Raw genomic sequence first — 55631 nt, 5'->3', positions numbered from 1 at the left:
CACTGGACAAAACGGCGTAATTTCCCCGTAGTCCCGGATTCTTGATCCATAAAATGCTGTTACGCTGGCAATATGGTTCGATTGGCTGCAAAGCCAGGCGACGGTCGCCCCGACACTGAATCCGACAATATGTATTTCATCGTAATCTTTTGCCTCTTCAGCAAGCAGCTTTTTTACCTGTTCAAAAGCAGGGTCGAATCCGACAGCATCCACAAAGTTTCGATAGGCCCTTTCGCTTTGATCATATGAAAACGGCGGATTTCTGCCAATTAGATCGGGTACTAAAACATCGAACCCTTGCTCCGCGATTGAAGCCGCAGCCAATTCCATATGATCATTTATTCCATAGATTTCATGCAGGACAAGCACAAGCGCCCGGTTTCCATGTTTTATTGCCAGCAATTTCCCCACTCCTTAAAAATTCATATTCAACATTAAGCCCAGATACACGCTTACGATAAAACCGAATCCAAAGATGAATGACAGCCATAAAGGCATCTTTTTAAAGAAGCTCATGATCATCAGGCCGATTGCCAGCGCACCGATCAATAACAGCAGGATGCCGTTAAGCGAGAAGACAAATTCCGGTGTGATCGGCAAGTATTGTTCACCGATCAGGCTTTCGAGCAGCGGGGCCGTCCCTTCCGTCAAAAATGTATTGTTGACGTTATGCGGCGGCGCCAGCTTGCTCATGACAGCGGTAGAAAGAAAAACCAGCCCCAGCATGAAAGTTTCGAGCTTCAAAAGATTGCGCGACGGTTCCTTCGCTTTATTGCCAAAGCCGTTAAGGAAAGCCGCCACCAATAAAGGCAGGATGCTCAAGTGCTTCAAGAGCAGCATCTGGCCATAAGGCAGCACCCAGGAAGCCGCATAGTCAGCGGGTTTTGAAAACAGCAGCCAGACAGCGAAACCACTCACCAGGATAATGGCCATCAGGCTGAATGCGAACGGTGTAAACCATTTCAGGAAGCTGCGCCAATTCGTAAGTGCCGGTGCACCCCAAGCAACCAGGATCAACACTCCTGCCCATAGCGTCAGCGATAAAAAATGGATCGTGTGGCTGAACAGGCCGGGCAGAAAATCGAGCGATGCGGCATGGCTGCCGAATCCCATATTGAGGACGGACAACAGGAACCAAAATGCCTGAATGTATTTCGAGCTATTGACGGCTGTTGCGCCGAACCAGAAAAATGAAAGAAAAATGCTGAACGCGAAACTTTGGCCGACCTGGAATTCGGTGATTGCTGTCCAGACTGCGGAGCCGAAACTGGCATTATTCAGCAACAAGCCGAGTAATTGGAATGCCGGAGCCGCCGACAAAACAGGAATGGACGCAATCCCAAGCAGGACCGCTGAGTTTCTAATCGAAATTTTCGGCTTCCGGTGCTCGGGAACAAATTGCAGAACCAGCACACCGGCCAAAAATGACGTGACCAGATAAAGCAGAAAATCAGAAAGGATGGTAAACAGGATCATTTTCTTCTGGCCATCACGAAGAATGCAGCTGCAGCGATTGCCAAAATGGCGATGATCAGAATGGTCACCCAAGGCGTTTCCGCTTTTGCAGGTTCAACAGCTGATGCAGAATCTTCCTCGGCTGACTGCTCCTCCGAAGCAACGTCTGTTGTTTCAGTTGCTTCTGTTGCTTCTTCTGAAGCCGGCTCTTCTGCAGCTTCTTCAGTTGTTGTTTCTTCTTCAGCCGCTACTTCCGTTTCTTCCGCTGCGATATTGAACGTTAAAGTCCCAGTAATTTCATGGCTGTCCTGGCTGATTGCATTCCAATCGACTGTGTAGGCGCCGTTCGGAAGTTCGTCCGGCAATTGGCCGGTCAATTCCATTTCAGAAAAGTTGATGTCGGCAACTTCAATCGTATTGCCCGCTTCATCTTTTATTGTCATATCCCCTTGCTGGATAGGCGACTCGAAAAGGAATTGGATTTCTTCCGGCGATCCTTCAAGTGTCGCGCCTTCCGCTGGTGTGGAAGAAGATAAACCTGAATGTGCGTGTGCCGTGACCGGCAAGAATAATAATAGAAATGCGATTGCTATAAATTTTTTCATGATGTGCTCCCTCTATCCGTTTAGACTTTTGAATTTTACTGACCTTCTAATAGTATGTGATATTGCTGCGTCACATTTGTTCATGATGTTAAATTTGTGTGAATAAAACCGTAAGTGACGGCTGCGAACTACCGTATCAGCAACGAAATGCCGTATGCGCCGAATATCAGGGAAGTCACCAGCGCGAGATAGCCATCCACGCTTTTCCAGCTTTTTGCGAATTCTTCCCATGTGGTCAAGAATGCTAAGGCCGATGCCGCCAGCATCACATATGGAAGGAACCGCTCGCTGCCGGTCCATAACCAGTAAATCACCCCTGCCAATAAAATGATGATCAGGATAATTCGAATTGTCTTCATTTGCTGCCTCCTCATCTGCTGAAGCCGCTGGAATGCGGTGATTTGTGTGGAGCGCATGCTGAACGTTGATATATTTTTTTGAACGGAGATATAATTTTCTGAACGTCGATATAATCTCCTGAACGTCGATATAATCGCTGGAGCGTTGATATATTTTCCTGAACGTTGATATAATCCCCAACACCCCAGTTTGAAAGAAAAAACACTTCCTCCTCCTCTAACATTAAAAGAAAACGGCTTGAACGGATGCTTTTCGCAGGCGAAAAGCGATTAAAAACCTTAAAACCTGTTGATTTTACTGCTATCAGCCTTCTTTTCTCCAAATGCATTCGAACGGACCGGTAAGATTCAGAGTCGCTTCCTAGAAATCCGGCTTCCTCTTTGATCTTAGTTATATAACGTTGTTTAGTGAAAGATTGGATCACTTTTTTAATCTTTTTCAATCTGCCTGCCGACTTTACTGCGTTGCGGGGACCCCGACCGCAAGCCGGCTTGCGAAAACTCTTCTATAGAAACTTCTTTTTATTTACTGCAGCTCCCCATCGTTATATTTCCTGCATTCTAACATAAATGGAAATGTGCTTGTTTAGTTGCTGGGTTTTATTCCAAGTTCCGCTTGGTACTCTAACCCCTGAACAATCTCTGGAATTTCATCCAGACCGTCGATGGTAAAATGAGCTTTCACATTTTCCCACTGAGCATTCCGCTTCCAGACACTTATCATCCCCGCCCCCGAGGACGCAGCCACATCGTTCGCCGGATGGTCGCCGACAAAGATTGCCTCCTCCGCTTCTGCGCCGAGACGTTCCAACGCTCTTTCAAATATCCGTTTATCCGGTTTCCGCAAGCCTTCCTTTTCAGAAATCAAAATCACATCGAAATACCGTTCAATACTTAGAGCCTCGATATTGCCTGCCTGAAATTCCGTATAACCATTCGTTATCATACCGATTTGAAGCTGTTGTGCCTTCAGTTTCTCAAGCATCTGGATAAGATGCGGAAAAGGATCACAATGCGCGGCGAAATGAGTCAAGTAATCTTCCAGCAACTGCTGCTGAGAAATCCCTGTGATATTGAATTCTTCAACTAACTGCTGGTAGACCTTATCTTTCCAGACATATCCGTGATCATCCAGCTGGATGAAGCGCTGCATATAATCCGTCTGATTAATATGACCCAGTACCTCATTTAATCGCCTATATTGATTTGAAACGAACTTTTCCACTGATTTATCGCGGTCCAGCAAGGTTCCGTCCAAATCGAAGATGACTGCTTTTATCACGTTTTTAAAGACCTCCGTTTCCCCCATTACTTCACATTGGTATAAATAATACAGTATTTTGGAACTTTTTTGAAATAAAGGTCTTTGTGCCTATATAACCTTCAAGATTTCCCTATTATAATTTTCTGGATATCACAATTTTGTCAGATGGGGGAAAGAGATGAAAAAATTATTGGTTTTATTGATGGCAGTATTATTGGTGGTTTCCGCTTTGCCTGCTTCAACGTTCGCGATTGCGAAAGATGATCCTGAGTTTGAAAAATTCCTTGAAGAAATCAACTGGTCCAAGAAGAGTTATATAAATTACCTGATGGAAAAAAACTGGTCCCTGGATGATTTCGGTGATGTATCTGAACTCGGAACCCCATTGTCTGAAGAAGGCGTTCAGACTGTCATGGAAGACTTCGAACTGACTCGTGAAGAATTGAACGAGTTGCTGGTGGAGTTTGGTGATATCGAAGAAGGCGAAGACGTTCTGGATGGAACTTACCTCATCTTCAATGAAGAATTGTATTTCTTTACAGAATATTATTTGACTGCAGACTTCGGAATGATTGATGAAGACGGCGAAGAATTCGCTGCATTCCTGGAAAGCATCAACTGGACTAAAGAAGATTACCTGGCTTACCTTGACAGCAAAGACTGGGGCCTTGAATATTTCTCTGACGTCTCGGAATTAGGGACGCCATTGTCTGAAGAAGGCGTACAGAAAGTAATGAAAGATTTTGATTTGACGCGTGAAGAACTGAATGCACTGCTTGTCGAATACGGAGATATTGAAGAAGGCCAGGATGTATTGGACAGCCATATGTATATCATTTTCAATGAAGATCTTTATTTCTATGTGGAATGGTACTTGGATGATGAAAACTATATCGACCTGAATGATTTGGACATCTTTACAGAAGTCGGTCTTACTGAAGAAGAATTGGACCGCCTGTTTGAACATTTTATTACTTTGAACTTTGAAGATGAAACATTTTTAGATCAATTAGATGCTCTATTGCAGCGTTTGGATGCTGTACCTTACTTTGAAAGCGCAGATGACCTGGACGCTGAAGAAATCGCGATCCTATTGGATATCTTCGATGACATGATGAACTTGTTCGAAGTTGAAACAAAGTACTACCTGACTGACGGCACAGAAAAAACAGCACTTACATTGACTGCATTGCTGGCTTTGGAAACGACAAACGGTAAAGATTTGCTGATTGAAATCTTCGATCGTGAAGGCACTTTCCTTGCTGACATCGTCTTGACAGCTGAAATGTTCGGATCTGAGATCATTGAAGAAACTGGCAAAGACCTTGAAGTCGTTGAAGAAGTGATTGCAGCTCCTGTAAAAGAAACTAAAGAAGTGAAAAAAGAAGCGAAGTCCGTGAAAAAAGATACAAAAGCTGTACAAACAACCAAAGGCGGAAAACTTCCAAAAACGGCTACTGATTATGTCAGCAACACATTAGTCGGATTGGCGTTCGTATTGATCGGATTCCTATTGTTCCGCCGCATGAAAACTGTGAGCAACTGATTGATGAGAACTAAAAGCAACAAAGGGGCCGGCCGCAAAAAAATGATTTTGTCGGTCCTGGCTTTATCAATGATTGCATTCGGTCTTTGGTTCAGCGGCACTAACGCCGCCTCTTTCCTGAAGGGCTATCTGCTTTTTAAAACCGGCCAGGTCAATGAAACGGAAGTCAGTGCCCAGACGGCGCCTTCCACGGAAGCGATCAGCCTGCCGGAAGAAGATGAAGAAGAAGATGAGGTCCTTTATCCGGTGCGTCCCGAAATAGGCGAAAATATCGGTGATTTGATGATTCCAGTAATCGGCGCGACATTGCCGATTTTTCACGGCACCGATGAAGATGAGCTGCTGAAAGGCGTCGGCCATTTTGCGGACAGTGTCTTGCCCGGGGAAAAGGACAATACGGTTCTTTCCGGCCATATGGATACGGTGTTCCGCGAATTGGGTGAAGTCGGCAAAGGCGACTTGCTGATTGTCGAAACATCGGCTGGGAAGTTTACCTATAAGGTGAGAAAAACCCGGATTGTGGACGCAGATGACCGCACGGTGATTGTGCCGAAACCGAAAGCTACGCTGACGGTATCGACATGCTACCCGTTCGATTTCATCGGTTCTGATGCACCCGAACGCTTTATATTGATTGCTGATTTGATTTCGAAGGAATAAAAAATTGCGGTGTCGGATTTATCGGCGATTTTTGAGGGTTTATCGGCGATTTTTCGAGGTTTATCGGCGATTTTTGACCGTTTATCGGCGATTTTCGTCGGTTTATCGGCGATTTCTATCGGTTTATCAGCGATTCTCCCATTTCTAAGGCAAAAGCGCCTCACTCTAATTGTAGAGTGGGGCGCTTTTTTATTGATTCACTTTCCCGCTTTCAAAACGCTCAAGTATTGCTCCCATGGACCGACATCCTGCCGGTATCTTTCGGCCATGACGCGCGTGATTTGCGAAATATGCGTCAGATCATGCACGACCCAGGTAGAGAGCAGCTCCCTTAAAGTGACAGAGCCGAATTCGGGATGCATCCCCCGCAAATGCAGACCTTCTTCAGGATCCACCAATTCTTTCAGCTTCTCCAGATTGGTCACGCGTATTTCCTTGAATGCGGCCAGTTTCCGTTCAATCGTGGTATCGGCTGTGGTATCCAAATGAGCGAACCGGTCAAACGGCGGAAAAGTCTGGCTTTCCCCTTGCTGGAGCAACGTTTCAATACGCGGAATCCAGTTGCTTAGCTCTGCTTCAATCAGGTGGGCGATTACTTCTTCCGCATTCCAGGTTCCTTCGCCTTCATTGCAGTGGATCCATCCCTCCGGCAAGCCGGAAAGAAACGCCTCCAAGCTGGCCGGTGTCCGCGCCAGCAATTGTATAGCTTCGTCTAAGCGAAAATTCATACAGGCACCTCTTTTCGATGGTTTTACTTTCTTCCTGTATAGAATTCGCTTTGTTTCGCTGTTATCCTTCCAACATCCCGCCAACGAAGACAGTACACCACTCTTTATTTTATTGCCGCAGGATTTCTTCCATCACTTCAAGATTCTTCTGCATCAATGAAAAATAAGTTTCGCCTGCATCAATTTCATCTTGCGTCAATACGCTCAAATTGTGTAATTGAACGGCTTCCGCCCCAATCTCATTTTGAATCACTTCAGTCAGCCGCGAGGATACATTCTGTTCAAAAGCGATGTGATCGATGTTCAGCTCTTCCGCCTGCTTCACGATCTCAACAAGCTCCTGTTGAGACGGCTCGTCCTGGCTGTTCAATCCAGCTACTGCCACTTGCTCGAGCCCATAAGCATTTGCCCAATAACCAAATGCGGAATGGGATACGAAGAATGTTTTCTGTTCAGCTGCAGCTGCCATTTGTTCAAACGACTGGTCCAACTCCTTCAGTTCTTCAACCAATTGCTCATAGTTAGCTTCGTACTCTTCGGCATTTTCGCCGTCGCGCTCAACCAATTCATCTTTGACGGCTTCCGCAATCTGCTGGCTGAGCACTGGAGAAATCCAGACATGCGGATCTACTTCATGCCCGTGGTCGTGCGCTTCTTCCGTTCCTTCTTCGTGCGCGTGATTGTGCTCTTCTTCCGTTCCTTCATCATGTCCTTGTTCGTGCTCTTCTTCATCCGAATGGCCTTCGCCAAGATCCGCTTCCGGAATCGATTCTGCTGTCGCCACAAATTCAACATTTTCATTGCTTAAGGTCTTTTTAGCACTGTCAATAAAACCTTCAAGACCCAATCCGATATAAAACACGGCGTCCGCGTCAGCAAGCGTAATCATGTCCTGTTGCGTCGGTTCAAATGTGTGCTCATTCGAACCAGCCGGATAGATCGACTGTACATTCACGTGCTCACCTCCTATGCGTTCCGTAAAATATGTAAGAGGGTAAACGGTCGTGTAGATGTTCAACTTTTCTTCTGTTGCTGCATTTTCAGTATCAGCCGTTGTTTGGGCTTCTTCGGTATTTCCACAGGCACTTGCTATGAAAATGAATAATAGCAGGGGCAAAAGTAATTTTTTCATCTGTCATTCCTCAATTCGTTTTAAACTTTGTGCTCGTCACCAGCTTGCTTTTCTGACTCCTGGAATCTGTCCTTTATGAGCCAGTTCACAGAACGCGATGCGCGACATGCCAAATTTGCGCATATAACCTCTTGGTCTCCCCGTCACCATGCAGCGATTTTTTAATCTTACCGGCGAAGAATCTTTCGGCAGCTTGTTCAATTCCTCATATTCTCTGTTTGATTTCAGCTCTCTCCGATAATCGATATAGCGCTCCACCATCTGCTCCTGCTTTCTGGCTTTAGCCACTTTAGATTTTTTAGCCACCTTCTCAACCTCCTTAACCTTTATTAGTAATCATTACGATTTATAAAACCGTAAAATTTTTTATTTTGTTTCCCTGTGCAACGTGACTATGCGAAGACGCGGACAGTATTTCTTCAATTCGATCCTCTCCGGGTTATTGCGTTTGTTCTTCACCGTCGAATAATTGCGGTCCCCTGTCTCGGTGCATGCCAACGTGATGTTCACTCTCATATTTATTCCTCCTAAATTATGATCAAATCGTAAATAGTAATTATTACGTTTTACATCATATAATGAAATGGATTGTTCTGCAAGCAGTTTCTCACCAGCGTTCAAAATTGATTAGAAATCTTATTTCCGAAAAAAAGAAAAAGCCGCACCAGGCAGCTTTCCCACTTTCTATTATAATGCCCATACATAACTGTATTAGGGATGCTTTTCAAACTGAATGACCCTCATGTTAATTTTCATTTACCTGATCTTTCATTTTCAATGGAGTGAAATAATAATCGCAGCCTTGCCAGCCCAGTTCAGCAGCCAAAGTATCAAAAGTGGAACGGAAGAACTGTTGTATATCTTCACTTGGATTTTCCTTCGCGGCAACCGTATCTAAAAGGAGAAAATATTCACTTTTCGTTTCATCATAAAATGCTTCAGCGGGCTTTATCGAAGGTGAATTCAAATCCTTGTACTGGAACGGATAAGGAAGAACGAAAAAAGCGGGTATGTCTGTTTGGTCGTCACCCAGCCAAAAACCGTACTCGATCATCTGCTCGTCAAAAGCGGCTTCTTCGATAACCCGGTCTTCCGGAAACGGTTCCATGATGCCGGGCAGTATCAGCAATGAAACATCGAATGTCCCCCAAAATAAAGCGGGCTTCATCTTTCGGCAGCGCATCGGTGCTACGAATTTTCTCTGTTCCAATAGCGCAAACTGAAAAAGCCGGAGTCCTTTCATGGCCTTCTGCTGATCGAATTCGAGTGGCGTATCATCTTCGTTCAATGGAGTGGTATAAGCCATTTCCTGCGGTTTCGGATTGATTTTCAAATCGATTACACGGGATGACAGTGCACTGAAAATTTCATCATAATACCATTTGATCGATCTGGACGGCTCGAGGCCAATGCTTTGCGTGTCTCCATCTGTATTTACCAGAATGCGGCTGTTCTGAATATCAACGTCTACCTGGAAAACATGATCCTGTGTGAATAATAATCCAGTGCTAAAACCATCAGCTGTAACGTCTAGTGCCACATGTGCCCATTGAGGTTCCTGCTGTGCTGTTTCTAATTTGATCTTCCCGAGGATCTGCGAAAGCAAATGCAGAGTGAATTTGGTTCCTGCCCATTCCGAATGTTTGATCATGTCAATCTTCAATCCATTCTCCTCCTGTCGCAAAATGGAACAGCAGACAGACATGCCTGAATTCCACTTTTACTTATCCACAGTGGATATTCGACATAAAAAAGAATATCCCTTTATCCACAGATTTATTTCTGTGGATAAAAGGATATAAGAGAATTACTGATCATCTGCTTCCGGATCTGATTGCTCTTCATTTGGCAAATCATTGCCGGCGTCGTTTCGAGACTGCGGAACCGGAGCAGCCTGCACGACTTGGCTAGGCGTTTTGCCGACATAGGATTTCAATAGTTCCCCGATATCAATGCCTGTCATTTCCTTCAAGGGCTCCTGCATATCGACCATCGTTTTGGTGACACTGCGGCCAAATGAAGGGATTCCCTGGCCGTTGCCGGAATCGATGATTTTCACTGAATCGATATTGTTCAATGGTGCAGCGACTTTTTCCGCGAATATCGGCAGCATATCGATCAATTTCTCGGTGATGATGACATCGCCATGCTGTTCCATCGCTTCAGCAAGCAATTTACGGGATTCGGCTTCCGCTTTTCCTCGTTCACGGATAACTTCCGCTTCTGCGGCACCTTCGTCGCGGCGGATTTTCGCTTTCGCTTCCCCGCTGATGACCGATTTGCGGGCTTCCGCTTCCGCTGCACGGGTGGTTTCGTAATATGTAGCATCCGCTTTGGTTTTCCGCACTTTACTTTCTTCTTCTTCCAATGTAACGGCGCGTTCCCGCTCCATGAATTTCAAGTTCAGTTCTTCGTCTTGAATTTCTTTTGCGAGCTTCACTTTTTCAAGTTCATAAGATTGCTCGGATTTTGCCCGTGCCCGTTCAGTTTCTTCCTTGAACGCAGCATCTTTGATGTCTTTCTCTTTACGCGATTCGGCAATTGAAATCTGGCGTTTATATTCTTCTTCTTTCGCTTCCTGGTCTGTACGCGCACGCTGAATCCGCGTTTCACGGTCTGTCTCCGCCTCTGCGATTTCAGCCTGTTTGCGGACTTCAGCGATTCGCGGCCGGCCCAGGTTTTCCAGGTAGCCGTTTTGCTCGTCTGCATCGCGCAAATCGGTCAGCCCAAGAGAAGTGATTTTGAAGCCCATCAAATCCAGCTGCTTTTGTGCAACTTCCTGGACGTCCTGATTGAATTTTTCGCGGTCTCCGTTAATGTCTTCTACCGTCATCTTCGACAGGATCGCACGCAGGTTACTGCCGAGCACTTCGATGATTTCCGTTTCGATCTCGCTCTGTTCTTTGCCGAGGAATTGTTCGGCGTAATTGGCGATACCGTTCAGTGTATCGGCGACTTTCACCATGGCTACCGCATCCGCCACAATCGGCACTCCGGCAATCGTGTAGACGCGCGGTGTCGAAAGCTTTAATTGGAATGAAGTCAGATTGACCGGTGTGGAAGTCTGGAAACGGCGCAGCCGGTAACCGCCGCCCCGGATGATCTTCATGGACCTTCCTTCTTCATCGGTAAATATATTCGTATCTTTTTCAGGATCCCCCAGTTTCGGTCCTGTAATGATCAATGCTTCGTTCGATTTGGCTGTGCGGTAACGGAACCTTACCCAGAAAAAGTATCCGATACCCGCCAGAACTGCGACAATCAGCACCGCAATCCCCAGCGTGGCATATCCGATTGATTCCAACATTCGTCCATCTCCCCTTTAAACAGATTTTTATTTATATCGCTCACTATTTAATACGGGGAGAATTGCAAAACGTTTCAGTTTATTTGGAATTTAATCCTGAATTGTTAAAATCAGTTCTTCTTCCGCTATGTGCATAACTGTATGAATTCTTTTGGTAAAATAAAATTACTATTGAATAAAGGAGCGGTGCCGGATGGCTAAGCTAGATGAATTTCCTATTATTGAAACGGACAGATTGATTTTGCGTGAGGTAACGGAAAAGGATGCAGACAGCCTTTTATCCTATTTATCCGACGAAGAAGTGACGCGCCACATGGGACTCGCTCCTTTTACCTCACCTGAAGATGCACTGGATGAAATCGGCTGGTATCAGTCAATTTTTGAAAATGGAACCGGCATGCGCTGGGGAATTACTTTAAAAGAGAAAAGTCACGTAATAGGAAGCTGCGGTTTTCTGAATATGTCGAAGAAGCATCACCGGGCAGAAATCGGATTTGAATTGAGCAGAGAATATTGGGGAAAAGGAATTGCAGGAGAAGCTTTGCAGGCAGTGGTTGCTTATGGATTTACCAACTTGAATCTGAACCGCATTGAGGCATTGATCGAACCGGCAAACAGCCCTTCCCAAAAGCTGGTCGAGAAAACCAGCTTTTTGAGGGAAGGGCTGTTGCGGGATTATGAATATACCCAGGGGAAATTTGATGATTTGTATATGTATTCTATGTTAAAACGGGAATTTAACGGTGCACCTTTTTCTTCCTAAGGCTCATTCGACCTATCCACTATCTTCAGCCAGTCGGACCAGGCCTCCATGTAATACGTTAAATCTTCAGGATGATGTTTGCCGCACAATGCGATTCGTAAATATAAGCCGATCAGCACGAGGTCATAGTTAGCAGACGGCCTTACTCTCAGAAAGCGAGCTGCGTAATCGAAAGTCTCTTTTGTTAAATCATCAGGTGTTGAACAAAATGCATATACAAAGTCATAGACCGGGATACCGATGACTGGAGCAGGATCAATAACGCCTGTCAGCTGCCCTTCATTGAATATGAAATTATGGAAACCGCAGTCTCCATGCAACAGATACGCTTCGGCCTTCACACCAACCTTTTCGACGAGGCCGGCAATAAATTGATAATCAGCTGGTCCAAGCGAAGATCCGATAGATTCCTTCGCATAGCTCACTTCATTCCCTAGAAACTCCTGCCAGGAAGCTGACGGCGAATCCACCCAGCCCCAGCCCGATTCAGAAGTGGCCTTTTCATATTGGGTGATAAGACCTTCAGCCAGCTCTTTCAACACCTTTTTCTTGCTGCTCCCGCTATAATCAGTTGATCCACTTATGAACGAATAAACGATATAAGTTTTGGATGGTGCAACATAAAGGATCTTCGGCAGCACTCCCACCTCTTCATATGTATCCAAGAATAATGCTTCAGGCCCGGTGACTTCCGGCACGTTCAACTTCAGCACATACTCTGAGTCATCCACTTTCAAAAGATAGAGCTCACTGACGGTTCCGCCGCTCAGTTTTTTACATCTTGATGGCTCTGCAGTTATCACGTTTTGTTTAATAAGTTCTGCTATTATTTTTTTAATCCGTGTATCCATCTCTGCTATCATCCTCACTCTTCAAAGAGCTTTTTCGCCTGCCAATATACTGAACAGATCCGAGTCGCGCCAGCCATCTTTCAACAAAATATGATCCCGCATCCTGCCTTCAAAACGCATGCCCAGCTTTTCAAGCACTTTTCGTGAACCTTCATTTTCAGGAGCGCAAGTCGCATAAATCCGGTGAAACTCCAGCTCTTCGAAACCAAAGCCGATCATTATGGACGCAGCTTCTGTGGCTATGCCTCTGCTCCAATGATCGGGATTGACGATATAGCCGATTTCACCTGATTTATTGGCGGCACTCCTGATGGTTATTTCCACCGCACCTATCAATTCGTACTGTTCTTTTAAAACGATAGCGAAGATGTAGCGGGTTCTCGGCGTCTTCTTTGAATCCGCCAAAGCTTCCGTCACAAATGCCTTCGTTTCTTCTATCGTATTTGGCCCCCATGGCTGATTCCTGCTGACGTGTTCCAGCGATGCGTATTTGTGGACTGCACTCCAATCGTTTTGTTGGAATTCACGCAAATAAAGCCGGTCAGTCTCCAGTTTCTCCATTAAATTCACCCCATTTAAATACTCAAAATCCGGACCAGCAGCCGGTTCATGTCTTCGGCGCTCTGCTTGAAATCCTGCCGATGCCACTCGATGGCAAGCCCTAGGATGGCGTTAGCCTGATAGGCACTGACCATCGAGATATCAATATCGAGCCCATCGAGATAATGTTCACTGACATCATCCCTGATCAACGTCTGGATGTGGTCGAAGAGCAGGTAATAATAAGACAACGGCACGGTTTTCGAGAAAACGATCCGGTAGAAGGTTTCGTACTTCTCGATATGGTGGAAGATGCGGATCGTGGCCGGATTGACGTCTTTCGACAGCAGGTTCCGAACATGCTTATACGGCTCCTGATAGGAATCCGCCAAGTCTTTCATGATCGTTTTGAAGTATTCCTCGAACAGATTTTCAACTTGGCCATAATGCGCGTAAAACGTCCCCCGGTTCACCTTCGCCAGCTGGCACAATTCAGTGACGGAAATCGAGTTCAGGCCCTTTTGCTTCAATAAATGCATTAAGGCTCCCCGCAAAGCATCTTTTGTTTTGGAGATCCGCAAATCCGTTTTCATATTTTCACTCCTTAGCGAACAGAATCCCTCTTTTTGTTTAATACTGAACATTATCATCTTTTTTGTTTATTGAATGTTCTTACTTCTTAGGAATATAATTTTATTGTACACTTGTTCATTAAATATGAGGAGGTTTTATTGATGAGATTAGAAGGTAAAGTTGCGGTAGTTACTGGGGCAGCATCCGGAATGGGCAAGGCGATTGCGGAATTGTATGCGGCAGAAGGCGCGAAAGTGGTCGTTGCGGATATGAATTTCGACGGCGCTGAAGCGGTAGTGCAAGGCATTTCATCGAACGGCGGAACAGCCAAAGCGGTGAAAGTGAACGTCACGAGCCAGGAAGACATCGACAACATGATTGATACAGCAGTGAACGAATACGGAACGTTGGACATTCTGGTCAACAATGCGGGCATCATGGATGGTTTTGAGCCAGCCGGCGAGATCACGGACGAAAAATGGGACCTGATTTTTGATGTAAACACGAAAGGCGTCATGCGCGCCACGCGTAAAGCGATTCCAATCTTCCTTGAAAAAGGCAAAGGCGTCATCGTCAACACTGCTTCAACAGGAGGATTGAACGGTGCTCACGCCGGTGCTGCGTACGGCGCGTCAAAACATGCCGTTGTCGGCTTCACTAAAAACACCGGCTATATGTATGCCAACTCAGGCATCCGCTGCAACGCGATTGCACCGGGCGGCGTCGAAACCAATATCGCATCCACCATGTCGAATGTCAGCCAATTCGGCGCGGGCCGCCTGCAAGCGGTACAAGGCGTCATCCCCCGCATCGGCAAGCCGGAAGAAATTGCCCAAGTGGCGGTATTCCTTGGTTCAGACGAGTCAAGCTTCGTGAATGGCACAGTGATTGTGGCAGATGCGGGATGGACTTCTGCGTTTTAATCAGATTGAATGTTAAATGCCAGTCCCGCTTGAGTGCGGGACTGGCATTTTTATGGCGTTTCCGGCTTCCGGACAGTATTTTTCGAATGCGGATAGTATTTTCTTTCTACGGACAGTATTTAGCCTGTTCCGGACAGTATATCCATTTTTCTGGAAAAACCTCACGAAGCGTTCCGTGAAAACAAGCGGCCGGACGTAAAATCAATCGATCTCTTGCCCAGTTTAAAGAGCAACAGCGGATGTTTTTCGCTGGGCGAAAAACTCCAATGGTTTAAAGGAAGCCTTAGCGGCCGCTAAGGCTTTTTCATATTATGGGTTTTTCATTCCACAGAGACAAACGTCATCCTTTTTCTGGGAACTCCATCAAATCCTTTGGTAGAATATAGTAACAGGATTGCTTGTTTACAAAAAGGAGCTAAAATGATGACAAAACACGAAACGATCGAACTTGAACCGGAAGCGGTTTGGCAAGACGAACTGGCTGGCTACACACTTCGAAACGCATCACTCGGCTCCAATGACGAAATCTGCCTGCTGTTGGCAAATTCGGTTCCTGAACTGATTGATGGAAGCTTTCCACAAAGCAAAACCACAGAATTCATCGATTACAAAGTTATTTTGTTCTCTGACGGCGTAAAAAAAATAATTCCTATCCCTCGACAACCATGGAATTATCACTATATCCAACTCTTAGGCGAAGATCAGCTCCTTCTGGTTTGTGCGAGAGCTATTAAATATGAAAATGGAGAAGTGGACGAAAATGCAAGAATCTTCGATACGAAAGGGAATTTTGTCCGTTCATTTTGCTTAGGGGATGGCATTGAACAGATTTCTGCATCGGCAGACAAGAAGATTTGGACTGGATATTTTGACGAAGGGGTTTTCGGCAATTATGGCTGGGATGACCCCATCGGGAAACATGGACTGATCAACTGGACTGCATTTGGGGAAGTCATCTACACTTACGAACAGCCAGACAAACATTTTATTATGGATTGCTTTGCTCTGAATGTACTGTCAAATAAAGAAATCTGGTTTACCTGCGGGCTATGGGATTCTCAGATAGGTAATAGAAGAAATGGCAAAACGACTTATTATATGAACGAAGAAGTCCCAAACTACCTTTCCGCTTTTGCCGTAGCTGGCGATTATCTACTGTCTGATGATAAGGCTCAAAACGACGGGATTTTTCATTTAGCTAAACGGACAGGTGCAGCGTACCATAAAGTGAATGAACTCAAGTTTATAAATTCGACAGGGAATCAGATACGCCCCGTCCTTGTCAGTGGGCGTGGCTCCAAGCTTTTGCTGCAGGGTGAAAATGAAAGTTACTTATTTGATTTGGCGGATTATAGAAATAAACAATTGCCGATTGGGGATAGTTGAATTGACTAATTGTAAGAAAAAGACTTCCTATTGTCCGGATTTACATTCCCCCCGTAAATCCTTCCCATTCTTAACCAAAATCCGTAAATACAAGAAACTACTCCATCCCTGAGCCGTCCTATAAAATTAATAGCAAAGGAGCGTCTAAAAGATGAAAAAGAAAATCCACCTGGCAATCCTGCTTTTCACTTCTGTTTATTTTCTCATGAGGTTGACCATGTTGTATGCAATGGCCAATAAGAATCACCTTTTTATCTATAAGGATACTGATCTCGATTTACTGCTGCCTAGTGCCGATATCATATCGACAATGTTGTTCTTTTTCAGTTTGTACCATTTCTTTAAATCTAATCGTCCCATGAAATACATTTCAATTGCTTTGATGGCTTTCTTTATTCCATCTACGATTCTTGCATCCTTTATATATATAACTATGAATGCCGACGACGAGCACAGCAGACATCGTTTCAATTCTGCCGATGACAATAAAAAATTTCTGGTTGTCATCGGACATATGAAAGGCCTGCATCCGGATAACGGTGACCCGCGGGATATCTACCTCTATGAAAAAACAGCGCCTTTCATATACGAAAAACTTGGACAAAGCCGAATTGAGTTAGATGCTGAAGATTTGAAGGTGTTTTCTGATATGAAGGTGAATATCGAAGAACTTTCCGTGGAAATCAATGAAAGAATGGTATTTTTTGAGAAGAATAAATGAGGCAGAAACCATAGAAAGTTTGCCTTACAAAGGATTCAAGGCGGTGATCGCAGAAGATCGTCCATAACTTCCATGAGGATCGCGTAGCCGAAGAGCATGCTCGGCGCAAAATTGACGATCAGCGAAAAAATTCGTATCGCCAGATTTTCTCTGCTGAACATGGAAACGACACTTAATGGAATGCCAAATACAGTAGCTAATAAAAGGAACACAGTCAGGCCATTTAATGTGAACAAAATTGAGATTGGCAAAAGAAAAACTACAGCGAGTGCTATATAAAATGAAATTTGGGTAAACATCTTCAGGTTTTTTCTCTTCATTACGCTCACCTCGTTTCATTCACATTATAATACTTTACAGCTTCTATAGCGGCTGCTTTTATATATTGAAACAAAGAGTCGACCAAATTAAAAACACCCTCTACCAGCGGTGCCTTTTTCCCTTACTCAGCTTCCTTCAACTTCTCCTCAACCACGACGAGCCGGTCATTCAGCTCATCGATGCGCTTTTGCAGCATGACTGCATTTTCTTTTTCCATTCCCAGTCGCTCATTCGATCTTTCTTTGTCGCGCTTAAAAGCTTTACTGATGAAAAAAATGAGGATTGTCGGAATGCCGAGTATTAGAATCGTCGCGACAATATCCCCGAAATTTAAGTAAAGTGCATCATTCATTTTCTTTTCCCCTTTGGTTTTATTGTCCCGACTTCAGGAAGAATTTCCGTTCTTCTTCAAAATCGTCAGCAAAATGTCATTCCTGATACATTTCAAGTGAATTTTTAGGCGTCAGAAAATAGAAATAGTAGGATGCTTTTTTCTTTGCATTCTTCTCTTAGTTTCCTCTATCACCTTCATGACGAACTAATATATCTGTCAAAGCAGTTAATAACTTCCATCTAATCTTTTACATTATACCAATAATATTCAGATTTTCTTTTACCTTTTCGAGCTCTTCATAATTATTTACTTGAAATAAATCAGGAAAGGCTTGGTTGCTCGACTTTTTATGCTGAAATTTGTTGATCGCACATATTCCGGTCTAATCGCCCGCATTTTATTTTAAACGCCCGCAAAATTTTTTAATCGCCCGCATTCTGATCTAATCGCCTGCAAATTAACACACTGCTATTTACGTCACTCCCCAAAGCCACCGAAAATCAAAAAGAAGCTTTTCGCTGAGCGAAAAGCCTCTGATTCGTTTAAAACCTCGAAATTAATCTTTATTTTTATCCAAAACAGTTAAATAACAAGTCCATTCCCTTACCTCTGCTCCGCCATCTCCAAATTCTTGTGGATGTTCACCTGATGCGGGAATGGAATTTCGATGCCGTTTGCATCAAGCGCTTCCTTGATGGCTTGGCGTAATTGGCGTTCGACTCCCCATTGTTCGCCGCTCTTCGCTTTGGCGATGATGCGCAGCGTTACGTCGGATGCGCCGAAAGCTTGGACGCCGATGACATCCGGTCCTTCAACAATCGTTTCATTGTCGGCCGCAACTCTGTCGCAAGCCGACTGAATCACTGCAACGGCCTTGTCGATATCCGCATCATACGATACGCCGATATCCACCAATGCGCGCATATTGCCGCGCGAATGGTTGCTGACCGTGGTGATGTCGCGGTTCGGAATATAATTCAACGTTCCGTCAAAGCTGCGGATCTGCGTTGTACGCAAGCCGACTGCTTCGACAATGCCGTCGATGCTTCCCACCGTCACATAATCATTGACGTCAATTTGTTTCTCCAACAGTAAAAAGAATCCTGTGACCACGTCGCTGACGAGTCCTTGTGCCCCAAACCCGATCGCCAGTCCCACAATCCCCGCTCCGGCAATCAGACTCGCGACCGACAACCCGAATATGCTGAAGATCGTCGCCACGAGAATAAAAACCAGTACATAGCCAAAAACATTTTCCGCCAGGCTCTGCAGCGTCAAGGCGCGTCCTTTCGTCACGTCACCTTTATGCAATAATTTACTGAAAAAGCGGCCGATCACTTTATTGCCGATGGCCCGCACAATAAAGAATGCTATCAGGATGCCGATAATCTGAGCTGCAATTACGCCAGCCTCAATGAGCAGCACTTCCCAGTCAATATTCTTATAATCAAACACAAAACCAATCCTTTCATTCCTTTTAGACATTACCGTAAAAAAAGTTTTGTCAGGTACCTCTATTAGTTCCATGTTCCTTTATAACATAAATCGTTGATGTATTTCATTCTAAATGAAAGATCAAAAGCGTATGTTCATTAGAATGGATCACAGTTTTCAAATACAATAAAAACCGCCCCCATCGATTCAGCACAGAATCAGAGAGAACGGTTTTACCTTTTATCTCCTATTCCAATTTAACTTTACGCTGGACGAACCAGTGCTTAAAGTCGTTGCCCAGTCCATCCGGCACGTCCTGGATCGAACTGACGTGAATCGGCTTTGCACGATTCGTAAATCCAAGACTGCGAACACCGAAAGCACGCTGCAGCTTGGACTGGCTTACTTCAATTTCCTGAATCCGCTCGCGGCGGGTGATGAAAGTCGTCGTCGTGAAACCGCCAGTCCGGATCTGGATCGAATCGCCTTCGAGCGCGTAACGCGTAAACAGGTAATCGAATAAGCGGCTGACGAGGCTAATCGCGAAAAGCACTCCTGCCACCCATAAGAGCGACGGCCTGAAAAACCATAGAGCGACGCCGGCGATGACCGTCACGTAATACGGACGCAGCAGCTTCAGCCAAATCGTATTGCGGGGCAGGCGGGTTAAATTGTCCTGCACTGTGTACTGCGGCAGCAACTCCCCAAGCAACGCATAAGCTTCTTTTGTCTTCATGAATGGATACAGCGAATTGGTTGCGAGTTCATCACCGATACTGAGAGCTTCTGCGCTGATCAGTTTGACTTCGACGATGCCCCAGATGCGCTTCATGAATGGCTGCTCGATTTGAATCGCCTGGACTTTATTGCGCTGGATGGAAAATGTATGAACCTGCCCGACACCGCGCGTAATGTAAATGCGCTCACGATCCGCTTCAATCCGGTAATTGCCGTAGCGGATCGTGGTAATTAAATAACCGATGACCGAAGAAATAAGGATGGCGACAATGAACAGCGGAGCGAGCAGCCATAAATGATCCGCAAAATAAAGGACCGCGTTTTCCGCATCGTCCTCCAGCGAGAAAAACTCATCGATCTGAAAATACAGCGTCAGCAGAATTGGGAAGATGGCCAGAAAGCTCAGCGATGTGAATGCGGCGCGCAATGTATCCTTTTTCGTTGAACGGAAGTATTCCTGGCGCTGCGACTTCTCTGGCCGTACCGGCAATGAAGCATCCCGTTCCCCTTCTGCTGATTCAAACGCCGCTGTTTCTGCAGAAACCCCTTTTTCAATAGTTTCCACTATCGCATCCGCTTCCTGCCTTTTCAAAACCGGAAAGCGCACTGATGCCTCGTCGCTGGAAGTGCCTGTTTCAAGCGTCAGAGACGTCAACTTGAACCAATTATGTATGAATGTTGTCGACGTCTTTTTGTTCTGGACCCGGTCGAACGCGATGGTCCGCACTTTCTTGACGAATATACCCTCACGCAAGGTGATTGATTTCTGGTCGAATTCGTAAGTATGGAGCCGCCAGGACAAAAAGATTTTCCCGACTGTAAATGCGGCGGCTGCAAGAAACGCAATCTTCGCCCAAAAGATCCATCCTGACGTAACGTCGAAATTGAAGATGAACAGGAATAAGATAAAGAAAAAACTATTGCGGAGAAATTCGAACAGTTCCACAAGCAGATAGGCCGGGTGATAGCGTTTGGCTTCCTGTGTATTATTCAAAAGAATCATCTTCCTTCACATTGGCATACGAAGCGATCAGTGAACGCAGCTTCAGCGCTTCCTCTTCCGGGATGGCAGGAATCTTATGGCTCGAAGCAGTCGTTCCGATGTTCAGTGAATATAAGCCTGCTTTTCGCAAAAAAGGTCCCTGGTCGGTTGTGACGTACTCAATTTTTGCCATCGGAATGATTTTATGTTCGACATTCCAGCGACCGTGCTTCAGCTGGATGAAATTCTCATCCACATCATAGCGCCAAGTGCGCTGGATATAAACCGGCTCGATCAAGATACTGAAAATCGCCGACATCACCGTGATGCCGATCAGCACATACAGCGTGATATTGACCCAGTTATACCAGTCCCAGTAATGGCTGGCTGCAAGCAGCGCACTAAATCCCAATAAGAAAGAACCGTGTCCGATTGTATTCGTCGTCCGCCAGATCTGGATGATTTTTGTGGAAATCTGCCTTTCTGGCTCATTCAATATATAATCCATTCTTTTTCACCTCATCTTTATTACGGTTCTGAAGTCGTTAAGTTTCGTAAAATCAAGAGCCTCCGAAGCTCGGACTGAAGGTCTCATTATTGGTCTGCGATAAATAGTTCCACTCTATGTTCTGCAGCATCCACGACAATCGTTTCACCGTTCTGCAATTGCACTTCTGCAGTATTTCCTGTGTATGCTTCATCAAAAAAGATAAACACACGTCCACCGGCTTCAGCTGACACGAAATCTCCGTTTTTGGATTCCTGTAAATCATTCCAGCTATACCCTGCCTGTGAATATTCGTAGACAGCGATTGATAGATTGCCGTCTATCAGCAAGGCGAAAACCGTCAGCTCACCAACGATCCATTCGTCCTGTTTTGTGATTTCGACCCTTTTACTGTCGAGTGAGTATTCCTCATGGTAGCTAAAAGCGAGCTTCTTCCATAAGTCCTGCTGTGATGGAAAGCCGCCATCTTCCCAGTAGCTTGTCTGGACGACATCACCGTCATCTTCCACATGCAATGTCACACCGAATTCTGGCGTTCCTTTCTCATTGATATCGAATGTACCCATATAATAGCCAGGCTCATACCGCTCCGGCCGTACAGTAAATTGCCGATTCGGGTAATTGCTGTCCAAGTATTCCATGATTTGCTCATATTTCGCGGCATGGGTGTCCGCTTTTAAAGTTGGAAGGTAGAAATAATAGCCCATATATCCGGTGATCAACACAGCAGTTATGAGCATCGCCCATTTATTCCCCTTTCTGAATATATACCAGACGGCTGCAATTACAAACAGCAATACTAAGCCGAGCAGAAGGAAGTCTATGGATTCTTTCAGTTGCATGGAAGGTCCCCCTTCAATCCAATTTTATGTAAACGGTCTTTCTTCGATGATACGCTAAACGGAACTTTCTTAATAGGAGGTGTGATAAATAACAAAAAAAGCTCAAAAAAGATGAATTTTTAAAGCAGGAGTGAGTTCGGCGCTTATTCACCCATACTCTCAACAGAAATTCTCTCGCCTACTAATTCAGCCGCTTCTTCATCTTTTACCCACACCCTTACCTCGTCGCCCTGTTCGATTTCCATGAATTCCGTTCTGACGCCAACAATTTCGGTATCGTTCCCCACAAATATTTCATAAATCGGATACTCGGCCTCCGGATTGCCTTCGCAAGGACACAGCATAAAACTTGTTTCATCAACACTCACAACAAGTCCTTGGTAGTTGCTGGAGTCGAAGGGATTACAGCCAGCTAATAAAAGTATTACGCCTAAAATAACTGCCAGTTTCCCCATCTAATTCTCCCCCTTTATTTCGTTCTCCATCAACGCCGTCAATCTTTCCTTCTCTTGAGGCATCACCGTATAAATCGTATGCGTATCGTCCGGATTCATCAGCGAAGCCGTTTCCCCTTCGCCGCCAAGCCACAGATTCAAATAATGCTTCTCTCCATCTTCCATGACCACTTTCAGATAAAATTCCGGATCACCCATATTCACGATGCCTGGCTCTTTTTCTGCACTTGAAAACAGATTGCGAAAAAGCTCCAGCTCAACCGTTTCAACATAAACAACAGGCTCGAACCCTTTTACTTCAGACAACTCGACTTTTGCGATTTCGCCTTCTGCTAATAGTTCTTCTTTAAGTTCATTCTTCGCTTCTTCAGCTTCGACCGCTTCTTTTTCAGGCTGGCATGCGAAGAAAACGATTGCTGTCAACGCGAATAAAAATAAGATTACAGCTCTTTTCATTTATGCCGCCTCCATTATTTCTTAGTATTCCCAGTAGACGGAAGTTCCGGTCTAAAGTTACACCAGCACATCAATTCAAAAACACCCGACAACGGAGGTTACAAAACCTTTCGAAGTCGGGTGTGATTTTATTTTTCCGTTAAATCGATTTTAATAGGAGCCATCTCAATCGGCTGGTTCGAACTTAATGTGCCGAATGGGACCATCAACGAATAATCATCCAGATTGAAGTTTTCAGGGACAGTGAAAGTGGTTTGATAACGATACGGTCCATCACTCGCTTGTTTCTTCGCCACACCTTGAATCCTGTTTTCCATCAATTGGCCAAAATCTCTTTCTCCTGCTTCATCCAATACTGCATCGCCGCTCCTCACAAGCGCAATAAAATAACTTAATTTTCTTCATTAAAAAAGCCATCTGGAATCAGATGGCTTGGAGCGACTCACCGAATCTTATTGGAAATATGGGTTTTATTATTGCAAGGCCATGAAACCGACTTGCCAGACGCCGTCTTCGTTTTGGATCATATTCATACTCGCTTTTCCTTCGGGGCCATCTGCATGGCGAAAAGATACCCCTCCGGAGAGACCGTCCGCAGTATGAAATTCTCCATCATCAATGTTCCTGAAAAATATAATAGAATCTTCAGGTTTGGCTCTGTGCTCGTTAGGCATAGCCAAATGTTCTTCTTTGCTCCACATGATGGATTCCTCACGATCCGTCAGCAATTCATATTCCACTTCATAATTTTGATTATACCCTGCCCAAACGTATAACTTCGCCACACTGACGGGATCGAGATCTTTCAAGTGAGCAGTATCGAAATCCGCACTGAAATTTTCGTAGGCCCCCATTTCCTCCGGCGTCAATTCGAATACGCCGTCGTCAGCTGTCTCGTTTTCCTCTTCATTTGGTGTATTTTCTTCTTCTTTTGCCGCATCCTCTTTTTCTTTATTTGCTTCTGAATCCTCGGGCACTGGCGGCACCAGCGATTCAATCGGCTCCTGCGGCGGCGTTTGCGGCTGGTCCGCTCCATCCGGATTGCCCTGCTGCACCGGAGTTATGTCCAGAACAGTATTCAGCAAAAAAGCCACCGAGATAATCAGAACGAGTGAAAATACGACACTTAATGATCGCGGCAGCCAATCCGCTTTTCGCTCTTCTTTCGTAATCCGGTTGAGCACTTGCCGTTTATGCTGCTCCGTGAACTTTTCATCCTCAAACACGCTGTCATCCATCAACCTGCGGACATCGGTCAGTTTAGATTTCATCAAAATCACCTCTTTCCAACGTATCGCCCAGCATTTCCCGCCCGCGCTTCAAGCGCGTTTTGACGGTATTGGCTTTCATTTTCAATAAATCACTGATTTCCTGTATACTCAGCTCTTCATAATAATAAAGAAGAATCGTTTCCCGATATTTAAGCGGTAGGGACAGAATGTTCTCGACGAGTTCGTTATTGGCTTGCTGGCGGACGGATTCCTGCTCCGGTGTCCGGTCCTGCGCATTGAGAAACTGGAATAAAGAATTATTGACGACCACCCGCTTCACCCAGGCAGTCCGCAGCACATCTTTGCACCGGTTGATCGTAATCTGATAGATCCACGCCTTGAAATAACCTATCTCCTCATAACTTCCACGTTTTTTATAACAAGTCAAAAAAACATCCTGAACCACTTCCTGCGCCGTGCCCCAATCCCTGACGTAACTGTAGGCTAGCTTCGTCAGCCGGTCACCGTATGTATCCATGATCTCCACCAGCCACTGTTCGGCATCCGCCATTTCATACGTCCGCGTTTCCACATTCACCGACACCCGTCTCCCCCTTTTTTTTGTTTTTTTCTATTTAAGTATCCCTCTAACGTAAGTGAGAAAGTTTTGGTTTCAAATCAGCGTAATTTTCTCTAGATTCTCATCAACATTTGGTTAAAAGATGCGCATTCCCACTTTAAGCCGTATTTTTTGCTTAAATAAAAGCTTTTCGCTGGGCGAAAAGCTTCCTTTTTGGTTTTTGGGGGTTTAGGAAAGGTGGAAATTGGATGCCGGAAGGATTTGCGTGCGATCAGCTCCCGTTTGCGTGCGATTAAATCGATTTGCGTGCGATCCGGGTCTGCTTGCGTGCGATTATTTTCATTTGCGTGCGATTAAAATTTTTAATGCGCGGTCAGAAAAATTTGCGCGCGATTAGAAGTTTTTATGCGCGATTAAAAAAAGATATGCGCGTTCAGCACTTCTTCCTCCCCAAACTTAAAACTCCACGTAAAACGGATGCTCTTTTTCATTTAAACAAAACTCGATTCTTTCCCGGAAGTTTTTCCATGTCACCATCTCCAGCCCTTCGCTTAGCGGAAAAAATCCCACTTCCAGACTTTCAGATGACGTTGTCGGTATTCCTCCAACTGGCTTCGCCAAAAACAGCGTGTTGCAGATGGATCCTTCGACATTTTGGAATACACCACAGAACTTCACAATCTCAACATCGATGCCCGACTCTTCCTTCGTTTCCCGGATTGCCGCGTCTTTCAGCGATTCCCCTTCCTCCACTTGTCCGCCCGGCATCTCCCAGCCTCTGCGTGGACCTTTGATCAACAAGATTTCACCTTCATCATTCAGCACAATAGTAGCTGCAGAAACGATATGCTTCGGTGGTGTAAAAAGTGTTTGCGTGCTTTGTTCTTTAGATATCATGGCATTTCCCCCGTTCGAATTATCTCTATAGTTTATTGACTTCAAATATACCTTATATACTAGTTCTAGCCTGGAAACTTCTCATTAGACACTAACCGCCGATTCAAACACCCTGAAGATTTCAGCGTTTCTTCAATTTCAACTAGTTCTCAAACGGCACAGTTGTTGATATGCCGCTTTGGACAATCACTAAATCCTCCAGCTCACTGGACTTTTCTTTATCAATTTCAATAACGAACGTTCTGGGGGTGGCATCAGCAGTACAGGCGCGATCCGGTTCTATTAATGGTACCTGCATAACAATATCATTGAACCATTCAATATCTCCTACCTCTAAAGCACATGTTCCCGACTCATGAACTCCGATGAAAAAGACATCTTTCCCGTCAAAATCCACAGCCGGCATCTCCCCTTCAAACCCGTACATGTCCCAGGTTTGCTCAAACTGCGACTGGTCTACAGCTCTTTTGGCCATGAATTGAAAAAGTGGCGCTGTTTCTCTTTCGAACGCACCCTCGTAAAACTCAGAAGGCAATGTCTTCTCACTTGCTATGACACTTTCAGTATTATTTGCGCTAGTACTGCATCCGCCTAAAACTAATAACATGAGCAATAGACTTATAAGAAATGATTTGTAGAATTTCATCGGACAGCTATACCTCCTCTTAAATCGTCTATTCTCTTTCTACTTTCACGTTTCAAAAAGCTCACCATTCAACGCATCCACATATCTTTTCGCCGAACGCTGCACCGCCGCGCCTGCATCTTCCTGCACAATCCGATGAAATGCATCGTAGATTCGGTTGAACTTAATTTTCTCCAACTGATCCGCCATTCGCTCAACAACCGATGCCGGCAGCGGAATGAAATTCGGATAACTGTACATGAACGTCACCCACTCACGGTCCGCCACTACCCGGATGATATCTCCCGTCAGCAAGACACCTTTGCCGTCATTCCCAGTTTTCCAATGTGCTGCAGCGGCGCCTTTGAAATGCCCGCCTACACGATGCAAAATGATGTCTTCCGCCAATTCGAGCGATTCTCCCGACCAAAAAATGATCCGGTCACTCGGTCTTGTCACCCATTCCTTATCGTCTTCATGAATGTAAATCGACGCTCCAAATGCTTCCGCCCATTCCACCTGTGCCGAATAATAATGCGGATGCGAAAGCGCGATGGCGTCGATGCCGCCAAGCTTTTTTATTTCTCCGATCGTCTTCGGATCGAGGTACGTAATGCAGTCCCACAATAAATTAAAGTTCTTCCCCTGCACCAGATACGCCGTCTGCCCGATGGCAAAACTCGGTGAAGTGGAAATGGTATAGAGCCCTTCTTCTGCCGGCACAATCTCATTTTTATATTTCTCCGCCTGAATCATCTCTTCCAATGTAGTCCAGGTTTGGCCATTCGGACTGACGTATTGCCGCTCTTCATTGCAAATAATGCACGTGTCTGGCTCCGTCACTGACTGCTCTGCTTGTACGCCGCAAGTTGTGCAGATAAAATTTTTCATTTTCTTACACCCTTTCTTCTCTTCGCTCTCTATGTATATAAAAATTTTTAATTTTAAGTTAGTTGAACTTCCCAGTAACCAGTATATCCTAAATATCCCATTTTAAATTCATCCATTGGTCCAGTTTCTTCATTAGCAGAGAGATTTAGTGGAATTTCGGTAGAATAAAACCCGAGTGATCATAGAACACCGAAAACCGCTCATAGAAATTCCCAAGCCACATAAAAAGAAGAAACCCGGCCTTCGAGTTTCTTCTCTTCATAATTTTATTTGTCCCCTTTTTCATACCTCTGCTTCCGCATTCAATCTATTTATCAACCGGACCGCCTCATCAATATGGCTTACAGCAAATAACTGAATTTCGAGGCTTTCCGCCTCTTTAACCTGACGAGCTTCTTGAGCATTTTCACTGGGAATGATCATGAACGGATATCTTTCTTTCTCAGCAATCATCAGTTTTTCTTTAATCATCCCGATGCCACTGACTTCCCCTTGTTCACTTAATGCTCCTGTTACCCCAAAGTCCAAATTATTCATGAGTTTATTTTGCTCAATCAAACCAGTCAGCGCCAAACCCAAACCTGCGCTGTCTCCAGAAATATCTTCGCTTTCAAGAAACTGCTCGACACCGGCTGTTTCCTCACCCAGATAACTCCTTACATTTTTCGCCATGACAGAAACCTCGTCATTTCGGATACCAACTAACTGCAGGAAGACATCGTTTCTGCTGTGGTAGCGTGTTTTATTGTCCACTTCTTCTATTTGAAAAAAGTCCTGGCCCCCTCTTTCAAAGTTCTTGATCAGCCATTCTTTGCTTTCTGCATGACTGAAATAAGCCGTTCCAACGCTCATCAAGTGTATGCCTGAATTTCCAGCGGCTTGAACGGGCTCTTCGTGGATCAATGTCCGGTACTTCATCTGTTCAAATTGTAAAAGGAAGAAATCAAAGATGAAAAGGATCCCCACCAGTAAAACTATCAAACTCACTTTGCCAAACTTGCCCTTTGTATGGCGATAACGGAAGAGGAAAATCCATGAAATCATTAATGTTAAAAATAATGCCCCCGCTACTATGTATGCGTTTATAAAACCGAAATAAAAAGACGAACTTAAAATAATATAAAAAATGATGAAAACAGAAATTATCAGCAGAAAACGCGAACCCCTTTTTTCCTCCTTCACTCCACACCCACCTTTTTAATAAAACGCAGAAATTTCCGTCATTTTGTTTTATACTGATTATACCATTTAATAACAATTGCACTTTGTGTTGTGAAATTTTTTTTGGGAACATCTAAGATTAAATTAGTATGAGAAGCAATTCAGGAAATATTAAATAGTTTCCACCGAATACAAAAGGACCGCCTTCTCGGCAGCCCCGCAGTGATATTTCATTTTCAAATATTCTTATTATCTTCACTAATTCTGTTGCTTAGGAAAATAAAAATGCAGCTCATTAAAAAATAATAAATAGCGATAATGCACAGGGTATCAGTAATAACCTCGAAAACGTTATAGCTTCTAATCACTATTTTCCATAAAAGTGAGCTGAATAGAAAAAGGACCGGGAACAAGATAAAGAGAGCATTAAAATATAACTTAGTCATTCTATTCATCATTTCTTAGATGCCGCTCCTTCTAACCTTTCGGCTAATTATTGGGTACGGACTAATCATAACAGTTCAGCATATACGGATTAAACTGGAGAAGGAGGAACTTTCGTGGATATTCTGATTTTCATTTCTTATATAATCCTGCTATGTTACGGCGTCAGTAAGTTCGCCGGGAATAAACGGCACAGATGGATTAATGCCGGTTATGTCACGGCTTTCTTACTCCCCGTCATAGTTCTTTTTCTCGGTATTAGAATAGTTGGAGCACTGACAGGTGATGGCATTGCAGGAGGAGTGGCCGGTTTTGGATATGCCATTGTCACCTGCGTGATCGGATTCATATTTTTGTTCATCGGTTACACTTCGAAGAATGTTCGTAGTGATTGAGGGGTTTGATATTTATGTATCCGACATATAATTTTAAAGTTGCCTGGTGTTTAGTTTGTGCACAGGGTTGGGTAGAAATCGTAAGAGAAAAAGAAACGAACAACTTATTCTTTCTTTGCGAGGAATGCGAAACACAATGGAAGACCATCACTGATGTATTAAATAATAAAAACGGAATTCACGATGATACATCATTCGTTACCGAACCTTCTCTTGAAGAAGTTGAAAGAATGGGATGGAGTGGCTTGATTTTAAAAAATTGATCGGAGATAGTTCGGATTTTACACTGGCCATTTCATAATTTGAAGGAGCATCAAATACAGATTCTCTTTCCTAATATCTTCAATTACTGAATTGATTCGTTTTGTTCATGAGCGGTGAGTTTCTCTAAAAATATCGGCCGAAATACGGCCGAGTGATCATAGAATCCCGAAAACTGCTCATAGAAATCCGTCACACACAATAAAAAGAAGAAATCCGGCATTCGGGTTTCTTCTCGACTCCTTCCGAAGCAAGAAAGCATTTCAAATGAGCGATAATCATCATTTCCGCAAAGAGACGCTACCATTTATAGATAAAATCAGATCCAGTCCCACCCATTCTCACGAATAAAGTGAATTTCCTCCTGATAATGTTCCAAATGTCCTTCAGCCAGCATCACCTGAAAAGCAGAATCACCCTCGCCGGCTTTTCTTTCGATTGTTTTACATAAGCCTTCTAAGCGAAGAATGACCATTTCCAATAAATTTTCCGCTGCTTTCTCACCATATTCTTCAAAAAATATTTTTATTTTATGCTTTGTCGGCTCGGCATCCTTTAAAGGGTCGTAATAAACTTTTTCCTCTCCAGGCTTGTATCTGCTTAATGGAACGCAGGTGTACAGTGTATAGGCGACATCCCAGAGCTTGGGCCCTGGTCCAGCCACGTCAAAATCGATGATGCCTGCTGGCTTCCCCTTATTAAAGATAATATTGTAAACAGCGAAATCATTGTGGCACAGCACTTCGAATGGCTGGGGCGTAAGATCGAGCGGCTGCCAACTATCATCAAAAGGAAAATCTATCACAGCCTCGTGATAAAGCCGCAGCATTTTGCCGATTTCTTTCAAGCTATCATCTGACAACATATATTTTTTCAACGGATAATTTCCAGCTTCTCCTTCGATAAACGTCAAAATTTCTCTATCTTTTTCATCTATCCCCAGGAATTTTGGCGCGTATTTATAGCCTTTATTCTCCAGATGGTTCAGCAGCTGATGAATTTTATGACTCTCTGGCTTCAATTCCCGCCTTACCGTCTTTCCTAACCGGTAAACATCAGAGACATTTCCGCCTGCCAGCTTTTCTTCACTATTACCATCTTCCATTCGATTCCTCCGTCCCCATTAAATTTTAATTACTTACCCACAGGTAACGCACAAATCTCATCTTCTCACCATTCATTTCAAATTCATCATCACTTATCCCCATGTGGATAAATCCATTCTTCTCCAGAACTCGTTGAGACGACTTATTCACAGTCGTCGTTTTTGCCTGAATCTGTTTCAAATCGGATTCAGTGGATAAAAGGAGGGACAAAGCCTTGCTTCCCATTCCCTTGCCGCCATAATTTTCTCCCAGCCGAAAACCGACTTCCGCCGTGCCGGCAGCCTCATCAATATCAACCAAGTTAATCCGCCCAGCGATATTTCCGTCAGGATCTTTTATCAAATAAAACCGGCAAACGCCTCGCTCCTGCTCTTCCAAAAGTTCTCGATGCCTGTCTAAAAAAACCGCCCACTGGTAATAATCGTCGCCTCGGCCAGGCACCATCTTCTCAAAGAAACATCGGTTTACCCTTTCAAACTCCAACAATTCTTCTGCATCCGATTCCTGCAGCAAGCTCAGTGAAATATTCATCACTTACCGACTCCCTTGCCGATTCGAAGTATGAAAATCACAGGTTTTCACATGATCATCCACTATGCCGATCGCCTGCAGAAACGAATAAGTTGTAACCGGTCCGACGAATTTAAAGCCGCGCTTTTTCAGTTCTTTGCTGATTTGCACGGACAAAGGAGATTCAGCAGGCATTTGCGTACTGTCTTCCCACTGATTGATGACCGGTTCGCCTTCTGTAAAGCTCCACAGGAATTCAGCCAAACTGCCGAATTCCTCTTGCACTTTCAAAGCTGCCTGCGCATTGCTGCGAACCGATTGCAGCTTCGCAAAATGCTTGATGACATTGTAATTCTCTTTTATTGACTCCAGATCCGAATCGCTCAACCCTTCGCAATACGCGATGTCGAAGTTTTTAAAAGCCGCCTGGTATGCGTCCCGTTTTGCCAATACGATGCTCCATGACAACCCTGCTTGTGCGCCTTCCAAATTCAACAATTCAAAAATATAGCGGTCGTCCCGCGTCGGTCTGCACCATTCCTTCTCGTGATATGCCTGCATCATTTCGCTGTTGCTCGGCCATGAACATTGTTCCATCTGTGAGCCACCTCTTTCGTTCTTTTGAATTTACTTTACCATTCTTAAAGAGATTACTGCGTGCCCTATTTAAAATAAAACGGATGTATTTCATCGATTGAAACTTTCAAAAATACACATCTAAAACTATAGATTTTTAAGATTTTTCGCTTTTCGCCTGCGAAAAGCAGCCATTTGTCTTTTGATCTTCACTTTTGGAGGGATATCAATCGCAATAAAGCGGCTTTTCCCCCACGTACCTTTGCCTGTTTGTTGTATATCAACGTTCAGCGAATTATATCAACGCTCAGAAGATTATATCTACGTTCAGGAGAATATATCTACGTTCAGGAGAATATATCTACGTTCAAAAAATTATATCTACGTTCAGAAGAATATATCTACGCTCGGCAATTTCCCCGATCTTTTCTACTCAAATTAAAAAAGGAGAAACTTTTAAAAGTTTCTCCCCCAAAAAGCTGTTCCAAGCTAAGCCACCCTATAACGTATTCTTGCTCCGGGTCGCCTGCTCATGCTTCAAAAGCCATTCTTTTCTCGTCAAAGTTCCTGCATAACCCGTCAGTTTCCCGTTCGTGCCGATGACCCGGTGGCACGGCACAATGATGGTCAGCTTGTTTTTGCTGTTGGCGTTGCCCACTGCTCGCACCGCTTTTTCGCTTCCGACTTTAACCGCGATATCCCGGTAGGAAGCGGTTTCTGCATAGCCGACTGTCGTCAGGGCAGACCAGACTTTGCCCTGGAATTCCGTCCCTTCGGAAAAATAAGGAACGGTGAAATCCATGCGCTCACCTTTGAAGTATTCGTCCAACTCCTGCAGGCAATCGTTTAAAACCTGCGGCGTGTCCGGTTGCGGCTGGTGCAGGACCTCTTCGCGTTCTGTGAATAAAACCGACAGGATCCCTTGTTCTGTACCTACTACTTCCATGACGCCGATCGGTGATTCATAATCCACTTGATATAAATTACTCATATAAACTCCTCCAAAGATAGAAAGTGGCGTATGCCTCCCGCCCTTTCCAATTTTCCGCATAGCGCTCGATTTCAGCTATTGACGGTTTCTTCTCCAACTCCAATTGATATTTCAGCGCGTTGTGCAAACCGACGTCGGCAATCGGAAAAGCCGAGGTGAAGCCAAGGCATTTCATCATGACATAATTAGCGGACCAGGGGCCGATTCCTCTTATCGCGACCAGTTCTTTTTCCACAGTCTGCGCATCTTTTCCATCTGTGAAATTTTCCTTCACCAGATTTCCTTTCGCCATTTCAGCTGCAATGCCGATGATGTATTCCGCTTTTCGCACCGAATACTGCATAGGCGTCAAATCACTTACCTTAAGCTCCGAAATTTCTTCGCAGGAAGGGAACGTCCAGTAAATTTCGCCTTCGTAAACTAATGATTTTCCGTAAGCTTCGACAAACCGTTTTTTCAAGGTATAGGCGAAAGTCAGATTAATCTGCTGGCCGGTGATTGCCCAAGCCATGGCTTCAAATAAATCGGGAAAACCCATAACCCGCAAACCGAAATGGCGCTTAACAATCGGCTGTAAAATCGGATCTCCCGCTGCCATTTCGTAAAAAGGGGTAATATCCGTTTCTAAATCAAACCAGGCCCAAACATATTCAGCAGCTGCCCGCTGCCCTGCTTGAGAAGGTTTGCCGTTTAAAAATTCTACCCGCAAATGCTGCTCCGCATGGGTAATGCCTATTAAAATCAATTCTCCCTGATGGTCGATCAGCTTTATGATTTGGTCATTTTGTATCCGGTGGAGATTTTCCTGACCGGACCGGTTGAGAAAAACCAAGCATTCCTCAAAACTGAATTCAACCGGTACAGGAACTCTCACGGAACTGCTGTTTGTGTTCGGAATCATTTTCCAGCTCCTTCGTCATTTTTCGGTAATCGCTTGGTGAAAGGTTTTTAGAGCGCCGGAACGCTTTATAAAAGTGCGAGGTGCTTTGGAAACCTGCTGCGTAGCAAATCTCCAGATTCGTATTTTCAGTATGCTTCAGCAAATGTGCCACTTTGTCCACGCGGATTTTCTCCAGGAACGATCGGGGTGTCTCTCCCGTTTCCTGCTTAAAAATGCGGTCCAGATACGAAGGACTCAAGCCGGCATGTGAAGCGATTTCTTCAAGGTTCAATTTGCGATTATGATAAGCCAAAAGCAAGTCGATCACTCTCCGCACTACTTCAACGTTAGGTGAGTGTTCCGTTTCCGGCTGACATCTTTTGCACGCCCGGTACCCACGGCTCTCCGCTTCCTGAATCGTTGTATAGAATTCCACATTCACCTTCTTCGGCTTTCTGGAACGGCACGAAGGTCTGCAATAGATCTTCGTTGTTTTCACCGCTGTATAGAACAGCCCATCGTATTTCCGGTCGCAGGCCATGATTTTCTCCCACATTTCTTCAAACGTAAAATTTATTTCGGCAGTCATCCTCCACACTCCCTTCCCACGAATTTTCCGCTCTTAAATCTTATCTCCATTGTAACCAATTACCGGCAATACTTCTGCTTTCATTTTATCAATCACAGCCCGAAATTTTCGTCCTCGATTTTGCGCTTATGGTCGCTCCAGCGGAATGATTCATTCGCATAAAAAAACCTCAGAAAGTATTTCTCAAAATTAAAGCCGTGCCGTTTATTCCAATGTATAATTAGGTCAATCAATCATGTTGAACTTTTCACCGGAGGAGGCGAATCCTATACTTACTCAAATTCCCATCATTGATTTTCTTCTGTTGCTACTATTGAATTTGGGGATCGGCGCGATAGGATTTTTTCCAAGCTTCCTGGTGACGGGCCTTAATATCAGTTCTTTCGGCATTGCGCTCGGTACAGTGCTTTCGCTGTCCGGAGAAATTTTTGGGGCGATTGCCGGATTTTATCTATACCGTTATGGATTCAGAAAAATGGATCCGGGATGGCTGAAGCACCGGTTCTGGACACGGATTCAAAAGTCTTCATCCAACCAGGTATTTTGGACGGTTATTCTGCTTCGCCTCATTCCATTTGTTCCTTCTGGGCTGGTGACCGCTGGCGCTTCGTTAACACCGATTTCCGCTCCGCTGTTTATGGCTGCCAGCACAATCGGAAAGATTCCAGCAGTTTTTATTGAAGTGGCCATCATGTATGGCGTGATCCACACCATTCCCGTCCGTTATCAGTGCAGCTTAGCCGCTTTGACTCTCGTGGTACTGCTGCTGATCTGGAATAAAAACAGAAGTAAAGTTCAGATGTAATATTTCAACTTACCCCATAATGGAGCTGTTACCTTGAAGACATCCCATAAACTTATAAGATTCGGAGCCTTTTTTGCGCTGTCCTTTTTCATTGTCGGATTCAGTCCATCGTCGCTTGGAACTTCATTCAAAAAAATCATGGCCGATGGCTTTGCCATTGAATCACCTGATCAGAATGTATCTTCAGAGGCTTTTTTGCTGACAAATTCCAGAAACGGACAGCCGCTTGAAAACTATCTGCTATACATCATTGATACCAGCACCAGCACATTGGTCGATGTAATAAAATCCGATGAAGCCGGTGAAATGGAAGCAGATGCATTGGTCGACGGAAATGAATACCGGATTCGAATTGTGCGCGCAGATACAGATTCAGGCGCCGTAAAATTGGCGGAAGAAAAAATGTATCTTCATCAGCCGGACGACTTGCCGACCACGATTGAAACCTATGTTGAACGTGAAGCCACTCATATAAATGTACCGATTCTGATGCAAGACCCCGAACTGCCGAATGGCTGTGAAATTACGACATTGACATCTGCTCTCAATCATTATCGCCTCAAAGTTTCCAAAACGACCATGGCTGATGATTACTTGCCAAAATCGTCTTTCACCTTCAAAAACGGCAAACGTTTCGGACCAGATCCTCATCAGGCATATGCCGGCAATCCCAGAAAGGCAAACGGAGGCTGGTATGTATTTGCAGAACCGATCGTCGAAGCAGCCAAAGGAATCATCGATTCCAAAAGCAGCCGGCTGATCGCCGAAAATGTCAGCGGCAGCACCCAGGAGGAAATCCTTTCCTATACCGATCGAAATATTCCGGTCATTGTCTGGGTCACACTGGATTTGTCGCCACCGGTCACTTCCGGCGGCTGGTACATCGAAGAAACTGGCGATTTCCACCCTTCTTTCAGTAATTTGCACAGCGTGGTGCTGGACGGCTGGGAAGACGGCAACGTCTATGTAATGGACCCCCTTAAAGGTCGTGTAAACTATCCTGAAAAAATTTTTTTTGATAGCTATGAAGCGATGGGAAGCCAGGCTGTTATTGTGAGAAGGTAGGTTGAGCTTGTGGGGATGCCGGGAAGTTATCGGGCAATCATGAATGCAGGATTTAAAAAAATATAATTAAAACTGTTGACTTTTGTTTCGAACGCCACTAAAGTAGTCATTACAAATCAAATACGTACATCACTTTCTTATCCAGAGAAACCGAGGGACAGGCCCTATGACGTTTCGGCAGCGGATTCGCTTCATGCGAAAACTGTGCTAATTCCTGCAAATGCGATCCTTGCATTTGGAAGATGAGAACGAGATGGTTTCATTCTGGAGCCCTCTTTTTTTCTTATGGATTAAGAAAAAAAGAGGGCTTTTTTTCGTTCATTTTTGGAAAGTCAGATCTGTACGCACACGATTTGCAAAATTATTTACAGCTGAAGGAGGCGTACTAATGATTCAATTTGAGGGGGTTACAAAAACCTATCAGTCAGGGAAACAGGAAATCCATGCATTGAACGGCATCGATCTCACTGTCGAAACTGGAGAGATCTTCGGAGTGATCGGCTTTAGTGGAGCCGGCAAAAGCTCCCTCATCCGCACAGTCAATCTGCTGGAGCGTCCGAGCAGCGGGCATGTCCGGATAGATGGCAAAGACATTTCCAAGCTATCGGCAAAGGAAATCCGGAAAACACGGAAAGACATCGGCATGATTTTCCAGCATTTCAATCTGCTGAATTCGAAAACGGTTTTCCACAATGTCGCGATGCCTCTTATTCTGGCAAACACGCCGAAAAACAAGATTAAAGAGCAGGTAAAAGAGCTGCTCGATTTTGTCGGCCTTTCCGATCAGGCAACGAAATATCCCGACCAGCTGTCGGGCGGCCAGAAACAACGCATCGGCATTGCACGCGCTTTGGCCACCAATCCATCGGTCCTGCTTTGTGACGAAGCCACTTCCGCGCTCGACCCGCAGACAACCCAATCGATTCTGGAATTGCTGCGCCGCATCAACCGTGAATACAACATCACCATTCTGCTGATCACCCACGAGATGGGGGTCATCCGCGAAATCTGCGACAAAGTGGCCGTTCTCGAAGCAGGTAAAGTCATTGAGCAAGGAACGGTGTTCGAAGTGTTTACGAATCCGCAGCAGCCGACTACGCAAAGGTTTGTCCGCTCAGTTATGAACGATGAACTGCCGGAATCACTGCTGAAGCAGATACAAAACCCAAGCCGTAAAAATTCCATCTACCGGATTCAATTTACAGGCACATCGGTCGGCCAGCCGCTGATGTCCCGTATCTCGCGTAAATACCAATTGGATCTGAACGTCCTGTTCGGCAACATCACCGAGTTACAGGGCGCGCCGTACGGCAACCTTATCGTTGAATTCACCGGTCCTGCCGAAGAGATCAATAAAGCGCTGGCAGATATCCGGGAAGGCAATGTCCATGTCGAGGAGGTCCTGAACTATGCTAGTTGACAACGAACAGATCCTGGAAGCCTTATGGGAAACAATCTATATGACAGGAGTGGCATTTCTGTTCTCCGTGATCATCGGTTTTATACTCGGCCTCTTGCTTGTCGTTACACGGAAAGGCCATCTACTGGAAAACGAACCGGTTTCAAAAGTGCTGAATGTCATCATCAATATTTTCCGGTCCGTCCCTTTCATCATCCTGATGGTCGCCATCATCCCGTTGACCCGCATCATCGTCGGCACTTCCATCGGCACAGCGGCAGCGATCGTCCCACTCGTTTTTTACGCCGGACCTTACATTGCTCGGCTGATTGAAAACTCGCTCCTTGAAGTTGATAAAGGAGTGATCGAAGCGGCACAAGCAATGGGCGCATCCCCATTCCAGATCGTTTTCCGTTTCCTCATCCCGGAAGCCTTAAGCTCACTTGTGCTGGCTTTGACAATCGCCATCGTCGGCTTGATCGGTGCATCCGCCATGGCCGGTGCCATTGGAGGCGGTGGCCTCGGCGACTTGGCCATCACTTATGGTTATCAGCGTTTCGACACACTCGTCATGGTCGTCACCGTAGCAATCCTGGTCGTACTTGTCCAAGGCGTCCAGTCCGGCGGCAACCTGTTATCGCGGCGCGTCCGTCGTCGTTAAGTTTTTCATTCTAATAAAACACTGGAGGAATCAACCATGAAAAAAATAACAACTCTTTTCTTATTGGCTCTATTGGCTTTGACACTTGCAGCATGCGGCAGCGAAACAGAAGGTGCTGGAGACGGCAACCGCAAAATAACACTCGGCATCAGCGGCTCGGATACGACAATCTGGGATTACATCGCCGATAAAGCGGAAAAAGAAGGCATCGACCTTGAAATCGTCACGTTCTCTGATTACGTGGCACCGAACATCGCCTTGGCTGAAGGCGAGCTCGATTTGAATGCATTCCAGACAATCTCTTATTTTGACGAATTTGTCGAAGAGCATAACATCGACATCGTGCCAATCGGCTCTACAGTCATCGCTCCAATGGGCCTCTACTCTGAAAAGTACGATTCAATCGATGAACTTCCGGAAGGTTCACAAATTGCGGTACCGAACGAAGCCACCAATATGGGCCGTGCACTCTTGCTGCTTCAGGAAGCCGGTTTGATCAAATTGTCGGACGATGCCGGTTTGACTGGTACAGCTGACCACATCATTGAAAATCCGAAAAAGCTTGAAATCGTTCCGATGGTGGCAGCACAAACACCGCGGGCAATGGCAGACGTTGCGGCATCAATCGTCAACAACGGGATTGCAGTGGATGCAGGCCTGAATCCGACTGACGATCCGATTGCCCGTGAAAGCGATACGGCTACCCCTTACATCAACTTGATTGCGGCAAGTGCAGAGAATGCAGACGACGAAGATTACTTGAAAATCGTAGAACTTTATCAGCAGGAAGACACAGCTGACTTTATCGTCGAGCATACAAAAGGTGCGCAAATTCCGACGTTCATTCCTGTAGAAGAATTAGTCGATTACAAATAAAATTCGAGGAGGAATTCTGAATGACAGCTATTAAGGAAGCAAACACAACTATTTCACAGTCCATCGACTCAAGACGGGAGCAGTATATTGCAACCAGCCAGGCAATCCATGCCAAACCGGAGATCGGCAACCAGGAAGCTTTTGCAAGCGCGACTCTCATTACATTGCTGAAAGAAGCCGGTTTCTCGGTTGAAGCCGGCGTCGCTGGTCATGACACCGCTTTTTATGCCAGCAAGGAAAGTTCATTGCCTGGCCCGACAATTGCCTATCTTGCGGAATATGATGCCCTGCCTGGCATCGGACATGCCTGCGGTCATAATATTATCGGCACGACAAGCGTCGCTGCTGCAATTGCGCTGTCGGAGACTTTCGCCACTACCGGCGGACGTGTTGTCGTGCTTGGGACTCCAGCTGAAGAAGGCGGTCCGAACGGCAGCGCAAAAGGGAGTTTCGTGAAACATGGTTTGCTTGAAGGCATTGATGCCGCATTGATGATCCATCCATCGGGCAGATCTTCGACAACCACGCCTTCACTTGCTGTTGATCCGCTTGAATTTCATTTTTACGGAAAGCCTGCCCATGCGGCAGGGTCACCGGAAGAAGGCATCAATGCACTCGATGCAGTGCTCCAGCTATTCAACAGCATCAACGCGCTTCGCCAGCAATTGCCATCTGACGCCCGTGTACACGGCATCATCACGCACGGCGGCGACGCACCGAACATCATTCCGGAATACGCTGCAGCCCGCTTCTACATACGCGGTGATTCCTGGAAAAAAGCTTCGGAAACAGCGACGAAAATACGTGCTATCGCTGAAGGTGCTGCACTGGCCACAGGCACTAGCGTCAAAATTGTCCGTTTCCAGAACGAAGTGAAAGATCTTGTCTTAACTTCCACTTTGGATGCAGTAGTCCGCGAAGAATTGGAAGCTGTCGGCGAAACAGTAGCGACATCCCGCAACACCGGAATCGGTTCGACAGACGCCGGCAATATCAGCCACGTCGTCCCGACCGCCCATCCATATATCAAAATCGGACCGGATGATTTGATCGGCCACACGGTTGAGTTCCGAGAAGCAGCCAAGTCTCCACAAGGCGATGAAGCTTTGATCCGCGGAGCAAAAGCATTGGCGAATACCGGCTACCGCCTTTTGACAGAAGCCGCGCTGCTGGAGGAAGTAAAGCAGGCACATGCCAAGTCATTGGCTGCTAAAAGATGATTTTCAGTTTACTAATGTGCCAATAAGATATAAGCCATGAAAATACCCCGAATGAAAGACAGGATTCTTCACGTCTTTCATTCGGGGTTTCTTTTGCCGGCAAACTATTTCCAAATCACCAACAGCTCAATCACTTTCTTAATTTCACAGCCTTCCAGCTGATAATCGATTCTTTCATCTGTTTCACTCTTCGATATCCCAGAACAGGCCACCTCACTTACACCATCCGAACCGTAAGAATCCCTCAAACTGTTTACGATGGATTTGAATTCTGAGCCATCAAATTGCACATCACGGGAAATCGGATTCCCTTCGCTGGTGAATTGGATTAGCTGGATGTGATCCGGTTCTTGTTCATTTACTCGTTCCAAGAATGTTTGGAACCGATCCCTATTCTTTATTTCGCCTGAGCTGGCAACCTCGATCACATCTATTTGCGGCAACGGGGAAAATGCACTTCTGTCCAGCTCCTGTCCAGTATTCGGCTGAATATCCGCCGTCTCCTCTTGAACATTCTGGCAGCCAGTGAGCAACCATCCACCTGTTAAAATCAATATCGCCAACCATTTCAAATCACTCACCCCTTTTATAGTGATGAGACCGGGTTTTGGGATGAAAAGTTACAAATAATAAACACGCTTGCAATGTAGATGCAGCGAGTATCGAATGGTGTCATTATTGTTTTATTTTTTCTAAAGGAAACGTTGTACCAAAACATTGCCTGTTCAAATAAGCTTTTCCAGGCTATTTTTGAATTTCTGCACCTGAACCGATCAATATATTTTTCAAATCCTCAATCTCTTGAATGGACAGTTCGATATCTTCTTCCAAAACTTCAGTATGATAATGCTCTTTCACACTTTCCAAAAACAGCTTGGTTTTTGTCAGGGCAGACTTTTTAAAGGAAAGAAGCTCACGTATCTCCACGGCTTCAAAAAGAGACAACATTGGTGACATAAAAATTCTCCTCTATTATTTGAAATGATTCACGTCTAATAGTCTACCCCAATACATAATTTTTAAACATTTTTATTATGTTTAATAATAATTTGACGTAATCATTCATCGCTGGCCAAGCCTAAAAACGCTTTAATGATAGGCTAATCCGGATGTATCCCATGTGAATCCTCCTGCTATAAACTTCTCACCACTATAAAAAGCGCAAGGATGACGCCTGCTCCACTCAAAAATGCCAGATAATTCTTAGACCCCCCCTGCTTCAACTCGTCTTTGAACACATTCAACAGTATCCCTCCGACCAAAAAGGAGACAGCGATTCCTACTGCAACTTCATGGACTTTAAGGATAACGCCGATCAGCCAGCCAATTAATAGGGCAGCAACCAAAAACCATCTGCCGTACCGGTCATACGCTTCTTTGTGAATTTCCTTTAATGTATGATCAGTCGCTACGAAATGTGCTGCCAATGCAAGAAAATAAAGGGCCATGCTCCACTGGCTTGAAAATTCTTCTCGGATCAACAGATAGCCTATGATCAGGTTATATATGAAGAAAGACGACAAGTGGACGAGAAATACTGGAAACCCAGACTCTTCTCCTTTATCCTTCTGCTTTGTTTTTGCCAAAGTATCCAATCAATGCCAGTAAATACGTATAGTCAACGACAACGGCAAGCCAACTGTCTCCCACAGCTTCCTTCATGATTCCCAGATATTTATGCAGCTCAGGCAACAGATACAGGAATACATAAGCGATTGTCGCTCCTCCAAAAACAGACAGCCACGGGCTTCTGGGATTCTCTGTGGAAAGTTTCAGGTACTTTGTGCTGAAATGTACCCCAACAAACCCAATTATGAATAACAAACTCAGCCAGTTAACGCCCGCCATACGAACCCTCCCCCCTGAAGATCTATAAACAATCAACCACCGCATCCCCAAAAGTCCTTACATCTTCCAGATAATCATAGCCGTCCGGAGAGCCAAAACTATTGAAAGCCCTGACAGCCACCAGATCATGTTTCGGAATTACAAGGAGCGTCACTCCTGTATAACCCAGTATTTGAAATGAACCTTCCGGAACAGAATCGCCAATTTCAGTCTGTTTGGCAGGCAAGTCTTTCACAAACCACAAAAAGCCGTTCTGCGGTAAATCTGAATCCTGCATTTTCGGACTTTGAACCGAAGCAGCCAGCTCAATGATTTCACGCGGAATAAGCTGTTCACCGGCTGCACGGCCCTTGTTCAAATGAAGCTCTCCCCACTTGGCCAGTTCCCTCACCGAAACGTACATATTCCGTTCATTTCCAGAAATGCTCGTACCGTTGTACCAGCTTGTATCGTCCGGATTTCTTATTACATCCACCAGATTTTCATTCATTTCCGCGTACCAGCCGGTTTCGGTAAAATTCATCTTAGTGAAGACTTGTTCGGTCAGAATTTCTGCAACGGTCCGGCCAGTCGCATTTTCAATGACTTCGGTTAATGTATTGATGCCGATACCCCGGTATGCCCAACTTTCGCCCGCCGGGAATTCCCTTTGTATCTCACGGCCGTTCTTCTTTAATCCGTGGGTATGAGTCAACAGGTGACGAATCGTCACTCCCTCGAAAAGTTTAGAATCGACAATCGGGACATACTGGGTCACCAAATCATCAATCGACCGGATCAATCCTTCGTGGACAGCATACGCCGCGGCAAAACCGATATAGCATTTTCTTACTGAAGCTATATGGAATTGCGTCGTTGCCTGTACTTTTTCCGCATTCTCGCCCTTCGAATGCGTACCCCAATATTCTTCCACTGCAACTTCCCCGTTCTGCATGATTAACAGTGCAGAACCCGTGCAGTCTACTGTGTTCGCTGTATTTTTGACGTGCTCAAGTACTGAAGAAAATGATACATTGTTTTTCGTTTCAATATGCATAGTCCACCCATTTTCTGTTGATTTGTTTCTGTTTCCTATTAAAAATTCATAATTACTTGCTGCCTATGGCTTTGCCCATATCATATAAACATTCCCCGCCAGATACCGCTCTTCCTTGACGAATTGCAGTTTTGAGCTTTTAACCAGTCCGCTGATATCACGGTTCGCGTGGCAGCCCGCCACTTTCACTGCCAGCGGATCCAAAGATTTCTGCAGCCATGCCAGTGGTTTATTGGTACTGAGGCCGTGTTCGAGCAGCAAAACCTTTCCATCCGGTCTGCACCATTTTTGGAAATTATTCAAAACGTCGAGCGGGTTCTGATAGCCGCACAGAGTCCCTGAAGAAACGATTACATCAAAACTGTTCTCGGGAAACTCGATCGTTTCCACATCGTCCTGAATAAGTTTGGTTTGGAACGGATATTCTTTTGCGGCCTGCCGGGCTCTTTTCAGCATCTCCTCGCTGAAGTCCACGCCCGTGAGATTGACGTCCCGGTTATACAGAGGAAAATTGAGCCCCACTCCAATGCCGACCTCCAATACTTCGCCGTGTATATCTGAGAAAATTTTTTGCCGGTATTTGAAGGTCTTGTCATGCGTCCTGAGTTTATTGTATTTATTCGCTTGTTTATCGAACTTTTTCGGTAAGGGATTCTGCATTTTACTCTGCTCCTTTGTATAGAAAAATTCCGTGGCCAATAAACGCTGAAAATACCCAGGCAAATACAGTGCTGTCTTATAGACTTCATTATAACTTAAATTTTCAGACTCTTTAGAAAAATATTCCCCTTGTCAGTCTGCTGCAATTGAGTGATGATGAATGGGACATGTGTCCTTTTCGCCCCAATTCTCCTCCTGTAAATTAGGAGTATAGAAAGGTGCGTGTATTTTATGAAAGGGATCTTATTTGCGCTGCTCGGCGGATTCTTTCTGACATTCCAAAGCGTCGCCAATGCGACGATCAGCAGTCAGATCGGTTCGTGGCAGGCTGCAGCGATGACCCAATTGACCGGTTTTGTACTGGCGATCCTCATCGTCATCGTTCTCAGGGACCGCTCATACCGGCAGTTGACTGAAGTTTCGCCTCTATATGCCTCAGGCGGCATGCTGGCAGCGATTGTGCTGTTCAGCAATATGACCGCGATCCATATTATGGGCGTAACGTTAACCATCGCCATCTTCCTGATTGCACAGCTGGTGCTGGCAATTGTCATCGATGGCAGAGGATGGTTCGACATGGTTCAAAAAAGAATCGGCAAGACACAGATTATCGGTGTGCTGATGATGGTCGCAGGCGTCATTATTTTAAAATTGTAGGAGTGGAGACAGATGGACAGACGTATTTCGGAATATCTTCAGCAATTTGAGCTTTTGGATCTGTTTCCGGAGCATGTCCAAGGAGAGATGTTCGTCGCTACCTACAGCAGTGGTGAACGCTTATTTTCACAGAGTGATGAAGCGAATACGCTTTATCTGCTGGTCAAAGGAAAATTAAAAATTTCCATGCTGTCACCAGAAGGGAAACGGCTGATTCTCGCATTCAAGAAACAGTTCGATATCGTCGGCGATGTTGAATACGTAAGAGAATGTCCGTTCATCAACACGGTGGAAGCCGTAACGGATATCGTGGTCATCGGCATCTCATACGATGTGCTGCGCAAACATATGGCGGATAACGCAGCCTGGCTGCAATTTCTGCTCCAAACTATCACGACGAAATTCGAAACGAAGACGCGGGCGATGAATTTCAATCTGCTTTACACAGTCGATGTCCGTGTTGCGAGTTATCTGCTGTCTATGACCCCGACCCAACAGATGCTCGAATCCACTTCGCTCATTGATATGGCGGATTTGATCGGCACCAGCTACCGTCATTTGAACCGTGTCCTCCAGCAATTCGAACAAGCTGGATGGATTGTGAAGAAACGCGGAAAAATCACATTGCTCGACCGCGATGCCCTTTTGGAGCAGGCGGGACAAAACATTTACGAATAGGAGGAATCCAAATGGCTCTCGGAATCTTTTTGGCAATTATCGGCGGAGCATTTGTCTCCATCCAGAATACATTTAATGCAAACGTGAAAAAGCGCGTCAGTGTCTGGACGACCACAACACTTGTACTGTTTCTCGGATTTGCAGCTTCGTTCGTGGCTGGCCTTGCCTTTGAAGGAACAGGATTGTTCAGCTTCGATGCTGAACCCTGGTTCTGGTTCAGCGGCATCGTCGGAGTCGGCGTTGTTGCCTGTGTCACTCAAGGCGTCCAGATTCTTGGACCAAGCCGCGCCATCTCACTCGTCATGGTGTCGCAGATTTTCTTCGGCTTGATGTGGGATACGCTTGGCTGGTTCGGGCTCGAGCAGGTGCCATTCACCTGGCAATCGCTGCTTGGCGTGCTGATGATCAGCGGCGGCGTGCTGCTGTTCCAGCTGGGACCTAAATTGGAACAGAAACCTTTTGTGAAATTGAATGCTGAACCGGTTAAAGTGAATGATTAAGCTTAAAATGAAAGAACCCGAAGTGCCTGTTAAAACTTGGCACGCCGGGCTCTTTTCCTGTTTATATCATATTCATTTTCAAGCAGATTCATATACGAGATCTTTTTCATTTCAGAAATCACTCCACAAACTCCATCTCATCCAACGGCCAAAAAATGAAACTGGCACTTCCCATAATCTCTTCGATCGGCACCAACCCGATAATCCGGCTGTCTGTACTGTGTTCACGGTTGTCTCCCAATACAAAAACATGGCCTTCCGGAATCTCTTCGATTTCAAGCAGCTCTTCCAGTGTAAAATCTGGTGTCAATCGGCTGTTCCCTTCGCTTTTCTGCTCCTTAAGAGTGGATAAATAAGGTTCTTCCTGCGCTTCTCCGTTAATAAAAAGTTCATCATTTTCGTAAGCTATATGGTCCCCTGGCAATCCGATGATACGCTTCACATAGTCCTCTTCTTCAGAAGCATGGAAAACAACAATATCAAATCGTTCCGGCTCTCCAAGGGTATATCCAATTTTGTTTACAATGATCCGTTCGCCGTCTTCGAGGGTCGGCATCATTGATACGCCATCGACCATTACTGGTTCAAACAGGAAAAACCGTATGCCTCCGACTATAATCACAGCGATCAGAATTGCCTTCACCCATTCCCACAGCTCATTTTTCTCTTTTTTGTCTTGTGCCACGCTCCATCACCTACTCTGAAATTTACGGATCAATTAAACTGACTTTCTTACAAGCTATAACTATTAAGGTGAAAAATCAAATATGAAGAGAACCTACTCTTTATCTTCATACCCTTTCCCCACAACTTTTCCTTTATCGAGGTCAATATACACAACCAGATTTCCGGAAGCATTGCTGCCTGTGTCGTGAAACACCACTGCATAAACCTGCTCTTTATGGTAATCGCTGTCGATCAAAGACTTTATCGCAGATGAGACGTCTTCTTTTTTGACAGTAGAGTCTTTGGGACTGACAGGAATTAAATCCTGTTCCGCTTTCGAAAGGCTATTGTATGCCATCATCTCGAGAGGCAATTCAGAAGCGGATGGACTGCAGCCAGCCAGCAATAAAAACAGGAACGGAAGGAACAGAATTTTTCTCACGTGGGACGCCCCTTTTCAGCGGATATTATTTCACTCCGACTCGAACAATCAAGCCTTCCCTTTTTTATTCCACTTATTTCTTTAAAAACCTTTTTCCAAGGAAATTTACATGTTTAATTATAAAAGAGGCTGCACCTGTTAAGATGCTGCCTCCTGCTATTCTTCTGCCAGTTCCTTTGATTCCCCGTCACCGGCAAGCGACAGCCAAGTAACGAATACGAGCATGATCGCCGCGCCGCCAAGCTGGATGGGTTCCAGGAATTGGCCAAACCAAATGGCCGAGATAATCATCGCCGTCAGCGGCTCAAAAGCTGATAAGATGCTCGCTTCCACGGGCAGGATGAAGCGCATGCTGCTCAAGAACAGGACGAATGCCAGTGTCCCGATAATGATGACAGCCAAAATTCCCAGGGAGACGCCCGGTTTAGCCAGAAGCGGCCAATCAGCCGATCTGAAAACAGGATTGACCAGCCCCAGGAAAATGCCGCCGAACAGCATGGACCATCCGACAATCAGCAGGACGCCCCACTCTTCCATGAGCCTCCCGGGATAGAGCGTATAGAAAGCGAAAGCCAGTCCGACCATCACTCCCCAGAAGAGCGCTATCCCACTGATTGCCAGTTCATCGAGCCGTCCGTTTGTCAGTAAGAGAAATAACCCTGCCATCGTACCGATCATTCCGATCACCTGGTACTTGGGTGGAAACTTCTTATGCCGCAGCGAAATAAAGAGAATCAGATAAACCGGCGCCAAAAATTGGAACAAGGTCGCAACCACCGCGTTGCTTGTTTCAATAGAAGAAACAAAACTGAATTGGACCCCCAGCATGCCAAGCACAGAGAAAATCAGCAATTGCCGCACCCAGATGCCGCCATGAAAAACAGAGAGGATTTTGACTCGCTTCAATTTCAGAAAAACCAGCAGCAGAACGCCCGCAATAATCAGCCGAAGAGTCAAAAGAAACGAAACAGATATCCCATAAGCTTCAAAAAGCCATTCCATCAGCGGCCCGGTCGCGCCCCATAACGCCGCTCCACTCAAAATCATCGCAATGCCTTTTACCCGATTCATCAGGCTCCCCCTTTCACTGAAATGGCCTCAAATCCTTAAATATCATTTAAATATACATATTAACAGATGGCATTGTCTTTTAGAGAAAATTATTGCTTGCTGTAAAATTAATTAAGAAAAAGATTAAAACTCAGAATCCAGTAATAGTCAGATTCATGAAACACTTTCCAAAATTTATAAAAGAAATACTATCTTACACTTGCTCAATCAATTAAACTTTGAATAGATGGAAAATAATAACTTTATTCATTTTACAAAATATACAATTCGATTTAAAAAATGTCTTTCTACTAAAATTAACATATAGCTGATTTCAGCAGCTTTCTTTATCTGCCAGGAGGGGAATTAGATTGGAGAATTACTATATTGAAAATATAGACCAGGATTTTTTAGCCTCTACTGCTCTATTGGATGTCATTGAAGATCCGGTATTTTTAATGAAAGAAGAACAGGATTCATTCAAGTATATGTATGCCAATCCAGCAGCTTTATCCGTACTGGATTTAACGGAAATTAAAGGGCTCCAGATCGGTGAGGTCCTGCCTCCGGAACTTTGCCGGCTATTGATGGGGCATTATCGGATGGTGCAGTCCACTCGAAAGTCCGTCGAATTTACAGAGCGATTCCAGACTGTGAACGGTGGATTCATCGGAGAAACAAAACTTAATCCGATTGTATCCAAAGACGGCAGATGTTTGTATGTCCTTGCCATTGTCCGGGATGTAACGGAAAGGGAACGGAAAAAACAAGAACTGCTGGATACACAGCGAGAGATGGAAATTGAGCGGAAAAGATTGAGTTCGCTGGTGAACAACAATGCAAATCCTGTATTTGAGTTTGACCAGCACCAAAGATTCACCAGTCTCAATAAGATGGTGGCGGAAGCAACAGGCTTTTCGGAAGAAGAACTGCTGGGATCCTCAATATTATCTTTAGTAGCCGATCATTGCTTGGATGAGGCACGATTGAACGTTGAAAAGGCGTTAAAAGGGCAAGCCCTTGATTTCGAAGTGAGCATTTATACAAAAAATCGGCAGATTGAGGTACTTCACTTGAATACGATTCCGATTATTATTGAAGAAAACGTAATCGGAGTCTATGCCATTGCGAAAGCGATCACCAAGCAAAAGGAAATGGGACGCCTCCTGCTGGAAAGTGAACAGCGCTATAAGTCGCTGTTTGAAAATCATCCCCACGGAATCATGACTTTTGACAAGGCTGGCAATCTATCGAGCATCAATAGAAGGATCGAGTCCATTACAGGTCATAACCTAACGGAACTCGGTGGACAGCAGTACCTTTCAATCATATTGGACGAAGAAGCGGAAAAAGTGCGCAGCCACTTTTACAAAACCATTCTTGAACGGCAGCCAGTACAGTACGAATTGACCTTCCGCCATAAAAAAGGGCACCTGATTGATCTGCAGGTGATCAACATCCCCATCATCGCTGACAGCCAATTGGTGGGAATCCATGGCATCCTGACCGATATCACTGCGATCAATCAAGCCCAGCAGGCTTTGATTGCTGCTAAAACAGAACTTGAAGTCTTCTGGGAAAATTCGACTGATCCTATTTTTTACATAGACACAAAAGGTGACATCCTGAAAGTGAACCCGGCGTTCGAGAAGACATTCGGCTTTACGGAAGAAGAAATGGTCACCGGCAAAGGCACCATCATCCCTCCACATATGCGGCACGACCAAATCAATATTGTGGAAAGGCTCCTTACCGGTGAAACCGTCAATTCCCACGACACCATCCGTCTGACGAAAACCGGTAAAGTGCTGAACATCATTTCTTCGTATTCACCTGTAAAAAATACGGATAAAGAAATTATTGGTGCCACCATTATCTATAAAGATGTCACGGAACTTAAAATAGCCGAAAAAGAACTTCTGAAAAGCCAGGAGAAGTACAAAATCATTACAGAAAGCACATTTGATATCGTTACGATGATCAATTTGAATGGAACGATTGAATATGTATCTCCAGCCTACGAAACGATTTCAGGATATTCCGCCAGCGACTGTATTGGAAAACCCCTGATGATGAACATTCATCCGGAAGACGAAGCCGCATTGACAGAAAGCGTAGCTTCCTTGCTTGAAGGAGGCAAACCGGCGACGCTTCAAGCCCGCTTCAAACACAAGGAAGGCCATTATATCTGGATGGAGGTTTCTCCAACTCCCGTTTTGGAAAATGGGGAATTAAAACAGGTCTTCACCATATCGAGAGATATCACAGAGCGAAGAAAGCTTCAGGAAAAAATAGAAAGAATGGCATTCTACGATCATTTGACCGGCATACCTAACCGGCGGACTTTTGACGACCAGTTGGCAAAGGCGGTTGAGCGTTCAAAATCGACCGGTAAAAAAGTGGCAGTCCTCATGCTGGATGGCCATAAATTCAAACAGATAAACGACCAATACGGCCATGATGCCGGAGATGCCGTCATTACAGAAATGGCGCTGCGGCTGCAGTCCTGCGTCCATCCGACGGCGACCGCCGCGCGTTTAGGCGGAGACGAGATGGGCGTGGTCCTGCCGGCGATCGAGTCTCTGGAATCAGCTGAAGACATGGCAAAGAAAATACTGAATTCGTTTGATAAACCGTTGCGCTTCAATGGATCCGATATCAAAATTGGCGCCAGCATCGGCATCGCGCTCTGCCCCGACCACTCCACAGATGAAAAACAGCTGATTAAATCCGCTGACCTGGCTTTGTATGAAGCGAAGAAACTGGGTCGGGATACGTATCAGGTGTTTGTAGCGGAACGCTTGTGAATTTTTAGGATGAAAATTTTTGGATACAATATGAAAAGCTCGAAAGAAAGCCGTTTTACGGTTTTCTTTCGAGCTTTTTTGATCCATTTGAATTAACCGTATAAATGTATAAAAGCTAAACCAAATGAAACCAACCCCGTCAGAATTCAGCGAAGCAAAAAAGCATTCAGGGTGGATGCTGCTTTGTTTTATTTCATTAACTGCAATACCTGTTCTTTAGTGGGGAGGGCGGAAATCGCTCCTTTCCCGGTAGTAACCAGCGCTCCGCTGGCGTTTGCGAAAGCCAGCAGCTCCTGGTGATGTTCACTCAATACAGCTTCCAGATTGTCCTGTCTTGTATCCAGGTTCAGCAATTGATACAAAAAGCCGCCGGTGAATGCATCCCCCGCTCCGGTGGTGTCTTCCACTTCCAAGGAATATCCCGCGGACGAATATTTGTGGTTCCCTGCGTAAAGATCCGCACCTTCCGCGCCTTTCGTCAGCACCACTGCCTGAACGTCCCCTTTGAACAAAGACGCAATGGCTTTTGTTTCCTCCGCTGTACCGGTGATAAATTCCAGTTCATCATCAGAAATTTTGACAATATGCGCCATCGGAATAAAATCCAGAATGGTCTTCCGGCAGTCTTCAGGATTCTCCCAAAGGGGCAGGCGCACATTGGGATCAAAACTGATGATCCCACCGCGCGCCTTGGCTGCTCCAATCGCTTTAAGGTGGGCATATTTCATCGGACTCTCCACTAAATCCACAGAACAAAAATGCAAAAAATCGCCTTGTTGGAACCAGTCCGCATCTATTTCCGATTCTTTGAGAAGCAAATCGGCAGAAGGGTTTCTGTAAAATGAAAAGTCACGTTCACCGTTTTCACGCAAGGATACAAAGGCAAGCCCGGTATTCGCCTCCTTTGTTCTTACGATTTTATCTGTCCTTACGCCGAACTCTGTCATTTGTTCCAAAAGGAAGTCGCCAAAAGCATCTTCCCCTAATTTAGTGATCAGTGAAGCAGTCCCGCCAAATTTCGCAACCGCAGCTGCTACATTTGCAGGAGCGCCTCCAGGCACCCGCGTAAAAGAAGCCACATCTTTCAAGGCGATTCCTTTTTGGTGGGGGATGAAATCTATCAATATCTCGCCAATAGAAAACAGATTTCCCATTCAGCACATCTCCTCCTTCGGACATTCACCTATAAATAATCCCACTTCACTGCTTTAAACTCCGCAGAACCGCCCATTGCATAGAACCGGATTTCCTGGCTTCTTATATCCGGGAAAATCCGGGCAGTAAACGTTTCTTCTCCATCATCCACAAAAATCTCCACTGATGAAGAATCAACAAACAAATGAAACTTGTGAGAACCTCCAGCGATTCGGCATTTTCTTTCTGTTCCATATGTGCTGCCAATCACTTTTCCCGATAGCGTGCGGTCCAGTATGATTTTCCCCTGGTCTGCATCGTATTTGATCACCGTTTTCTCTTCAGCTCCCGCACGAAATTCTATGCCATATTCCATGGCGTCTCCCTGTTCAAACTCACAGATCAGCTCATAGGTGACCCCTGAGAATCCATCAACCATTTTATTTTCATCCCGAATTATATCTGCTGCTTCGACTTTATTTTTACGGAGTGATTGAAGTTCCGGAACCGGCTTTTGAATCAGTTTGCCATCTCGCAGCGATAATTCCCTCATGATGGTCAGGCAATTAGCCCAGCCGTTGATGTCGCTGGGATACTCGATTTCAGGCAATCCCATCCAGGCGACCATCAGCCTTCTGCCTCCTGGATCTTTCATCGTATGCGGAGCATAAAAATCAAATCCACGATCAAGTTCGATGAAATCTCCGTGAATCAATTCACGCCGTTGCAGATCGAGCTTTTCTCCCACAACGTACCCCGCCTGGTAAATATTTTGATAAAGATCGCCAACTGGCTCCAACCCTTGCGGAGAGAAAATCAGGATCCCCTTATCGTCCATTTCAAAATAATCCGGGCATTCCCACATAAAACCGAAGTGTTCCAAATTTGTGGCCAGCTCCCCTTCAAACTTCCATTCCAGCAAGTCAGATGAACTCAATAAACAGACGCCTCCGGTTTTATCAGTTCTTTGCGCGCCTATCACTGCATAAAACTTGTCATCTGCCTTCCATAATTTCGGATCGCGGAAATGCTCTGTATATCCTTCCGGAACTTTATTGAGAACTGATTTTTTCGATTTGATGATGTTTCCGTCCTCATCCATCACGGCTATGCAAAGATAAGGATGCCGCACGAGATTCTCATCCCGCGTATTGCCTGTATACAACAAGTACAAGTTTCCGTTATGCTCAACCGCACTTCCTGAATAGGCGCCGTGGCTGTCAAAATACTCATCGGGTTTAATGGCGATCCCGACATTCTCCCAGTTGACGAGATCCTTTGATTTGGTGTGGTACCAATACTTCAAGCCGTGAAACGGGCCTAACGGATGCCATTGATAATACAAATGATATTCACCGTTGTAGAAGCAGAAACCGTTCGGATCGTTGAGCAGCCCGGAAACCGGCTGGATATGAAACGTTTGCCGCCAGGTACAGCTATTAACTCTGATAATCAGGTTATCTATATCTTCTTGACTGACCTGATCAAGCCGAATGTAACTTTTCCCCCGTGGTAGTGCCATTTTGTTTTTCCCCTTTCAGTAAAAATAGAACTTTATTATGAAAAATTTTTCCAAAATAAAATCTTCAAAGAGCCTATTCTTGCCGACTAAAGCCATTCGTGGAACTCTCTCTATAAATGGCTTTGACACTGCTCTTCTGCGGGATTGGGAAGAAATCAGTCTGAACGTAATTATAGGAATTACTTTTTTCTGAAGGGTGTTAAGGTGGAGATGCCGGGGCATATGACATCACGGACTGCTTTAATTGTGGGTTAAAAAACTGCAACCGGATTTTCCGGTTTTGCAATAGAAGGATGATAGTTGTTCAGGCCATTCCCAGTAAATACTCTCTTCTGCTTTTTGCGGAAACGATTCCATTTCAAGCCAAATGTAACCGCTTTCTTATCTGAATTATAATAGTTTCAGGATTTATTATCAATGAAGGATGCTTAAAATCTGATAATTTAATGTTTTTATGATTGTGGTGTTTTTGTTAAAAAAATAGGTGTTCAGGCTAATGAATACTTTTGATTGATAGAGAAAAGCTGCTGTACATTAAGTAGAGATTCTTTTTCTGTTTTGTATTCATAAGGTTTCTTTTACAAATTTACGGAACTTATTTTCTTCTTCTGAAAAAGGATTGTGGTTGCTTTCTTCAAAAACTGTGAATTTGGCACCTGGAATTAAGTCAGCAATTTCCTCCCCAAACTTCAGCGGGCATTGCGCATCATATTTTCCGGAGTAAATGAAACTCGGAATGTGGATTTCTTTCAATTCTTCTCTGATATCGTATGTAGGATATTCGTTTTTTATGAAATAATCCAAACGCAGACCGACTGTCTTGCCGCTGTTCGGCTTTTTCATCGCCTCTTTTAATTTTTCTTCTGATCGATAAGACATCAAGGCCCACTCGTAACTAATTTCCTTGCGCACTTCAATAGGAGTTTCCGGATTATTCATTAGGTCCATTATTTCAACAATCCGGTCAAAATGCGGATTCTTCCTGCAATAGATGCTGTTTTCATCTTTTCCGTATTCATAGCTGGCTGCGGCTCCCCCTGCAATTATTTTTGTAAGGGATGACTGGCTGTTGATGGCATATTTTAAAGCCAGCATGCCACCTGTAGAATGTCCCGCGAAAGCCCATTTTTCGTATTTCAACGCTTTTCTGAAAGCCTCAAGATCTTTCACTGTCTCATCCATGCTGTATTCATCCGGCGTGGCAGCGTTAACCGACTGACCCGCTCCGCGAAGGTTAATCAGATAGACATGATAATCATCTGTAAAAGAGGCAGCCATCGAATTTCCATTCTGGTTGAATTCACTGTATAAATGCGTAACAGCCAAAGGTTCTCCTTCACCTTTCTCGAAAATTTCAAAGTTCCCTCTTTCTGTCTCGAGTATTCTTGCTACCCACATATCCCAGCCTGCTTTCTGTAAGTTTTTTAGCGCCTTCGCTTTTCCTGAAAGCACATCATTTCAGCCTCACCACATAGCCGTTACAAATATCGACCAAACAGCTGCACTTAGTGACACGATAAATAAAAGCACAATAAAAGGTTCGAACCTTCTGATAGAGGATTCCCGTTTTTTAAACAACCGAAAAACTCCTAATCCTGCCGCCAGATATAGAACGAGCTCTGAAATCGTCAGACCCGTCAAATAATAGACTGGATAAATCGATATCACCTTCTCACTCAAGAAGTAAGCGATTCCTTGTCCGAAAATACATAAAATGGTCGCCAATAAAAAAATCCCGACTAACCAAACACAGATTTTCTTCATCATATCCTCCTGGATCTTCCGGCTGCTTCAGCGGATTGTCCTGTTTATTGGAATAGGTGGTCTTTCTCTATGTGATGACCTGTTTTATTCATAGAATATAGGTGCGGACTGAATCACTGTTCAAAAGACCAGGTTGGCAATGTGTAATGGAAATAAACAGAAAGCACGACGAAAACCGCAAGCGGCACGATGAAAAGCATTGCAGTGCCTTTGTTCTGCTGCCATCTTTTGAGCATAAATTTATCGATCAATCCATAAAGCATCGCGACGAAGAACCCTTGGATAATAACCTCCCAATGTGGTAATATCAGTCCGATTGCTGCCCCGAACACGCCCAGTATTAATATGTATAACCAGTCTGCCTCTTCAAACCATTTCCTCTGAAAAGACTCGACGATGACAGAGACGATATTGCCATAGATCAGCACAATGATCCCCATAAAGAGAAAGTAAATTACCGTCCAGAAAAAAAAATCAGCTGCCAAATTATTTTCAATATTATCGTCTGTGACAAGCCCCCAACTGCATATAGCCGTGGAAGATATTAAAGTGGAAAGAAATGTGGCGGACAGTTTTCGTGTAAATTTTCTATCTCCGCGTCTTTTCATCATTGAACCCTACTTTCTTAAAGCTCTTTTTAACTGTTGTTCTTTTTTTCAAAAGATCTTCTTTTCACAATTTTATCCTTTTCGAGGCTGCAAAAACACTGAATTTTTCATAAACACCCATTATTTCCTTTTTAAAGCATTGAAATGAAAAAAGCTTCGCGGATGCGAAGCTTTCCTTAAGGGATTGGAGTTTTTCGCACGGCGAAAAACATCCGCTGTTGCACTTGAACTTT

Annotated in this window: 68 protein-coding genes and 1 riboswitch (1 of these 69 only partly in view); of the genes, 18 read left to right on the top strand and 50 right to left on the bottom strand. The window is 44.9% G+C overall.

Going from position 1 to position 55631, the window contains the following annotated elements:
- The 6 genes from CXF70_RS01695 to CXF70_RS01670 form a co-directional block, all read right to left on the bottom strand.
- Nucleotides 1-402, bottom strand: partial view of a dienelactone hydrolase family protein gene (locus CXF70_RS01695; RefSeq protein ID WP_158241143.1) — the 5' portion only. The gene continues 207 nt to the left of window position 1, outside the view; 402 of the gene's 609 nt are visible here — the first part of the coding sequence; the start codon lies at nucleotides 400-402; its stop codon lies beyond the left edge, outside the window.
- A 12-nt stretch (nucleotides 403-414) separates the two neighbouring features.
- Nucleotides 415-1548: a copper resistance D family protein gene (locus tag CXF70_RS01690; RefSeq protein WP_145990695.1), complete on the bottom strand. Its 1134-nt coding sequence runs from the start codon at nucleotides 1546-1548 to the stop codon at nucleotides 415-417.
- The gene (locus CXF70_RS01685) at nucleotides 1473-2060 is read right to left on the bottom strand and encodes a copper resistance CopC family protein (protein ID WP_084243730.1); all 588 of its coding nucleotides are present in this window, start codon (nucleotides 2058-2060) and stop codon (nucleotides 1473-1475) included. Before CXF70_RS01685 ends, CXF70_RS01690 begins: the two co-directional genes overlap by 76 nt.
- Before the next feature lie 128 nt (nucleotides 2061-2188).
- Nucleotides 2189-2419, bottom strand: coding sequence for a hypothetical protein (locus tag CXF70_RS01680; protein WP_101801237.1), 231 nt, complete (start codon nucleotides 2417-2419; stop codon nucleotides 2189-2191).
- Nucleotides 2420-2430: 11 nt separating this feature from the next.
- Nucleotides 2431-2862 carry a hypothetical protein gene (locus CXF70_RS01675; protein ID WP_101801236.1) on the bottom strand — a complete coding sequence of 144 codons (432 nt, stop codon included), beginning with the start codon at nucleotides 2860-2862 and terminating at the stop codon, nucleotides 2431-2433.
- A 143-nt stretch (nucleotides 2863-3005) separates the two neighbouring features.
- Nucleotides 3006-3701 carry an HAD family hydrolase gene (locus CXF70_RS01670; RefSeq protein WP_101801235.1) on the bottom strand — a complete coding sequence of 232 codons (696 nt, stop codon included), beginning with the start codon at nucleotides 3699-3701 and terminating at the stop codon, nucleotides 3006-3008.
- A 160-nt stretch (nucleotides 3702-3861) separates the two neighbouring features.
- Between CXF70_RS01670 and CXF70_RS01665 the strand changes: the two genes are divergently transcribed.
- Both CXF70_RS01665 and CXF70_RS01660 read left to right on the top strand, forming a co-directional pair.
- Nucleotides 3862-5229, top strand: a complete 1368-nt coding sequence (locus tag CXF70_RS01665) for a processed acidic surface protein (RefSeq protein ID WP_101801234.1) — start codon at nucleotides 3862-3864, stop codon at nucleotides 5227-5229.
- Nucleotides 5230-5889, top strand: coding sequence for a class D sortase (locus CXF70_RS01660; RefSeq protein ID WP_483312745.1), 660 nt, complete (start codon nucleotides 5230-5232; stop codon nucleotides 5887-5889).
- A gap of 197 nt (nucleotides 5890-6086) precedes the next feature.
- On the opposite strand, the gene CXF70_RS01655 is transcribed toward CXF70_RS01660, so the two are convergent.
- From CXF70_RS01655 to CXF70_RS01630, 6 genes are all read right to left on the bottom strand, one after another.
- Nucleotides 6087-6617, bottom strand: a complete 531-nt coding sequence (locus CXF70_RS01655) for a DinB family protein (protein ID WP_101801232.1) — start codon at nucleotides 6615-6617, stop codon at nucleotides 6087-6089.
- A 109-nt stretch (nucleotides 6618-6726) separates the two neighbouring features.
- Nucleotides 6727-7749: a metal ABC transporter solute-binding protein, Zn/Mn family gene (locus CXF70_RS01650; RefSeq protein WP_101801231.1), complete on the bottom strand. Its 1023-nt coding sequence runs from the start codon at nucleotides 7747-7749 to the stop codon at nucleotides 6727-6729.
- 36 nt (nucleotides 7750-7785) lie between these two features.
- Nucleotides 7786-8055 carry a 30S ribosomal protein S14 gene (gene rpsN / locus CXF70_RS01645; RefSeq protein WP_101801230.1) on the bottom strand — a complete coding sequence of 90 codons (270 nt, stop codon included), beginning with the start codon at nucleotides 8053-8055 and terminating at the stop codon, nucleotides 7786-7788.
- A 60-nt stretch (nucleotides 8056-8115) separates the two neighbouring features.
- Nucleotides 8116-8265 (bottom strand): 50S ribosomal protein L33, encoded by a 150-nt coding sequence (gene rpmG, locus CXF70_RS01640; protein WP_101801229.1) that lies wholly within the window; start codon nucleotides 8263-8265, stop codon nucleotides 8116-8118.
- 229 nt (nucleotides 8266-8494) lie between these two features.
- A complete protein-coding gene (locus CXF70_RS01635) occupies nucleotides 8495-9412 on the bottom strand; it encodes a DUF5996 family protein (protein WP_101801228.1) in 918 nt (305 codons plus the stop codon).
- Nucleotides 9413-9556: 144 nt separating this feature from the next.
- Entirely contained in the window at nucleotides 9557-11056 is a 1500-nt protein-coding gene (locus tag CXF70_RS01630) for a flotillin family protein (protein ID WP_233208512.1), read from the bottom strand.
- Nucleotides 11057-11249: 193 nt separating this feature from the next.
- On the opposite strand from CXF70_RS01630, the gene CXF70_RS01625 reads away from it, so the two are divergent.
- Nucleotides 11250-11819, top strand: a complete 570-nt coding sequence (locus tag CXF70_RS01625; RefSeq protein WP_101801227.1) for a GNAT family N-acetyltransferase — start codon at nucleotides 11250-11252, stop codon at nucleotides 11817-11819.
- Here the strand turns inward: CXF70_RS01625 and CXF70_RS01620 are convergent.
- The 3 genes from CXF70_RS01620 to CXF70_RS01610 are packed head-to-tail and all read right to left on the bottom strand — an operon-like array spanning nucleotide 11816 to nucleotide 13803.
- On the bottom strand, nucleotides 11816-12670 hold the full coding sequence (locus CXF70_RS01620) for a phosphotransferase (RefSeq protein ID WP_158241142.1): 855 nt from the start codon (nucleotides 12668-12670) through the stop codon (nucleotides 11816-11818). The two genes, CXF70_RS01625 and CXF70_RS01620, sit on opposite strands and share 4 nt — an antisense overlap.
- A 21-nt stretch (nucleotides 12671-12691) precedes the next feature.
- Nucleotides 12692-13231, bottom strand: coding sequence for a GNAT family N-acetyltransferase (locus CXF70_RS01615; protein ID WP_101801225.1), 540 nt, complete (start codon nucleotides 13229-13231; stop codon nucleotides 12692-12694).
- Nucleotides 13232-13245: 14 nt separating this feature from the next.
- Nucleotides 13246-13803 carry a TetR/AcrR family transcriptional regulator gene (locus tag CXF70_RS01610; RefSeq protein ID WP_101801224.1) on the bottom strand — a complete coding sequence of 186 codons (558 nt, stop codon included), beginning with the start codon at nucleotides 13801-13803 and terminating at the stop codon, nucleotides 13246-13248.
- Between the two features lie 141 nt (nucleotides 13804-13944).
- Here CXF70_RS01610 and CXF70_RS01605 point away from each other — a divergent pair, with 141 nt between their 5' ends.
- The 3 genes from CXF70_RS01605 to CXF70_RS01595 all read left to right on the top strand — a co-directional run bounded on the left by CXF70_RS01605 (nucleotide 13945) and on the right by CXF70_RS01595 (nucleotide 16813).
- Nucleotides 13945-14706 carry an SDR family oxidoreductase gene (locus CXF70_RS01605; protein ID WP_101801223.1) on the top strand — a complete coding sequence of 254 codons (762 nt, stop codon included), beginning with the start codon at nucleotides 13945-13947 and terminating at the stop codon, nucleotides 14704-14706.
- Between the two features lie 423 nt (nucleotides 14707-15129).
- Nucleotides 15130-16092 (top strand): hypothetical protein, encoded by a 963-nt coding sequence (locus CXF70_RS01600; RefSeq protein ID WP_101801222.1) that lies wholly within the window; start codon nucleotides 15130-15132, stop codon nucleotides 16090-16092.
- Nucleotides 16093-16243: 151 nt separating this feature from the next.
- On the top strand, nucleotides 16244-16813 hold the full coding sequence (locus CXF70_RS01595) for a hypothetical protein (RefSeq protein WP_101801221.1): 570 nt from the start codon (nucleotides 16244-16246) through the stop codon (nucleotides 16811-16813).
- Between the two features lie 35 nt (nucleotides 16814-16848).
- On the opposite strand, the gene CXF70_RS01590 is transcribed toward CXF70_RS01595, so the two are convergent.
- The 15 genes from CXF70_RS01590 to CXF70_RS01520 all read right to left on the bottom strand — a co-directional run bounded on the left by CXF70_RS01590 (nucleotide 16849) and on the right by CXF70_RS01520 (nucleotide 28269).
- Nucleotides 16849-17133 carry a hypothetical protein gene (locus tag CXF70_RS01590; protein ID WP_084243715.1) on the bottom strand — a complete coding sequence of 95 codons (285 nt, stop codon included), beginning with the start codon at nucleotides 17131-17133 and terminating at the stop codon, nucleotides 16849-16851.
- A gap of 122 nt (nucleotides 17134-17255) precedes the next feature.
- Entirely contained in the window at nucleotides 17256-17486 is a 231-nt protein-coding gene (locus tag CXF70_RS01585; protein ID WP_101801220.1) for a hypothetical protein, read from the bottom strand.
- Between the two features lie 585 nt (nucleotides 17487-18071).
- Nucleotides 18072-18923 carry a mechanosensitive ion channel family protein gene (locus CXF70_RS01580; protein WP_101801334.1) on the bottom strand — a complete coding sequence of 284 codons (852 nt, stop codon included), beginning with the start codon at nucleotides 18921-18923 and terminating at the stop codon, nucleotides 18072-18074.
- A 226-nt stretch (nucleotides 18924-19149) separates the two neighbouring features.
- The gene (locus tag CXF70_RS01575) at nucleotides 19150-20634 is read right to left on the bottom strand and encodes a PH domain-containing protein (protein WP_158241141.1); all 1485 of its coding nucleotides are present in this window, start codon (nucleotides 20632-20634) and stop codon (nucleotides 19150-19152) included.
- Nucleotides 20627-21130, bottom strand: a complete 504-nt coding sequence (locus tag CXF70_RS01570) for a PH domain-containing protein (protein WP_101801218.1) — start codon at nucleotides 21128-21130, stop codon at nucleotides 20627-20629. Before CXF70_RS01570 ends, CXF70_RS01575 begins: the two co-directional genes overlap by 8 nt.
- 86 nt (nucleotides 21131-21216) lie before the next feature.
- A complete protein-coding gene (locus CXF70_RS01565; RefSeq protein WP_101801217.1) occupies nucleotides 21217-21972 on the bottom strand; it encodes a hypothetical protein in 756 nt (251 codons plus the stop codon).
- A gap of 143 nt (nucleotides 21973-22115) precedes the next feature.
- Nucleotides 22116-22427, bottom strand: a complete 312-nt coding sequence (locus CXF70_RS01560; RefSeq protein WP_101801216.1) for a hypothetical protein — start codon at nucleotides 22425-22427, stop codon at nucleotides 22116-22118.
- Entirely contained in the window at nucleotides 22428-22883 is a 456-nt protein-coding gene (locus CXF70_RS01555) for a YhfM domain-containing protein (RefSeq protein ID WP_101801215.1), read from the bottom strand.
- A gap of 128 nt (nucleotides 22884-23011) precedes the next feature.
- The gene (locus tag CXF70_RS01550) at nucleotides 23012-23236 is read right to left on the bottom strand and encodes a hypothetical protein (protein ID WP_101801214.1); all 225 of its coding nucleotides are present in this window, start codon (nucleotides 23234-23236) and stop codon (nucleotides 23012-23014) included.
- 120 nt (nucleotides 23237-23356) lie between these two features.
- Nucleotides 23357-24154 (bottom strand): hypothetical protein, encoded by a 798-nt coding sequence (locus tag CXF70_RS01545; RefSeq protein ID WP_101801213.1) that lies wholly within the window; start codon nucleotides 24152-24154, stop codon nucleotides 23357-23359.
- Complete coding sequence (locus tag CXF70_RS01540; RefSeq protein ID WP_233208511.1) at nucleotides 24144-24698, bottom strand: sigma-70 family RNA polymerase sigma factor; 555 nt, start codon at nucleotides 24696-24698, stop codon at nucleotides 24144-24146. The genes CXF70_RS01545 and CXF70_RS01540 overlap by 11 nt, the downstream gene beginning before the upstream one ends.
- Nucleotides 24699-25130: 432 nt before the next feature.
- Nucleotides 25131-25571, bottom strand: coding sequence for an NUDIX hydrolase (locus CXF70_RS01535; RefSeq protein ID WP_101801212.1), 441 nt, complete (start codon nucleotides 25569-25571; stop codon nucleotides 25131-25133).
- Between the two features lie 142 nt (nucleotides 25572-25713).
- Nucleotides 25714-26217 (bottom strand): hypothetical protein, encoded by a 504-nt coding sequence (locus tag CXF70_RS01530; RefSeq protein ID WP_101801211.1) that lies wholly within the window; start codon nucleotides 26215-26217, stop codon nucleotides 25714-25716.
- Nucleotides 26218-26262: 45 nt separating this feature from the next.
- A complete protein-coding gene (locus CXF70_RS01525) occupies nucleotides 26263-27087 on the bottom strand; it encodes an MBL fold metallo-hydrolase (RefSeq protein ID WP_101801210.1) in 825 nt (274 codons plus the stop codon).
- Between the two features lie 282 nt (nucleotides 27088-27369).
- On the bottom strand, nucleotides 27370-28269 hold the full coding sequence (locus CXF70_RS01520; RefSeq protein WP_101801209.1) for a S16 family serine protease: 900 nt from the start codon (nucleotides 28267-28269) through the stop codon (nucleotides 27370-27372).
- 539 nt (nucleotides 28270-28808) lie between these two features.
- On the opposite strand from CXF70_RS01520, the gene CXF70_RS01510 reads away from it, so the two are divergent.
- Together CXF70_RS01510 and CXF70_RS01505 are read left to right on the top strand one after the other, a co-directional pair.
- Nucleotides 28809-29087, top strand: a complete 279-nt coding sequence (locus CXF70_RS01510) for a hypothetical protein (RefSeq protein ID WP_101801207.1) — start codon at nucleotides 28809-28811, stop codon at nucleotides 29085-29087.
- Between the two features lie 14 nt (nucleotides 29088-29101).
- Nucleotides 29102-29350, top strand: coding sequence for a hypothetical protein (locus CXF70_RS01505; RefSeq protein ID WP_101801206.1), 249 nt, complete (start codon nucleotides 29102-29104; stop codon nucleotides 29348-29350).
- 317 nt (nucleotides 29351-29667) lie between these two features.
- Here the strand turns inward: CXF70_RS01505 and CXF70_RS01500 are convergent, their stop codons facing one another.
- The 6 genes from CXF70_RS01500 to CXF70_RS01475 all read right to left on the bottom strand — a co-directional run bounded on the left by CXF70_RS01500 (nucleotide 29668) and on the right by CXF70_RS01475 (nucleotide 34000).
- The gene (locus tag CXF70_RS01500; RefSeq protein ID WP_101801205.1) at nucleotides 29668-30453 is read right to left on the bottom strand and encodes a phosphotransferase; all 786 of its coding nucleotides are present in this window, start codon (nucleotides 30451-30453) and stop codon (nucleotides 29668-29670) included.
- 25 nt (nucleotides 30454-30478) lie between these two features.
- On the bottom strand, nucleotides 30479-30985 hold the full coding sequence (locus CXF70_RS01495) for a GNAT family N-acetyltransferase (RefSeq protein WP_101801332.1): 507 nt from the start codon (nucleotides 30983-30985) through the stop codon (nucleotides 30479-30481).
- Nucleotides 30986-30988: 3 nt separating this feature from the next.
- Nucleotides 30989-31561, bottom strand: coding sequence for a DNA-3-methyladenine glycosylase I (locus CXF70_RS01490; protein ID WP_101801204.1), 573 nt, complete (start codon nucleotides 31559-31561; stop codon nucleotides 30989-30991).
- A gap of 478 nt (nucleotides 31562-32039) precedes the next feature.
- Nucleotides 32040-32531: a methylated-DNA--[protein]-cysteine S-methyltransferase gene (locus CXF70_RS01485; protein ID WP_101801203.1), complete on the bottom strand. Its 492-nt coding sequence runs from the start codon at nucleotides 32529-32531 to the stop codon at nucleotides 32040-32042.
- Nucleotides 32524-33432: a DNA-3-methyladenine glycosylase 2 gene (locus CXF70_RS01480; RefSeq protein WP_101801202.1), complete on the bottom strand. Its 909-nt coding sequence runs from the start codon at nucleotides 33430-33432 to the stop codon at nucleotides 32524-32526. Before CXF70_RS01480 ends, CXF70_RS01485 begins: the two co-directional genes overlap by 8 nt.
- Complete coding sequence (locus CXF70_RS01475) at nucleotides 33383-34000, bottom strand: bifunctional transcriptional activator/DNA repair enzyme AdaA (RefSeq protein WP_101801201.1); 618 nt, start codon at nucleotides 33998-34000, stop codon at nucleotides 33383-33385. Before CXF70_RS01475 ends, CXF70_RS01480 begins: the two co-directional genes overlap by 50 nt.
- A 235-nt stretch (nucleotides 34001-34235) precedes the next feature.
- On the opposite strand from CXF70_RS01475, the gene CXF70_RS01470 reads away from it, so the two are divergent.
- The 6 genes from CXF70_RS01470 to CXF70_RS01445 all read left to right on the top strand — a co-directional run bounded on the left by CXF70_RS01470 (nucleotide 34236) and on the right by CXF70_RS01445 (nucleotide 40026).
- On the top strand, nucleotides 34236-34805 hold the full coding sequence (locus tag CXF70_RS01470; RefSeq protein ID WP_101801200.1) for a TVP38/TMEM64 family protein: 570 nt from the start codon (nucleotides 34236-34238) through the stop codon (nucleotides 34803-34805).
- A 33-nt stretch (nucleotides 34806-34838) separates the two neighbouring features.
- Nucleotides 34839-35870, top strand: coding sequence for a C39 family peptidase (locus tag CXF70_RS01465; RefSeq protein ID WP_101801199.1), 1032 nt, complete (start codon nucleotides 34839-34841; stop codon nucleotides 35868-35870).
- 134 nt (nucleotides 35871-36004) lie between these two features.
- Nucleotides 36005-36119: riboswitch (SAM riboswitch) on the top strand.
- Between the two features lie 139 nt (nucleotides 36120-36258).
- Nucleotides 36259-37290 carry a methionine ABC transporter ATP-binding protein gene (locus tag CXF70_RS01460; protein ID WP_101801198.1) on the top strand — a complete coding sequence of 344 codons (1032 nt, stop codon included), beginning with the start codon at nucleotides 36259-36261 and terminating at the stop codon, nucleotides 37288-37290.
- On the top strand, nucleotides 37280-37930 hold the full coding sequence (locus CXF70_RS01455) for a methionine ABC transporter permease (RefSeq protein WP_101801197.1): 651 nt from the start codon (nucleotides 37280-37282) through the stop codon (nucleotides 37928-37930). The genes CXF70_RS01460 and CXF70_RS01455 overlap by 11 nt, the downstream gene beginning before the upstream one ends.
- 36 nt (nucleotides 37931-37966) lie before the next feature.
- A complete protein-coding gene (locus tag CXF70_RS01450) occupies nucleotides 37967-38806 on the top strand; it encodes a MetQ/NlpA family ABC transporter substrate-binding protein (protein WP_101801196.1) in 840 nt (279 codons plus the stop codon).
- A 20-nt stretch (nucleotides 38807-38826) separates the two neighbouring features.
- Entirely contained in the window at nucleotides 38827-40026 is a 1200-nt protein-coding gene (locus CXF70_RS01445) for a M20 family metallopeptidase (protein WP_101801195.1), read from the top strand.
- Nucleotides 40027-40130: 104 nt separating this feature from the next.
- On the opposite strand, the gene CXF70_RS01440 is transcribed toward CXF70_RS01445, so the two are convergent.
- From CXF70_RS01440 to CXF70_RS01415, 6 genes are all read right to left on the bottom strand, one after another.
- Nucleotides 40131-40598: a DUF4362 domain-containing protein gene (locus CXF70_RS01440; protein WP_158241140.1), complete on the bottom strand. Its 468-nt coding sequence runs from the start codon at nucleotides 40596-40598 to the stop codon at nucleotides 40131-40133.
- 172 nt (nucleotides 40599-40770) lie between these two features.
- Nucleotides 40771-40983, bottom strand: a complete 213-nt coding sequence (locus tag CXF70_RS01435; RefSeq protein WP_101801193.1) for a spore coat protein — start codon at nucleotides 40981-40983, stop codon at nucleotides 40771-40773.
- Between the two features lie 176 nt (nucleotides 40984-41159).
- On the bottom strand, nucleotides 41160-41612 hold the full coding sequence (locus tag CXF70_RS01430; protein WP_145990694.1) for a hypothetical protein: 453 nt from the start codon (nucleotides 41610-41612) through the stop codon (nucleotides 41160-41162).
- Nucleotides 41587-41874: a hypothetical protein gene (locus CXF70_RS01425; protein ID WP_101801191.1), complete on the bottom strand. Its 288-nt coding sequence runs from the start codon at nucleotides 41872-41874 to the stop codon at nucleotides 41587-41589. Before CXF70_RS01425 ends, CXF70_RS01430 begins: the two co-directional genes overlap by 26 nt.
- Before the next feature lie 22 nt (nucleotides 41875-41896).
- Nucleotides 41897-42910, bottom strand: a complete 1014-nt coding sequence (locus CXF70_RS01420; protein WP_101801190.1) for a serine hydrolase domain-containing protein — start codon at nucleotides 42908-42910, stop codon at nucleotides 41897-41899.
- Between the two features lie 63 nt (nucleotides 42911-42973).
- Entirely contained in the window at nucleotides 42974-43570 is a 597-nt protein-coding gene (locus CXF70_RS01415; protein WP_101801189.1) for a class I SAM-dependent methyltransferase, read from the bottom strand.
- Nucleotides 43571-43801: 231 nt separating this feature from the next.
- Here CXF70_RS01415 and CXF70_RS01410 point away from each other — a divergent pair, with 231 nt between their 5' ends.
- Genes CXF70_RS01410 through CXF70_RS01400 form a run of 3 tightly spaced genes read left to right on the top strand, consistent with a single transcriptional unit; the run spans nucleotide 43802 to nucleotide 45405 of the window.
- On the top strand, nucleotides 43802-44227 hold the full coding sequence (locus CXF70_RS01410) for a DMT family transporter (RefSeq protein ID WP_101801331.1): 426 nt from the start codon (nucleotides 43802-43804) through the stop codon (nucleotides 44225-44227).
- Between the two features lie 12 nt (nucleotides 44228-44239).
- Entirely contained in the window at nucleotides 44240-44905 is a 666-nt protein-coding gene (locus CXF70_RS01405; protein WP_101801188.1) for a Crp/Fnr family transcriptional regulator, read from the top strand.
- A gap of 11 nt (nucleotides 44906-44916) precedes the next feature.
- Nucleotides 44917-45405 (top strand): DMT family transporter, encoded by a 489-nt coding sequence (locus CXF70_RS01400; RefSeq protein ID WP_101801187.1) that lies wholly within the window; start codon nucleotides 44917-44919, stop codon nucleotides 45403-45405.
- 118 nt (nucleotides 45406-45523) lie between these two features.
- Here the strand turns inward: CXF70_RS01400 and lepB are convergent, their stop codons facing one another.
- From lepB to CXF70_RS01385, 3 genes are all read right to left on the bottom strand, one after another.
- Nucleotides 45524-46090, bottom strand: coding sequence for a signal peptidase I (gene lepB, locus CXF70_RS01395; RefSeq protein WP_101801186.1), 567 nt, complete (start codon nucleotides 46088-46090; stop codon nucleotides 45524-45526).
- Between the two features lie 93 nt (nucleotides 46091-46183).
- On the bottom strand, nucleotides 46184-46513 hold the full coding sequence (locus tag CXF70_RS01390; RefSeq protein ID WP_101801185.1) for a hypothetical protein: 330 nt from the start codon (nucleotides 46511-46513) through the stop codon (nucleotides 46184-46186).
- Between the two features lie 156 nt (nucleotides 46514-46669).
- A complete protein-coding gene (locus CXF70_RS01385; RefSeq protein ID WP_101801184.1) occupies nucleotides 46670-47584 on the bottom strand; it encodes a DMT family transporter in 915 nt (304 codons plus the stop codon).
- 350 nt (nucleotides 47585-47934) lie between these two features.
- On the opposite strand from CXF70_RS01385, the gene CXF70_RS01380 reads away from it, so the two are divergent.
- Nucleotides 47935-50370, top strand: a complete 2436-nt coding sequence (locus CXF70_RS01380; protein WP_233208510.1) for a PAS domain S-box protein — start codon at nucleotides 47935-47937, stop codon at nucleotides 50368-50370.
- Between the two features lie 188 nt (nucleotides 50371-50558).
- On the opposite strand, the gene CXF70_RS01375 is transcribed toward CXF70_RS01380, so the two are convergent.
- The 5 genes from CXF70_RS01375 to CXF70_RS01355 form a co-directional block, all read right to left on the bottom strand.
- Nucleotides 50559-51524 carry a carbohydrate kinase family protein gene (locus CXF70_RS01375; protein WP_101801183.1) on the bottom strand — a complete coding sequence of 322 codons (966 nt, stop codon included), beginning with the start codon at nucleotides 51522-51524 and terminating at the stop codon, nucleotides 50559-50561.
- Nucleotides 51525-51553: 29 nt separating this feature from the next.
- Nucleotides 51554-53026, bottom strand: coding sequence for a glycoside hydrolase family 32 protein (locus CXF70_RS01370; protein ID WP_101801182.1), 1473 nt, complete (start codon nucleotides 53024-53026; stop codon nucleotides 51554-51556).
- Between the two features lie 564 nt (nucleotides 53027-53590).
- Nucleotides 53591-54424 carry an alpha/beta fold hydrolase gene (locus CXF70_RS01365; protein WP_101801329.1) on the bottom strand — a complete coding sequence of 278 codons (834 nt, stop codon included), beginning with the start codon at nucleotides 54422-54424 and terminating at the stop codon, nucleotides 53591-53593.
- Nucleotides 54425-54490: 66 nt separating this feature from the next.
- A complete protein-coding gene (locus CXF70_RS01360; protein ID WP_101801181.1) occupies nucleotides 54491-54790 on the bottom strand; it encodes a hypothetical protein in 300 nt (99 codons plus the stop codon).
- Nucleotides 54791-54903: 113 nt separating this feature from the next.
- Nucleotides 54904-55398 carry a hypothetical protein gene (locus CXF70_RS01355; protein ID WP_145990693.1) on the bottom strand — a complete coding sequence of 165 codons (495 nt, stop codon included), beginning with the start codon at nucleotides 55396-55398 and terminating at the stop codon, nucleotides 54904-54906.
- Nucleotides 55399-55631 lie beyond the last annotated feature (233 nt).

The sequence above is a fragment of the Planomicrobium sp. MB-3u-38 genome, from assembly GCF_002836425.1.
Taxonomy (GTDB): Bacteria; Bacillota; Bacilli; order Bacillales_A; family Planococcaceae; genus Planococcus; species Planococcus okeanokoites.
The sequence above is the reverse complement of the archived record's forward strand: the minus strand, read 5'-3'. Positions and strand labels throughout refer to the sequence as shown.

Coding starts and splice junctions, on each gene's coding strand:
- CXF70_RS01630 (WP_233208512.1), bottom strand. CDS start 11,056: ATGTTGGAATCAATCGGATATGCCACGCTGGGGATTGCGGTGCTGATT.
- CXF70_RS01400 (WP_101801187.1), top strand. CDS start 44,917: ATGGCTCTCGGAATCTTTTTGGCAATTATCGGCGGAGCATTTGTCTCC.
- CXF70_RS01680 (WP_101801237.1), bottom strand. CDS start 2,419: ATGAAGACAATTCGAATTATCCTGATCATCATTTTATTGGCAGGGGTG.
- CXF70_RS01685 (WP_084243730.1), bottom strand. CDS start 2,060: ATGAAAAAATTTATAGCAATCGCATTTCTATTATTATTCTTGCCGGTC.
- CXF70_RS01435 (WP_101801193.1), bottom strand. CDS start 40,983: ATGTCACCAATGTTGTCTCTTTTTGAAGCCGTGGAGATACGTGAGCTT.
- CXF70_RS01615 (WP_101801225.1), bottom strand. CDS start 13,231: ATGGAGAAACTGGAGACTGACCGGCTTTATTTGCGTGAATTCCAACAA.
- CXF70_RS01595 (WP_101801221.1), top strand. CDS start 16,244: ATGAAAAAGAAAATCCACCTGGCAATCCTGCTTTTCACTTCTGTTTAT.
- CXF70_RS01605 (WP_101801223.1), top strand. CDS start 13,945: ATGAGATTAGAAGGTAAAGTTGCGGTAGTTACTGGGGCAGCATCCGGA.
- CXF70_RS01385 (WP_101801184.1), bottom strand. CDS start 47,584: ATGAATCGGGTAAAAGGCATTGCGATGATTTTGAGTGGAGCGGCGTTA.
- CXF70_RS01420 (WP_101801190.1), bottom strand. CDS start 42,910: ATGCATATTGAAACGAAAAACAATGTATCATTTTCTTCAGTACTTGAG.
- CXF70_RS01560 (WP_101801216.1), bottom strand. CDS start 22,427: ATGGGGAAACTGGCAGTTATTTTAGGCGTAATACTTTTATTAGCTGGC.
- CXF70_RS01655 (WP_101801232.1), bottom strand. CDS start 6,617: ATGAATTTTCGCTTAGACGAAGCTATACAATTGCTGGCGCGGACACCG.
- CXF70_RS01525 (WP_101801210.1), bottom strand. CDS start 27,087: ATGAAAAATTTTATCTGCACAACTTGCGGCGTACAAGCAGAGCAGTCA.
- CXF70_RS01470 (WP_101801200.1), top strand. CDS start 34,236: ATGTTGAACTTTTCACCGGAGGAGGCGAATCCTATACTTACTCAAATT.
- CXF70_RS01365 (WP_101801329.1), bottom strand. CDS start 54,424: ATGTGGGTAGCAAGAATACTCGAGACAGAAAGAGGGAACTTTGAAATT.
- CXF70_RS01590 (WP_084243715.1), bottom strand. CDS start 17,133: ATGAAGAGAAAAAACCTGAAGATGTTTACCCAAATTTCATTTTATATA.
- CXF70_RS01505 (WP_101801206.1), top strand. CDS start 29,102: ATGTATCCGACATATAATTTTAAAGTTGCCTGGTGTTTAGTTTGTGCA.
- CXF70_RS01600 (WP_101801222.1), top strand. CDS start 15,130: ATGACAAAACACGAAACGATCGAACTTGAACCGGAAGCGGTTTGGCAA.
- CXF70_RS01620 (WP_158241142.1), bottom strand. CDS start 12,670: ATGGATACACGGATTAAAAAAATAATAGCAGAACTTATTAAACAAAAC.
- CXF70_RS01570 (WP_101801218.1), bottom strand. CDS start 21,130: ATGGATTATATATTGAATGAGCCAGAAAGGCAGATTTCCACAAAAATC.
- CXF70_RS01355 (WP_145990693.1), bottom strand. CDS start 55,398: ATGAAAAGACGCGGAGATAGAAAATTTACACGAAAACTGTCCGCCACA.
- CXF70_RS01535 (WP_101801212.1), bottom strand. CDS start 25,571: ATGATATCTAAAGAACAAAGCACGCAAACACTTTTTACACCACCGAAG.
- CXF70_RS01360 (WP_101801181.1), bottom strand. CDS start 54,790: ATGAAGAAAATCTGTGTTTGGTTAGTCGGGATTTTTTTATTGGCGACC.
- CXF70_RS01370 (WP_101801182.1), bottom strand. CDS start 53,026: ATGGCACTACCACGGGGGAAAAGTTACATTCGGCTTGATCAGGTCAGT.
- CXF70_RS01555 (WP_101801215.1), bottom strand. CDS start 22,883: ATGAAAAGAGCTGTAATCTTATTTTTATTCGCGTTGACAGCAATCGTT.
- CXF70_RS01425 (WP_101801191.1), bottom strand. CDS start 41,874: ATGGCGGGCGTTAACTGGCTGAGTTTGTTATTCATAATTGGGTTTGTT.
- CXF70_RS01480 (WP_101801202.1), bottom strand. CDS start 33,432: ATGATTCCGAACACAAACAGCAGTTCCGTGAGAGTTCCTGTACCGGTT.
- CXF70_RS01405 (WP_101801188.1), top strand. CDS start 44,240: ATGGACAGACGTATTTCGGAATATCTTCAGCAATTTGAGCTTTTGGAT.
- CXF70_RS01455 (WP_101801197.1), top strand. CDS start 37,280: ATGCTAGTTGACAACGAACAGATCCTGGAAGCCTTATGGGAAACAATC.
- CXF70_RS01545 (WP_101801213.1), bottom strand. CDS start 24,154: ATGAAATCTAAACTGACCGATGTCCGCAGGTTGATGGATGACAGCGTG.
- CXF70_RS01375 (WP_101801183.1), bottom strand. CDS start 51,524: ATGGGAAATCTGTTTTCTATTGGCGAGATATTGATAGATTTCATCCCC.
- CXF70_RS01415 (WP_101801189.1), bottom strand. CDS start 43,570: ATGCAGAATCCCTTACCGAAAAAGTTCGATAAACAAGCGAATAAATAC.
- CXF70_RS01475 (WP_101801201.1), bottom strand. CDS start 34,000: ATGACTGCCGAAATAAATTTTACGTTTGAAGAAATGTGGGAGAAAATC.
- CXF70_RS01460 (WP_101801198.1), top strand. CDS start 36,259: ATGATTCAATTTGAGGGGGTTACAAAAACCTATCAGTCAGGGAAACAG.
- rpmG (WP_101801229.1), bottom strand. CDS start 8,265: ATGAGAGTGAACATCACGTTGGCATGCACCGAGACAGGGGACCGCAAT.
- CXF70_RS01625 (WP_101801227.1), top strand. CDS start 11,250: ATGGCTAAGCTAGATGAATTTCCTATTATTGAAACGGACAGATTGATT.
- CXF70_RS01445 (WP_101801195.1), top strand. CDS start 38,827: ATGACAGCTATTAAGGAAGCAAACACAACTATTTCACAGTCCATCGAC.
- CXF70_RS01665 (WP_101801234.1), top strand. CDS start 3,862: ATGAAAAAATTATTGGTTTTATTGATGGCAGTATTATTGGTGGTTTCC.
- CXF70_RS01450 (WP_101801196.1), top strand. CDS start 37,967: ATGAAAAAAATAACAACTCTTTTCTTATTGGCTCTATTGGCTTTGACA.
- CXF70_RS01490 (WP_101801204.1), bottom strand. CDS start 31,561: ATGGAACAATGTTCATGGCCGAGCAACAGCGAAATGATGCAGGCATAT.
- CXF70_RS01485 (WP_101801203.1), bottom strand. CDS start 32,531: ATGAGTAATTTATATCAAGTGGATTATGAATCACCGATCGGCGTCATG.
- CXF70_RS01565 (WP_101801217.1), bottom strand. CDS start 21,972: ATGCAACTGAAAGAATCCATAGACTTCCTTCTGCTCGGCTTAGTATTG.
- CXF70_RS01410 (WP_101801331.1), top strand. CDS start 43,802: ATGAAAGGGATCTTATTTGCGCTGCTCGGCGGATTCTTTCTGACATTC.
- CXF70_RS01495 (WP_101801332.1), bottom strand. CDS start 30,985: ATGAATATTTCACTGAGCTTGCTGCAGGAATCGGATGCAGAAGAATTG.
- CXF70_RS01610 (WP_101801224.1), bottom strand. CDS start 13,803: ATGAAAACGGATTTGCGGATCTCCAAAACAAAAGATGCTTTGCGGGGA.
- CXF70_RS01500 (WP_101801205.1), bottom strand. CDS start 30,453: ATGGAAGATGGTAATAGTGAAGAAAAGCTGGCAGGCGGAAATGTCTCT.
- CXF70_RS01650 (WP_101801231.1), bottom strand. CDS start 7,749: ATGAAAAAATTACTTTTGCCCCTGCTATTATTCATTTTCATAGCAAGT.
- CXF70_RS01530 (WP_101801211.1), bottom strand. CDS start 26,217: ATGAAATTCTACAAATCATTTCTTATAAGTCTATTGCTCATGTTATTA.
- CXF70_RS01585 (WP_101801220.1), bottom strand. CDS start 17,486: ATGAATGATGCACTTTACTTAAATTTCGGGGATATTGTCGCGACGATT.